General features: G+C 47.6%; 53 protein-coding genes and 3 pseudogenes (1 of these 56 running past the window's edge). 40 read left to right on the top strand and 16 right to left on the bottom strand.

Translation table 11 applies throughout. The features are described 5' to 3' along the window. From J1781_RS09050 to J1781_RS08985, 14 genes are all read left to right on the top strand, one after another. Positions 1–1,153: the 3' portion of an NAD(P)/FAD-dependent oxidoreductase gene (locus tag J1781_RS09050; RefSeq protein ID WP_217138376.1), read on the top strand. Its footprint begins 176 nt before the window's first position; 1,153 of the gene's 1,329 nt are visible here — the last part of the coding sequence; its start codon lies beyond the left edge, outside the window; the stop codon is at positions 1,151–1,153. Between the two features lie 73 nt (positions 1,154–1,226). Next, positions 1,227–2,327 (top strand): mandelate racemase/muconate lactonizing enzyme family protein, encoded by a 1,101-nt coding sequence (locus J1781_RS09045; RefSeq protein ID WP_049132097.1) that lies wholly within the window; start codon positions 1,227–1,229, stop codon positions 2,325–2,327. A 557-nt stretch (positions 2,328–2,884) separates the two neighbouring features. Then, positions 2,885–4,525, top strand: coding sequence for an FAD-dependent oxidoreductase (locus tag J1781_RS09040; RefSeq protein ID WP_217138375.1), 1,641 nt, complete (start codon positions 2,885–2,887; stop codon positions 4,523–4,525). Positions 4,526–4,527: 2 nt separating this feature from the next. Beyond that, positions 4,528–5,505 (top strand): D-cysteine desulfhydrase family protein, encoded by a 978-nt coding sequence (locus J1781_RS09035; RefSeq protein WP_217138374.1) that lies wholly within the window; start codon positions 4,528–4,530, stop codon positions 5,503–5,505. A gap of 32 nt (positions 5,506–5,537) precedes the next feature. Further along, positions 5,538–7,850, top strand: coding sequence for a molybdopterin-dependent oxidoreductase (locus J1781_RS09030; protein ID WP_217138373.1), 2,313 nt, complete (start codon positions 5,538–5,540; stop codon positions 7,848–7,850). An 80-nt stretch (positions 7,851–7,930) separates the two neighbouring features. Continuing rightward, positions 7,931–8,767 (top strand): transporter substrate-binding domain-containing protein, encoded by an 837-nt coding sequence (locus J1781_RS09025; RefSeq protein WP_217138372.1) that lies wholly within the window; start codon positions 7,931–7,933, stop codon positions 8,765–8,767. An 83-nt stretch (positions 8,768–8,850) separates the two neighbouring features. Then, positions 8,851–9,627, top strand: a complete 777-nt coding sequence (locus J1781_RS09020) for an amino acid ABC transporter ATP-binding protein (protein WP_049132101.1) — start codon at positions 8,851–8,853, stop codon at positions 9,625–9,627. A gap of 9 nt (positions 9,628–9,636) precedes the next feature. After that, positions 9,637–10,317, top strand: coding sequence for an amino acid ABC transporter permease (locus J1781_RS09015; protein WP_049132102.1), 681 nt, complete (start codon positions 9,637–9,639; stop codon positions 10,315–10,317). Then, on the top strand, positions 10,317–10,982 hold the full coding sequence (locus J1781_RS09010; RefSeq protein ID WP_217138371.1) for an amino acid ABC transporter permease: 666 nt from the start codon (positions 10,317–10,319) through the stop codon (positions 10,980–10,982). The genes J1781_RS09015 and J1781_RS09010 overlap by 1 nt, the downstream gene beginning before the upstream one ends. Before the next feature lie 186 nt (positions 10,983–11,168). Further along, positions 11,169–12,146 carry a LysR family transcriptional regulator gene (locus J1781_RS09005; protein ID WP_158414308.1) on the top strand — a complete coding sequence of 326 codons (978 nt, stop codon included), beginning with the start codon at positions 11,169–11,171 and terminating at the stop codon, positions 12,144–12,146. Between the two features lie 302 nt (positions 12,147–12,448). After that, positions 12,449–14,272: a molybdopterin-dependent oxidoreductase gene (locus J1781_RS09000; protein WP_217138370.1), complete on the top strand. Its 1,824-nt coding sequence runs from the start codon at positions 12,449–12,451 to the stop codon at positions 14,270–14,272. Positions 14,273–14,752: 480 nt separating this feature from the next. Further along, the gene (locus J1781_RS08995; protein ID WP_015697011.1) at positions 14,753–15,310 is read left to right on the top strand and encodes an OsmC family protein; all 558 of its coding nucleotides are present in this window, start codon (positions 14,753–14,755) and stop codon (positions 15,308–15,310) included. Positions 15,311–15,493: 183 nt separating this feature from the next. Beyond that, entirely contained in the window at positions 15,494–16,063 is a 570-nt protein-coding gene (locus J1781_RS08990) for a TetR/AcrR family transcriptional regulator (RefSeq protein ID WP_024359925.1), read from the top strand. Between the two features lie 16 nt (positions 16,064–16,079). Beyond that, on the top strand, positions 16,080–16,421 hold the full coding sequence (locus J1781_RS08985; protein WP_032693558.1) for a carboxymuconolactone decarboxylase family protein: 342 nt from the start codon (positions 16,080–16,082) through the stop codon (positions 16,419–16,421). 127 nt (positions 16,422–16,548) lie between these two features. Here the strand turns inward: J1781_RS08985 and J1781_RS08980 are convergent, their stop codons facing one another. Then, positions 16,549–17,451 carry a LysR substrate-binding domain-containing protein gene (locus tag J1781_RS08980; RefSeq protein WP_032693559.1) on the bottom strand — a complete coding sequence of 301 codons (903 nt, stop codon included), beginning with the start codon at positions 17,449–17,451 and terminating at the stop codon, positions 16,549–16,551. 142 nt (positions 17,452–17,593) lie between these two features. Here J1781_RS08980 and J1781_RS08975 point away from each other — a divergent pair, with 142 nt between their 5' ends. Continuing rightward, positions 17,594–18,907 carry a 6-phospho-beta-glucosidase gene (locus J1781_RS08975; RefSeq protein ID WP_049132104.1) on the top strand — a complete coding sequence of 438 codons (1,314 nt, stop codon included), beginning with the start codon at positions 17,594–17,596 and terminating at the stop codon, positions 18,905–18,907. Positions 18,908–19,022: 115 nt separating this feature from the next. Here the strand turns inward: J1781_RS08975 and J1781_RS08970 are convergent, their stop codons facing one another. Beyond that, positions 19,023–19,352, bottom strand: a complete 330-nt coding sequence (locus tag J1781_RS08970) for a thioredoxin family protein (protein WP_094898028.1) — start codon at positions 19,350–19,352, stop codon at positions 19,023–19,025. Between the two features lie 288 nt (positions 19,353–19,640). Between J1781_RS08970 and J1781_RS08965 the strand changes: the two genes are divergently transcribed. Next, positions 19,641–20,486 (top strand): helix-turn-helix transcriptional regulator, encoded by an 846-nt coding sequence (locus J1781_RS08965; protein ID WP_049089937.1) that lies wholly within the window; start codon positions 19,641–19,643, stop codon positions 20,484–20,486. On the opposite strand, the gene J1781_RS08960 is transcribed toward J1781_RS08965, so the two are convergent. Continuing rightward, positions 20,470–21,033 (bottom strand): YbhB/YbcL family Raf kinase inhibitor-like protein, encoded by a 564-nt coding sequence (locus J1781_RS08960; protein ID WP_032693561.1) that lies wholly within the window; start codon positions 21,031–21,033, stop codon positions 20,470–20,472. The genes J1781_RS08965 and J1781_RS08960 overlap by 17 nt on opposite strands. 368 nt (positions 21,034–21,401) lie before the next feature. On the opposite strand from J1781_RS08960, the gene J1781_RS08955 reads away from it, so the two are divergent. The 4 genes from J1781_RS08955 to J1781_RS08940 all read left to right on the top strand — a co-directional run bounded on the left by J1781_RS08955 (position 21,402) and on the right by J1781_RS08940 (position 24,967). Then, a complete protein-coding gene (locus J1781_RS08955; protein ID WP_029669914.1) occupies positions 21,402–22,508 on the top strand; it encodes an alkene reductase in 1,107 nt (368 codons plus the stop codon). 81 nt (positions 22,509–22,589) lie between these two features. Next, the gene (locus tag J1781_RS08950; protein WP_032693563.1) at positions 22,590–23,291 is read left to right on the top strand and encodes a DsbA family oxidoreductase; all 702 of its coding nucleotides are present in this window, start codon (positions 22,590–22,592) and stop codon (positions 23,289–23,291) included. Between the two features lie 62 nt (positions 23,292–23,353). Beyond that, positions 23,354–24,127: an SDR family NAD(P)-dependent oxidoreductase gene (locus J1781_RS08945; protein ID WP_015697019.1), complete on the top strand. Its 774-nt coding sequence runs from the start codon at positions 23,354–23,356 to the stop codon at positions 24,125–24,127. An 87-nt stretch (positions 24,128–24,214) separates the two neighbouring features. Continuing rightward, entirely contained in the window at positions 24,215–24,967 is a 753-nt protein-coding gene (locus J1781_RS08940; protein WP_007374395.1) for an alpha/beta hydrolase family protein, read from the top strand. A gap of 244 nt (positions 24,968–25,211) precedes the next feature. Here the strand turns inward: J1781_RS08940 and J1781_RS08935 are convergent, their stop codons facing one another. Beyond that, entirely contained in the window at positions 25,212–25,706 is a 495-nt protein-coding gene (locus tag J1781_RS08935) for a thioredoxin family protein (protein ID WP_015697020.1), read from the bottom strand. Positions 25,707–25,893: 187 nt separating this feature from the next. On the opposite strand from J1781_RS08935, the gene J1781_RS08930 reads away from it, so the two are divergent. The 12 genes from J1781_RS08930 (at position 25,894) to hxlB (ending at position 36,603) form a co-directional block, all read left to right on the top strand. After that, the gene (locus J1781_RS08930; protein ID WP_217147221.1) at positions 25,894–26,742 is read left to right on the top strand and encodes a DMT family transporter; all 849 of its coding nucleotides are present in this window, start codon (positions 25,894–25,896) and stop codon (positions 26,740–26,742) included. Between the two features lie 130 nt (positions 26,743–26,872). Continuing rightward, positions 26,873–28,096 (top strand): MalY/PatB family protein, encoded by a 1,224-nt coding sequence (locus J1781_RS08925; RefSeq protein ID WP_217147222.1) that lies wholly within the window; start codon positions 26,873–26,875, stop codon positions 28,094–28,096. Between the two features lie 34 nt (positions 28,097–28,130). After that, positions 28,131–29,483, top strand: a complete 1,353-nt coding sequence (gene gorA / locus J1781_RS08920; protein ID WP_049132110.1) for a glutathione-disulfide reductase — start codon at positions 28,131–28,133, stop codon at positions 29,481–29,483. Positions 29,484–29,573: 90 nt separating this feature from the next. After that, positions 29,574–30,335 (top strand): thiol:disulfide interchange protein DsbG, encoded by a 762-nt coding sequence (gene dsbG, locus J1781_RS08915; RefSeq protein ID WP_217138368.1) that lies wholly within the window; start codon positions 29,574–29,576, stop codon positions 30,333–30,335. A 223-nt stretch (positions 30,336–30,558) separates the two neighbouring features. Beyond that, a complete protein-coding gene (locus J1781_RS08910) occupies positions 30,559–30,870 on the top strand; it encodes a hypothetical protein (protein ID WP_015697024.1) in 312 nt (103 codons plus the stop codon). Between the two features lie 198 nt (positions 30,871–31,068). Beyond that, positions 31,069–32,037 carry a sugar-binding transcriptional regulator gene (locus J1781_RS08905; RefSeq protein WP_015697025.1) on the top strand — a complete coding sequence of 323 codons (969 nt, stop codon included), beginning with the start codon at positions 31,069–31,071 and terminating at the stop codon, positions 32,035–32,037. A 419-nt stretch (positions 32,038–32,456) separates the two neighbouring features. Next, positions 32,457–32,906, top strand: coding sequence for a PTS galactitol transporter subunit IIA (gatA, locus tag J1781_RS08900; RefSeq protein ID WP_217138366.1), 450 nt, complete (start codon positions 32,457–32,459; stop codon positions 32,904–32,906). A gap of 18 nt (positions 32,907–32,924) precedes the next feature. Then, on the top strand, positions 32,925–33,218 hold the full coding sequence (locus J1781_RS08895; RefSeq protein ID WP_024359913.1) for a PTS sugar transporter subunit IIB: 294 nt from the start codon (positions 32,925–32,927) through the stop codon (positions 33,216–33,218). 24 nt (positions 33,219–33,242) lie between these two features. Next, positions 33,243–34,496: a PTS transporter subunit IIC gene (locus J1781_RS08890; protein WP_020439340.1), complete on the top strand. Its 1,254-nt coding sequence runs from the start codon at positions 33,243–33,245 to the stop codon at positions 34,494–34,496. A 24-nt stretch (positions 34,497–34,520) separates the two neighbouring features. Beyond that, the gene (rpe, locus tag J1781_RS08885; protein WP_049089944.1) at positions 34,521–35,165 is read left to right on the top strand and encodes a ribulose-phosphate 3-epimerase; all 645 of its coding nucleotides are present in this window, start codon (positions 34,521–34,523) and stop codon (positions 35,163–35,165) included. Between the two features lie 109 nt (positions 35,166–35,274). Beyond that, the gene (locus J1781_RS08880) at positions 35,275–36,027 is read left to right on the top strand and encodes an SDR family NAD(P)-dependent oxidoreductase (protein WP_032693571.1); all 753 of its coding nucleotides are present in this window, start codon (positions 35,275–35,277) and stop codon (positions 36,025–36,027) included. 15 nt (positions 36,028–36,042) lie between these two features. Continuing rightward, positions 36,043–36,603 (top strand): 6-phospho-3-hexuloisomerase, encoded by a 561-nt coding sequence (hxlB, locus tag J1781_RS08875; protein ID WP_049112345.1) that lies wholly within the window; start codon positions 36,043–36,045, stop codon positions 36,601–36,603. 51 nt (positions 36,604–36,654) lie between these two features. Here the strand turns inward: hxlB and J1781_RS08870 are convergent, their stop codons facing one another. The 5 genes from J1781_RS08870 to xylB form a co-directional block, all read right to left on the bottom strand. After that, on the bottom strand, positions 36,655–36,939 hold the full coding sequence (locus J1781_RS08870) for a DUF3892 domain-containing protein (RefSeq protein ID WP_049112343.1): 285 nt from the start codon (positions 36,937–36,939) through the stop codon (positions 36,655–36,657). A gap of 260 nt (positions 36,940–37,199) precedes the next feature. Next, entirely contained in the window at positions 37,200–38,708 is a 1,509-nt protein-coding gene (locus J1781_RS08865; protein WP_020439335.1) for a sugar ABC transporter ATP-binding protein, read from the bottom strand. 22 nt (positions 38,709–38,730) lie between these two features. Beyond that, complete coding sequence (locus J1781_RS08860) at positions 38,731–39,711, bottom strand: substrate-binding domain-containing protein (RefSeq protein WP_024359909.1); 981 nt, start codon at positions 39,709–39,711, stop codon at positions 38,731–38,733. Positions 39,712–39,752: 41 nt separating this feature from the next. Beyond that, positions 39,753–40,778: an ABC transporter permease gene (locus J1781_RS08855; protein WP_134526805.1), complete on the bottom strand. Its 1,026-nt coding sequence runs from the start codon at positions 40,776–40,778 to the stop codon at positions 39,753–39,755. Beyond that, the gene (gene xylB / locus J1781_RS08850) at positions 40,775–42,223 is read right to left on the bottom strand and encodes a xylulokinase (RefSeq protein WP_217233457.1); all 1,449 of its coding nucleotides are present in this window, start codon (positions 42,221–42,223) and stop codon (positions 40,775–40,777) included. The genes J1781_RS08855 and xylB overlap by 4 nt, the downstream gene beginning before the upstream one ends. 273 nt (positions 42,224–42,496) lie before the next feature. Between xylB and J1781_RS08845 the strand changes: the two are divergent. Together J1781_RS08845 and J1781_RS08840 are read left to right on the top strand one after the other, a co-directional pair. Next, positions 42,497–42,840, top strand: a pseudogene (locus J1781_RS08845) (IS3 family transposase); the annotation flags it as partial. 295 nt (positions 42,841–43,135) lie between these two features. Next, positions 43,136–44,338, top strand: coding sequence for an MFS transporter (locus tag J1781_RS08840; protein ID WP_227978105.1), 1,203 nt, complete (start codon positions 43,136–43,138; stop codon positions 44,336–44,338). A 167-nt stretch (positions 44,339–44,505) separates the two neighbouring features. Here the strand turns inward: J1781_RS08840 and J1781_RS26150 are convergent, their stop codons facing one another. The 3 genes from J1781_RS26150 to dapC all read right to left on the bottom strand — a co-directional run bounded on the left by J1781_RS26150 (position 44,506) and on the right by dapC (position 47,772). After that, entirely contained in the window at positions 44,506–44,592 is an 87-nt protein-coding gene (locus tag J1781_RS26150) for a hypothetical protein (RefSeq protein ID WP_240343610.1), read from the bottom strand. 523 nt (positions 44,593–45,115) lie between these two features. Continuing rightward, positions 45,116–46,429 (bottom strand): pectate lyase family protein, encoded by a 1,314-nt coding sequence (locus tag J1781_RS08835; RefSeq protein WP_238483501.1) that lies wholly within the window; start codon positions 46,427–46,429, stop codon positions 45,116–45,118. A gap of 128 nt (positions 46,430–46,557) precedes the next feature. Beyond that, the gene (gene dapC / locus J1781_RS08830; RefSeq protein ID WP_118665742.1) at positions 46,558–47,772 is read right to left on the bottom strand and encodes a succinyldiaminopimelate transaminase; all 1,215 of its coding nucleotides are present in this window, start codon (positions 47,770–47,772) and stop codon (positions 46,558–46,560) included. A 573-nt stretch (positions 47,773–48,345) separates the two neighbouring features. On the opposite strand from dapC, the gene J1781_RS08825 reads away from it, so the two are divergent. The 4 genes from J1781_RS08825 (at position 48,346) to J1781_RS08810 (ending at position 52,757) form a co-directional block, all read left to right on the top strand. Beyond that, the gene (locus J1781_RS08825) at positions 48,346–49,131 is read left to right on the top strand and encodes a transporter substrate-binding domain-containing protein (protein WP_118663960.1); all 786 of its coding nucleotides are present in this window, start codon (positions 48,346–48,348) and stop codon (positions 49,129–49,131) included. A gap of 208 nt (positions 49,132–49,339) precedes the next feature. After that, on the top strand, positions 49,340–50,686 hold the full coding sequence (locus J1781_RS08820; protein WP_217147225.1) for a glycoside hydrolase family 28 protein: 1,347 nt from the start codon (positions 49,340–49,342) through the stop codon (positions 50,684–50,686). Positions 50,687–50,929: 243 nt separating this feature from the next. After that, a complete protein-coding gene (locus J1781_RS08815; protein WP_217138363.1) occupies positions 50,930–51,430 on the top strand; it encodes a GNAT family N-acetyltransferase in 501 nt (166 codons plus the stop codon). Between the two features lie 439 nt (positions 51,431–51,869). Beyond that, entirely contained in the window at positions 51,870–52,757 is an 888-nt protein-coding gene (locus J1781_RS08810) for an ATP-grasp fold amidoligase family protein (RefSeq protein ID WP_217233456.1), read from the top strand. Positions 52,758–52,800: 43 nt separating this feature from the next. Here J1781_RS08810 and J1781_RS08805 read toward each other — a convergent pair. The 3 genes and pseudogenes from J1781_RS08805 to J1781_RS26485 all read right to left on the bottom strand — a co-directional run. Then, positions 52,801–53,151: pseudogene (locus J1781_RS08805) on the bottom strand (IS3 family transposase); the annotation flags it as partial. Positions 53,152–53,280: 129 nt separating this feature from the next. Further along, a complete protein-coding gene (locus J1781_RS08800) occupies positions 53,281–54,147 on the bottom strand; it encodes an NmrA family NAD(P)-binding protein (RefSeq protein ID WP_217138362.1) in 867 nt (288 codons plus the stop codon). Positions 54,148–54,218: 71 nt separating this feature from the next. Beyond that, positions 54,219–54,416: a twin-arginine translocation signal domain-containing protein gene (locus J1781_RS26485; RefSeq protein WP_118663968.1), complete on the bottom strand. Its 198-nt coding sequence runs from the start codon at positions 54,414–54,416 to the stop codon at positions 54,219–54,221. Between the two features lie 122 nt (positions 54,417–54,538). Between J1781_RS26485 and J1781_RS08790 the strand changes: the two genes are divergently transcribed. Further along, entirely contained in the window at positions 54,539–55,453 is a 915-nt protein-coding gene (locus J1781_RS08790) for a LysR family transcriptional regulator (RefSeq protein ID WP_331252974.1), read from the top strand. A gap of 555 nt (positions 55,454–56,008) precedes the next feature. After that, positions 56,009–56,505 (top strand): annotated as a pseudogene (locus J1781_RS08785) (transposase). 683 nt (positions 56,506–57,188) lie between these two features. On the opposite strand, the gene J1781_RS08780 reads toward J1781_RS08785, so the two are convergent. Next, positions 57,189–57,329 (bottom strand): hypothetical protein, encoded by a 141-nt coding sequence (locus J1781_RS08780; RefSeq protein WP_217233455.1) that lies wholly within the window; start codon positions 57,327–57,329, stop codon positions 57,189–57,191. Between the last annotated feature and the right edge of the window lie 342 nt (positions 57,330–57,671).

Here is a 57,671-nt window from a genome sequence, read left to right as displayed (position 1 = left end):
GGCAATGCTACAGCTTACAAAACTCGGCGTTGATGCAATGTTGATCGAGGCCGGTGAGTTTGGGGAAGGCGCATCTGGTCGAAATGCGGGGATGGTGAATCCAGGGCAATTTCTTGGCCCCGATGAGATAAGAGCAATATTAGGCGTCGAGTATGGCGATATCTTTGTTGATGAGCTCAGCAAAGGACCTGATTTGGTCAAAGAAATCCTTATCGAACATGATATTAATTGTTATGCAGATTTTCGTCCGGTCATCCGCGCAGCGCATGATACTAAAACTGCTCAAATGCTTCATCGTCAGGTTAAGCTTTGGTCTGATTTAGGCCAGCCTGTAGAGATTCTTGAAGGGAATAAACTCTTTGAAATTACGGGCTCACAGCGTTGGAAAACAGCCTTAATGGACTATAGGGGGTTTACTATTCAACCGTTGGCTTACGTTCGAGGATTAGCTAATGCTGTACTCAGAAAGGGGGGGCAACTTTACCAAAATGTTCGTGCCACCTCCCTTAGCAGAGAGGGGGCTGATTGGATTGTTTCTACTGTAGAGGGACATCCTATCCGAGCTAAAAAAGTCATTATGGCTACAAACGCTTACACAGGTTCTTTACATCCCGCATTTGCGCAAGCCCTTGTCACCTGTGGTGCATTTGGGGTTGCCACTTGTCCTTTGGACAAAAAGTTGCGAGGCCTCATTTTACCCTCAGGCCACTCTCTCTACGATACTCACAAGATACCGCTTTTTTTGCGTTATGACCCCGAGGGGCGATTGATGATTGGTTCACTGGGCAATCTTTCTGACGACAGTAGACGTTCGATAGAAGCTTGGGGGAAGCGGGTTTTGAAACGCCTGTGGCCTCAACTTCCCGCACCACAATGGAGCCATGTTTGGCAGGGGACAATTGGGTTGACGAATCATCATCTTCCCAGATTGTTATCACCAGAAGACGGATTAATTGGAACGATAGGATGTAATGGTCGCGGTATAGCAGCAAATAGTTACTTTGGCCGAATGGTGGCGGATATAACAATGGGGCGAAAGGTGGCTCGCCCACTTCCTATTGAAAAGCAGGCACCAAGAGCATTCAAAGGCCCTCAGCAGGATGGGTTAGATCTTGCCATGCGCCTTTACCGTAATACTTTCCTTCTTGACTGATTTTTTGGGTATGGGGAAGAAATGTGCATTATTTATTATACCGTTATCAATAAAAGACCCGGAGGTAAATAAAATGAAAATCGTCAGAATTTCAGGCTTTGCGGTTAAGTATACAGTGCGTAATGGTGGATTTCGTCTGTCTGGAGGGCGAAAGTTTACTGAGTTCCCAAGTCTGATACTCCGAATTGATACTGATGAAGGGATCAGCGGGTGGGGGGAACATGCTTCCTCGGCTCAATATATGGTGGCATTGCATTCAGGTGCAATTGGCGCACTTTCCGAAATAGGTCCTGAACTGATCGGAGCCGATCCGCGCCAGCTTAAAGTTATCCATAACATCATGGATAGAGCGGTAAAAGGTCACCAGTATGCGAAAACAGCGGTCGATATAGCTTGCTGGGATATTGCTGGAAAGGCTGCGGGGTTGCCTATTGCTGACCTCCTTGGCGGGATACAGCAGAAAGAATTCCCAATGCTCAAAATGGCAGTAATGGATGAACCTGAAATTATGGCTGCCAGTTGCCTTAAATTAGCCGATGAAGGGTTCCGTACGGTACAAATCAAGATTGGTAATGATTGGCGCGCTGATGTTGAACGTGTAGAAGCCTGTCTGGAAGTTGCTCCAAAACTAGATCGTCTGGTTGTGGATGCAAACGCTAATTATATGCCACATGAAGCACTTTCTCTTTTAAATGCATTAGGGCCTAGGGATTTTATTCTCGAACAACCTTGCCGAACATTAGAGGATAATTTATCAGTGCGCCGCCGCATCACTCAGCCAATGGTGCTGGATGAATCTTTGGACAGCATTGATGCGGTATTCCGCGCACACAAGGAGGATGGATTTGATTTAGCAATGCTTAAACTTAGTCGATTTGGCGGGATACTCCCCTTAAGTCTGGTGCGCGATTGTTGTGTTGCCTGGAATCGACCTGTGACAATCGAAGATATGGCAGGAGGCGGTATTATTGCGGCAGCGTCAGCGCATCTTGCTGCGAGTACACCAGCGAGTCATTTGGCAGCTGGCTCATTCTGTACTGCCTACGTCGAGCAGACCTATACGCTGGGCGACTGGCCACAAGGGGCTATCGGACGACTCCCTTCTGATAATCCTGGGCTTGGTATTGATGTCGACTTAGAGGCGCTGGGAGAGCCAATATTTATTTACGAATAATTAATCCAGGTTCCAAATAGAGAGATGAGTCATCGCGAGATACTCAGCCGCTAATCCTTGGTAAGACAGGCTAATCACCTGATTGTCTTCAGGTGATGGTGCTTATTTCAAAAAGATAACGGTATTGGATGGCGTTTAAAATGCAACGTATCCTATTTTGGTCTTGTGATGAGATTATTTTTTATATAAGTAAATATGATGACAGGCGAGTAAGGGTTGACTATTGAATCTCTACTCACCCACCTTTTCTTATGTTTATGCATAACGTACATAATAATAACTTATGCCATTACGCTTTTTAAAATTAATCTTTAAGGATGCAGTAAGGTTAAAGTGGCCTTTACGCTAATAATACCGTGAGGTTTGTTTTATTAGTGCGCCATACGCATTAGTGCCGTGCTTGTTTTTGAATATCTAACTCAACGTAAAAATGTAATATTTGAGCTCAGGAGTTATTAACTAGGCAGCAATATGTGCTTATTTAAATGCTCATATTACTAATTGAAAGGCACCCCATAATACAAAGTAATTAAAATTCACATTTCGAGGAACAAACGATGAGGCCAGTGAAAACTACCGGTGAGGATTACGATGTCATTGTGGTTGGGTCCGGTGCCGCAGGGATGACCGGGGCACTCGCACTGGCTGTGGCTGGTCTTAAAGTGGTTGTTTTAGAGAAAAGCCATTTTGTCGGTGGCACCAGTGCAATGTCTGGCGCTGATACCTGGGTAGCAGCTAACCATATTGCTAAGGCTGAAGGCGTTCAGGACAGCCCGGAAGAAGCGCTGGCTTATATTGAAAATGCACTGGAGAGTGAAGGTTCATCACGCTTTCGGGATCATTGGAAGGCTCTTTGTGACAATGGGGGGGCTATGCTTCAAATGGTGATGAATAATTCGCCGCTTGATTTCAGATTGACTCCCGCCCCGGACCCTATTGATGTTAAAGGTGCCAAAGCATATGGGCGAAATCTCTCGCCTATGGTTCTCCCGCGTCGTCTTGCCGGGCCTTACGCCAGGAGAATTCGGCCTTCAACTTTACCTCATCTTTTTACCTTTCAGGAGATGTTTACTCCAAATCCATGGTCCAGGCCGTTCTATACAATCTGGAAAATGTGGCCTGAATTAGCTCGCAGATTACTGACTGGCCAAAGAGGGCAAGGCTCAGCGCTTATGACTGGTTTGATAGCAGGGTTTATTGCAAAAGGTGGAGAACTGCGCACCGAACAAAATATAGCCGAACTTTTGACACAAGAGGGGGCGGTGGTCGGTGTGCGGTTGAGTGATGGAAAAGAAATCAATGCCCAACATGGCGTATTAATAGCCAGTGGTGGATTTGAATGGGACCCAAAACGGTATAAGAAGCATTTTGCAGGCAAGACTGATTGGCTATGTACACCTGATTCCAATACCGGCGGCGGACTTACACTTGCAGAAAAGGTGGGCGCTGCATTGGATCAGATGACTGAAGCCAACGTACATCCTGCTTTACCCGTTCGCTATGAAGGGCGAGCGCATGGTATGCCAGTAGCATGGCATGTAGGGCCTAGCGGCATAATCGTCAATGCTTATGCCAAGCGTTTTGTGAGTGAATATGACTACAACTTAGGCGCTGTACTTAATCAGCGAGACCAAAGTGGCAATCCTCTTCATTTACCCGCCTGGGTAATCTGCGATCGGCCCTTTATCTATAGGAATTTGCCATTCGCATGGTATGCATTTCGTGCAAAAGGATGGATTCGAAAAGCGCCAACACTGTCGGCTTTAGCAAAAAAAATTGGTCTCGATCCGAAAGCGCTTGAAGATACTGTTGATACTTTTAACCACTATTGCAAACAAAATTTTGATCCTGATTTTCACCGAGGCGAGGCGCTCTGGGAGCGCATGCGTTCGGGGAACTGGAAAGCTGGCGAAAAAAACTTGTCGCTCGGAGGAATTGGCAAAGGGCCTTATTACGCAATGCCGATTAATCGCTCAATCCTTGGCACAAAAGGTGGCTCATTAACCAACGCAAAAGGACAGGTCCTTTCAACCACCGGTGATGTTATTCAGGGGCTTTATGCGGCAGGTAATGTGATGGCCAATCCAATTGGAAGTCGTGCCATAAGTGCTGGCACGACAATTGGACCGCACATGACGATGGGCTACGTATGTGCACAATCGATTATTTCTAAAACACTTTCTTATATAAAGGAATAAAGATGCATATCTTCGAAAACACAGACGGTTATAGCAGAGTGTCGCTCGCACAGTTCCCGACTCCTTTGCAGCGACTCGACAGACTATCTGAACATCTGCGGCATGAGATTTGGATGAAAAGAGATGACCTGACGGGCTTTGCCGGAGGAGGTAACAAAGTTCGTAAACTCGAATTTCTTATGGCTGAAGCATTGAAGCAAAAAGCTACGGCGGTAATCACTGTTGGCGCATTGCAATCAAATCACGCGCGCCAAACTGCCGCCGCTGCCGCTCGTCTGGGATTGGCATGCACTTTAGTTCTGGCTGAAGCCGTTGCTGGCCGAACAGATGCCTATGCCAATGGGGGGAATCTTACGCTGGACCGCCTGGTGGGTGCTGTCATAAAACGCGTACCTGCGGGGGAAGATGTGAACACTGCGGTTAATCAGGCTATTACAGACTTAGAAGCTCAGGGACATAAGGTTTATGTCGTTCCTCTGGGCGGCTCAAATATTATTGGTGCTCTCGGCTATGCAGTTGCCGGACGGGAGATTGAAGATCAAGCGCGGGCAGTTGGTCTTATAAATCCAACAATCATTACCGGGTCAGGATCTGCAGGTACTCAGGCGGGACTTATTTTAGGAACGGATATGCCGGTTCTGGGAATATCCGTTGCTGCAAACGAATCAGACTTGAAGTTAAAAATTTCCCAGATAGTAAATGAAGGCAGTGAATTAGCACAATTTCCAAATGCTGATAAAAAAGAGATAAATGTTGATGATCGCTTTGTGGGGGCAGGGTATGGGCAGCCCTCTGAAGAGATGAAAGAAGCTGTGGAATTGGTTGCCCGGCTTGAAGGTATATTCCTTGACCCTGTCTACAGCGGAAAAGCAATGGCAGGCCTTATTCATCGAGTTCAATCGGGTGAGTGCTCGGGGCCAATTATATTCTTGCATACCGGGGGAATGCCGGCGCTATTTGCTTACGATGACGTTTTTTGACCCTCCCTTATTATCTGCTTTGGGTAATTTATATGACTGATATTCGTAGAGTTTCACATTGTAGTCATTGGGGAGCTTACACAATCCTTGTTGAAGGAGGGAGGATCATTGGTGTAGAGCCTTCAAAAGACGATCCAAACCCCTCACCGATTATTCATTCTATAAAAGAATGGGCAAAAACGGATCGTCGCGTACTCACCCCTATGGTTCGCAAAGGCTGGCTGGAAAATAAGAACAAAGAGACCCGCGGGCAAGAGGAATTTGTTCCGATTAGCTGGAACGAGGCTATCCGGCTCGTTGCAGGTGAGATCCAACGCGTAAAATCAGAATTTGGTAACGAAGCCATCTTTGCTGGCTCATACGGTTGGGCAAGCAGTGGCCGATTTCACCATTCGTCCACAATGCTCAAGAGAATGTTAAATCTTGTGGGTGGGTATACAGGACATGTTGATACCTATTCTTATGCAGCGGGCCCGGTCATATTACGTCATGTTCTGGGGGATACCGATGCTCTGGTTGGCAAAGGCACAACCTTTGATACAGTAGCCGAGCATAGTCAGACGCTGCTTGCTTTTGGCTCGTTAAGTCCTCGCACTGCTCAGAATGAAGCAGGAGGTTCTGCCAGGCATTCCTTTGAAACAAGTCTTCGAGAAATCACCGCGGCCGGCGTTAAGATCATTCACATTTCTCCTTTACGTGATGATATTCCTGCTTCGGCAGGCGCAGATTGGTGGCCGGTCAGGCCTAATACAGATACTGCATTGTTGCTTGCACTCTCCTGCGAAGTAGTGAAGCTAGGTCGGCATGATGCTGCATTTTTGCGTACTCACTGTAGCGGAAGTGAAGAGTTTTTAGCTTATCTTTCCGGAGATAAGGATGGAGTTGAAAAGAATGCAGCGTGGGCTGCTGAAATCACTGAACTCAATGCGGACTGGATACTAAAGCTCGCGGATCGAATTTCGACAACACGTACCATGATTGCTATGAGCTGGAGCCTTCAGCGCGCTCATCATGGTGAGCAACCTTATTGGGCGGCAATTGCTCTTGCAGCGATTTGTGGTCAGATCGGTTTGCCCGGCGGCGGAGTAGGATTTGGCTATGCATCGCTCGGTGGAGTTGGAGGGCCGGTAACGGTTGGGAAAAACCCGGCAATTTCGGCAGGCAAAAATCCTATAAATACTTTCATTCCCTGCGCGCGAATTACAGACCTTCTGCTCAAACCCGGTGAAACATTCACTTATGAGGGTAATACTCATCGTTATCCAGACACTCGTCTCGTCTATTGGGCTGGTGGTAACCCGTTTCACCATCACCAAGATCTCAATCGGTTAACTGAAGCCTTTCGTCGCCCAGAAACTATCATCGTACAAGACCCCTATTTTACGGCGACTGCACTCCATGCCGATATCATTCTTCCAGCGACCACTTCAATTGAACGCAACGACTTAGCAGCGAACACTCGAAGTGACAAAATAATTGCTATGCAACAGGCAATCCCTCCAGTTGGACTTTCGAGGTCCGATTACGACATTTTTTCAGATATTGCGGAGCATCTTGGCGTACGTGGATCCTTTACTGAAGGACGAACGGAGATGGAGTGGTTGCGATATCTATATGAGGATGCCCGGGCAGTAAACCGTAACGAACACGCCTTCGACATGCCTGAGTTTGAGACATTCTGGCTTGAAGGCTCTACACCTACGCCTGTGAAAACACATGGGGTACACCTGCAGGCGTTTCGAAGTGATCCCAGCGGTAATCCTCTCATGACAGAGTCAAAAAAGATTGTACTGACGAGTCGGCTTCTCAGCTCTTTACAATATGAGGATTGTGCAGCTCATCCTACCTGGATTGAACCTGAAGAATGGCTGGGTTCAGAAGCTGTAGGAGAGAGGCTTCATATGATTTCCAATCAACCAGAGGGGCGTTTACATAGTCAATTAGAAACTGGGGAGGCAAGTTTGTCTCATAAACGTAAGGGGCGTGAAATAGCAAGGATTTCACCTAAAGATGCCCTGCGTTTCAAGCTTTCTCAAGATAGCACTGTGAAGGTTTGGAATAGCCGGGGTGCGTGTTTGGTAACCCTTTGTGTTGATGATGCAGTGCGCCCCGGCGTTTTGGTTCTTCCAACAGGAGCATGGCTGACACAGACCGAACAGGGAAATATTGATATCGCAGGTAATCCTAATGTGCTCACTTTGGATATACCTGCTTCAATGTTTAGTCAAGGATGCGCAGCCCATACCTGTTTAGTATCCGTTGAATTAACAGCTTGTCCAGAAAAAGACGCCATCAGTGAATACAAAGCGAGAATGGATCTACTTGGCATAGGGACTTCTATTTAGGTACGCCACTCGGTGGAAGAGATTAAAAAAATCAAACGCAAAATTCGCCGGAACCTCGGCCAAAATTAAGGGGTAATAACATGAAATTTCTAGAGTTCAAGTCAAAGTTTTTCTCCATGATTGTAGCAGCGTGCGTTTTTCTAAGCACAATGTCATTTGCAACACAGACCCTGGCGAGTGATTACTGGGAAGGTGTAAAGCAACGTGGAGAGCTTCGTTGTGCGGCAGCCATTGCTGCGCCTTATGTTATGAAAAATCCAAAAACAGGTGAGTATGGTGGGGCCTATTTAGACTTGTGTAAGGAGTTTGCAGACGTACTGGGAGTTAAGGTGGTATTCGTTGATACAACGTGGGATAACATCGTAGCGGGTCTTCAGTCCGGCAAATGGGATCTGGCGCCTGCGTTAAACCTTACGCCACAGCGCGCTCTGGCTATCAGTTTCAGTGGACCGGCCGGTTACGATGCAATGACTTTCCTTTACAGAACCGATTCTGAAAAAGTTGGTCATCCTACTCCTGATTTGAAGACCTTAGACGTTCCTGGAATGAGAATAGGCGTGGTGGCAGGGACCGCTCAAGACAAAGCGGTGACTCAACGCTTTAAAAGTGCACAAGTGGTTCGCCTTCCACAACTCGCTTCACTCCAGTTAGCCATTCTTTCAGGTCAGGTTGACGTAGGTGGTTTCCCTTACGATGGTGGAGTTCTCGCCCAGAAAACGCAAGGTGATCACCTGACTTTGCTAAACCCTAAGCCAGCACTCATTAAACAAGCCATTGGTTTTGGGTTGCCGCGGAGTATGGAACCCCGTGATATTGCGGTATTTAATATCTTCCTTGAAGAGAAAGTCGCCTTAGGTGAGGTTGATGATTCGATGATTCATTATGGTCAGATAATGTTGGGTAAGGCTGACTGGTAATAAAATACCTACAAAATCATTGTCGTTTAATCAATTAAGTAAGAAGGCAAGTGTTATTACCTTGCCTTCTTAAGGATAATAAAATGCATACACCTGTATTATCTGTTCGCAATTTACGAAAACAATACTCCCCGACCGTGAAAGTCTTGTCTGGATTATCATTTGATATGAAAGCAGGGGAAAGAATAGTCGTTATCGGTCCCTCTGGTGGTGGGAAAAGCACGCTGCTTCGCTGCGTTATGGGATTGGAAAAAATCGATGCTGGTATTATTGAAATTGAAGGGCAACGTTATATTGAAGTCAACGCTGTGCATGGCAAAGAAAATTATATTGATAAACGTCTGCGTGAAAATGTGGGAATGGTCTTCCAACATTATACATTGTTTCCGCATCTCTCTGTTATTGGTAACCTTATATTATCGCCAGTCAAAGTACGAGGTGAGAGTAGGAGTAAAGCCACTGAACGAGCCATGAAGATGTTGACATTACTTGGATTGTCCGAGAAGGCACATGCATCGCCCGCAATGTTGTCCGGCGGACAGAAGCAACGAGTAGCGATAGCACGCGCTCTGTTGTTAGACCCTAAAATGATGCTCTTTGATGAAGTAACTTCAGCACTTGATCCTGAGCTTGTTGTAGAAGTTGAAAACCTCATGTTGGATTTGGCTTCTCAAAATATGTCTATGATACTCGTAACTCATGATATGTGGTTTGCAAAGCGCATTGCTACACGCGTTATTTTTTGCGCTGATGGCGTTATTGTAGAAGATGGTTCACCTGAGCAGGTTTTTGAAAACCCCAGCAACCAACGAACTCGAGAATTCCTTAAGAAAATAATGCACGTCGAAAAAATTGCATAGGAAAGTAAAATGGGAAGCTATGTTCTTAATTTTGATTTCGTTTTTGACAACCTGGGTATTCTGCTGCAGGGGATAGTGATAACATTGAAGCTAACTGCCATTTCTGGCTTCATTGGGATCGTTGTAGGTTTTTTCGTTTCATTGTTAGCCATGAGCCCATATAAATTTATTCGTTGGCCAACTATTGCCTATATAGAAATTTTTCGATGTACACCAGCTTTAGTACAATTAGTCTGGATATTTTATTGTGTACCCATTTTCTTAGGTATATATATTGATCCCATTCCAATGGCTATCCTGGCATTAAGCCTCAACATTGCCGCTTACAATGCAGAAGCTTACCGTGCAGCAATTCAGGCAATCCCCTCATCACACCATGACGCATCTATTGCTTTGGGGTTAACAAAACGTGTTTACACGCTGTATGTTGTCTTCCCTCAGGCATTTATTACTGCCATACCAGTACTCATGACGAATATGATCGGATTACTGCAACAGTCTGCACTTGTGGCCATTGTAGGTATTGCCGACCTTATGTATCAGGCTAAAAACTTGGCAACGTCAAGCTATCGGCCTATTGAAGTGTTCACGGTCGCTGCTGTAATATATTTTATGTTATCAATCCCGTTTTCACTATTGGTTACACACCTTGAAAAGGTTCTAAACCGCCGAATCAGAGGGCGTTCTTGATGCAATATACTCTTGACTTTAGCTCCTTGTTACAATATTCGGATGCCCTTTGGACGGGTTTACGTATTACACTAATCTATACAGCACTTAGTTTAATAATCGGCATTATTGTCGGCTTTCTGGCGAGTTTAGGTCGCACATCAACGAATCTATTAGTCCGAGGTGTCACCACCATCTATGTGGAGATATTTCGTGATACGCCCGTCTTATTACAATTATTTTGGTTTTTCTTTTGCTTGCCTATCATACTGGGACTGGATATTGGCAACGCAATTTCTGTTGTGATTTCGTTGTCACTCTATATGGGCGCTTTGTGTTGTGAAACATTTAGATCTGCGCAACGATCAATTGGCTCAGAACAGTTTGATGCATGCATAGCGCTTGGCCTTTCTGCCAGAGTCAAAATACTTTATGTCATTTTGCCCCAGACTATCTTGCGCTCAGTACCTAATTTATTATCCAATGCAGTGACAATCTTTAAAGAAAGCTCACTTGTTTCTACTGTAGGCATGACAGATTTGATTTTCCAAAGCCAGTTTATTGCCGACAGTACTTCCAGACCAATCGAGGTTTTAACCGTTGCTGCAGGAATATATTTTGTTATTGCGTTTACAACTACGCGTATTGCGACTTACCTGGAAAAAAGGCTAATCAGTTCACTGTGAGATATTTTTAAATTCTTTACAATGTAGAGAGACGTAGTCTCTCTGAACTCTCTCTCAAAAAAATATGATATGCTACACTTTAGAATCAAAGAGTACCGATTAAGTATAGATGTCTCCCGTTCACCGTTAGCGATTTATCGATAATTGTCGTATCAGTGATTAAAATTATTAATGAATGAGGGATTAGTGAATACTTTCAGAGCTGATAATCTTAAAAATAAGATCTCAAATCGCTTAGATCCTGAACTCTTGGGGTTGATAATGGCCTTTCTTGCTGTCGTTGAGACCGGCAGTTTTGCTGCAGCGGCTAAAATTTTAAGGCAAACCCCCTCGACAATTAGCAGAAAAGTCATACGATTAGAAGAGAGTTTAGGTGTGCGGTTGCTAAACAGAACAACACGTAGTGTTGTAATAACGGAAATTGGTGCAATTTATTTGCGTTACTGTCAGTCGATTAATGAGTTGTTAAATTCTGCCGAAGCTGAAGTAACGTCCATGACCCGATCTCCACAGGGGCTCTTAAGGATATCAATGCCCGTGGCGTTTGGTCAGCGTTATATTACCTCGCTTCTTGCCGATTTTCTGGAGCTTTATCCTAAAGTGGAAATTGAAGCAGCGTATAACGACCGTTATGTGCAAATGGTTGAAGAGAATATAGATCTCTCGATAAGGATTGGGGATTTACCGGATAGCTCGTTGGTCGCACGCAAGATAATGTCCAATCAGCGCTTGTTAGTTGCCTCGCCTCAATATATTAAAAAGTTTGGGGCACCTCAAATTCCGTCAGACCTTTCTCGCTATGATTGTATACGTTATACAAGATATCGTTCCGCTGGCAATATTTGGAAATTTATCCATGAAGGTGATGAAAGAGTTGAGCACTCAGTTACTGTAAATGGTTCGTTTCGTTGTGACGATTCTGCTGCGGTTCTTAACTATGTTTTGTCTGACGCTGGTGTCGGTATTGTCGCCGATTACCTTTGTTATGATGCATTAGTGCAAAATAAATTAGTACATTTGATGCCTGAGTGGCGCGTACTACCAGCATCAGGCATTTATTTATGCTGGCCATCAACACGTTTGTTGATGCCAAAAGTGAGATACCTCATTGATTACCTAGTCGCTCATCTTCAACACTTATCCTTTACGCCCATAAAACATTAGGCACTGCCATTACCTCTCAATTAGTCGGTAGGTAAGGTTGTTCACTAAACAAGACGGTATACCAATGTTAATTATGATAATTACATACTCCTAACGCGTTATTTCCTTGCAGCATGCAAGGTTTTACTAAGGTAATTAGTGCGCTGTGTGCATCACACTCATGTTCAGATTGAACTGTAAATTAACATATTAATTTGTGTACACTATTACTGATCGTAAAGCACTTAAATCGCCTTTTTACCAGCGCTGGTAAATCGTTCGATCCAAAACATCATTATTATTGCCATATCAAAAGAGAGAAAATGGATATTCAACCTGAAAAAATAAAAATTGCAGGACCCGCAATAAGGGAAGGTTGGTTGCGAGGTAATCCTGGCAAAAATAATGGAAGTCGGGGTAGTGATGTTTTTGTTAAGGTCGAATGGAGCATCGTGTTTGATCTCATCGAAAGGGAAATTGAAAGGATCAAATCTTTGGGTAATTCGGTGGAAATTGCTTTTAATGCAAGCTTTACAGGATTACAGTGGCAAAATTTCCCCCATCAAATCCTCAATATCATTAACTCTTCGAAAGTAGGGATATCCCCAAAAAAGTATGCATCTACTCCAAAGGTATTCGGATTATTATCGAATCTAATCGGTTTTGACAATGCCTTGCTTTTATTGATGAAACCTATTGGTGGTAATGCGAATTTTGATTTTATTTTTAATGTGGGTATGCGCAACAACGACTCTATAAAAAACACATCACATCCACACCTGTTACAGTTTTTAAAAGCTATTCCTTTTGTTGATGCTGCACCGGTCAATGTTTTAGAGGGAAGCCAAGTATGGCTACCGCTTCGACCCGCAACTGAGTCATCACTTCTGTTAGCTCTTTGTACAGAGCTTATAAAGATTGCAGCTTCTGAATGGCGCCCCGAAAAGAGTTTGGTTAATTATTTGTGTGAAGGACATGATGGGCAAGCCTTCGATGCCACATGGGCTGAAGGCGTTTGTGGCATTGATGCTTTAATTATCAAGCAACTTGCTCTACGCCTGGCAACATCACGTGTTTTGATTAATATAGGTAATTCAGCGTCAGAGTCATCTTCTGGAGAGCAGACCTGCCGTTCCGCGCTATTATTGGCTTCTCTACTGAATAAATTTTCTCCTTGCTCAGCTTACCTCCGATTCGGAATGTTTGATAAACCAATTCAAACATCGTTGCTCAAAAATGAAGTTAGTTCAAGGTTAGATATTTTTAAGGCTACAAAAGCCGAGACGAGTCTGACACAATCTAGAATGGCGATATACTCGAATATTGATGTTTTGAAAATTCATCCTGATATCAATCATTTTTTACAGCAATGGAAAAGTTTGGATACGATTATCGTGGCGGCTGAAAATTGGTCTGTGACGTCCAGGCATGCTGATATCGTTATACCGCTCATGGTTAATTCTGGGGAAATTAACTCATACATAGGTCTCTCTGATCAAAATTTTCATATTCAAGATTTGTTTGATATATCACAAGAACCTGATTACAGTTTTGGTTTGTTTTACTCACATGAGATAAGCCCTGTTGAAAAAACTCATTCTTATCGTGAAAAATTATTGGGCATTAGAGATATTTCAACGAATAATGCGTTTCCTATGTGGGACCCAGGAATAGAATGGCTGGGTTCTCCACTTTCTCGTCGTTACTCACTACATCTTATAAAAAGTATGCGGGGTAAAACATCATTGACTGGCCGTGCCTTTTTATGGATGCATCCGAATGATGCATTGCAAAGAGGGCTATTTGAAAGTGATATAGTAAGAATATGGAACGATCGTGGTGCATGTTTAGCTGAACTAAAACTATGTTCTCATCGGCGTCCTCAAACCGTGGAGTTTCTGCCTGCCGAAGAGTTTGAACCTATTGCAGCAGGCGTACCTGGTTCTCTCGATATTGCAGGGGTTATTCAAATACTTTTACATGATGATCCGGAAGGCTATATAGGATGGGATTGCCTTGTTGAAATAGAGGCATGGCGAAATGCTGCTCCCCCTCTCCGTAATACATCCGAGCCTCGTTTCGCCATTGAGAAACTGTCTCTGTCCTTAAATAATTCTAATAAAATCATAAAATCCAAAAAATCGTAAGGGTGGGTTATAAACAAGGGGCTCGCGTTGCGGCGCCTCAGTTAAAAATTCGACCTGACCTGATCAAAAATCCGGCCCCATTCAGAAACGAGAATCCGGCGTGATATTAACTTCCCTGAGCGGAGGTTTTGCCGATGAAAAAGTCACGATTTACTGAAGAGCAGATTATCTTTGCACTCAAGCGGGCAGGGATTTTCAGGCCCGCTACGATGCCAGTTAAAACAGGTCAGCTTGTGCGGTCTCAACTCGTTCCTGTACTGTTATGTTGCAGCAGACGACAACGCACTGTGAGATCACTGCATGCCGTCTCCACTATGGTTATCGTAACGTTTACGTCCCTGTTTGTAGCTCTATCTTAAGAAGTTGCCCCGCCATAGTGGTAGACAACACCTCAATCTTAAAGTAATCTACCATCTAGTAGGTTGATTGCGTTTAGCACCAGCCTTATCTTTGAGATCACTCGACACTTCAGGAGTTGTCATGACTAATTCAAAAAAACCTTTTGCTGACGCTAATGTTATTCGCGGTACACGAGAAGCTATTCGCCAGCAGCCAGAGCTGGGCAATCTCACCTTTAACATGAAGAGTAAATCCAACGGTGGGGTATCCGTCCGTGTGGAAACTCATGCGACTATTCAGAACGGCCAGGTTGATACCCGTCGCTCCGGAAAATTTGCTAATGTTGGCGATGAACCTGCTGATTTATCGGGTACTGATAGCGGTATGGGCCCGGCTGAGTACATTTTGCAGGCACTTGCCGGCTGTTATACCGCGACTCTGACTGTGATGGCGGCAGAAAAGGGCATTGAGCTTGATGGTATTGAACTTGACCTGAACTTCGACATTAATCTGAACGGTTTCCTGGGTCTTGACGAAAAAGTTCGCAACGGGGCGAAAGCGATCCGTGTTGGCGTTAAGCTCTCCAGTCCGACCGCCAGCCGTGAACAGCTTGATGAAATGGTTCGTGCACTGCCAGAAAGCTCGCCGATCCACGATACGTTGGCGAACCCGGTCAATATTGATACTCGGTTGGTGTAGGTAAAGCTCAGAGAGGGAAATGCCTGAACACTGTCATTTCCCTACTGCCTGATGGCTATTAACTCCGACCAAAACGCGTTATCAGAGAAGGTTAAATTACTGTTGTGAACTGATGTCCCCTTGCAGGGAACAACAGGCGCAGATAATATCTACCAACTAGTAGATTATAATTGTGAGGATTATATGTCAGTCATGACACGAGAAAGGCTTCTGAATGAAGCGGACCATCTGATGCGCGAACGGGGTTACTCTGCATTCAGCTATGCTGATTTGTCAAAGAGCATTGGTATCACTAAGGCCAGTATTCATCACCACTTCCCAACCAAAGACGTTTTAGGCGAACAAGTGGTGATTCAGGCCCATACCGATACCAAAAACCGATTTGAACAGATTGAAGCGACGGAGAATACGGTTGCGCAGATGCTTACCGCCTACGTAGAGCTTTTCATCGAAAGCTATCGCACGTCGCGTATGCCGCTGTGCTGTGCTTTGTCTTCGGAAATGGCCAATCTGCCACCGAATATCAGAGTACAGGCGACCGAATATTTCGATATGCAGATTGCCTGGTTGACCAAGATTGTCAGCCGTGGTGTTGATGCAGGGGAGCTGACTGCTGACCTGCTGCCATCAAAAATGGCTCTGCTTATTTTGAATTTATGCGAGGGCGCTAGCGTTGTTTCCCGGGCGATTAATAAGCCTGAGCTTTTCAACGATACGCTTGAACAGATCCTAATGATTGTTAAAAGAAAATAATTCTGGAGATGACCCCATGTTAGATTGGAATGAATACCGCTCAGAAGTGATGCAACGTGTTGGTGATCTGGGTAAGTTGACCCCGGAAACACTAAAAGGCGTCATGGCTTTGGGCAACGCCGGCAATAAGACCAACCTCCTGGGCGCGAAAGTGCGTGAACTGATTGCACTGGCTTGTGCGGTGACGACTCGCTGTGATGGTTGCATCGCCGTCCATGCCGAAGCTGCCGTTAAAGCTGGCGCCACAGAAGAAGAAATTGCTGAAGCCCTGGGTGTGGCAATCAACCTGAATGCAGGCGCTGCCGTTGTCTATTCCGCACGTACGCTGGATGCGATTAAGCAACTGAAAGCGCAATAGTTATCGCGTTGAAAATATAAAAGGGCATGACTGCCCTTTTTTCACTTCTGACATACATTTTCATCATGCTCTCTGGCATTAGGTCTGATATGGCTTACATTGCCCTTTATCAGAACGAAAACAGACTTTATTCCTCGTTAAACACATTTCTTACCCATTCGGCCAAAGCCTGAACGCCCGGTCGGTTAAGGTTTTCTCGTGGCATAATGAGGTCATATCCTCGCCCGGCGGGTATTTCTATTTCAAAAGGGGCAATCAGTCGGCCCTCATCGAGGTAATGTCGAATGAGTCGTTTTCTGCCCATGATGATACCGCCGCCATTGAGTGCCGCTTCAATAGACATCTGACAATTGTTGAAGCTCAAAAAATTATCTTCAACAGGCAGGTTTTTGCCAGACTCCCTGCACCATTCTCGCCATTCGGAAAAAACATTCTGGGAGTCAACGGATTCAGACGTATGAATGAATGGGACTTCAGCTAACCAATGGTTTGCTTGCCTGATTTTTTTTGCAAGAGATGGAATACAGACGGGAACCAGCGTCTCTTCAGATAACCGTTCGCAGTAGAGATCGGGGTATTTCAGATTACTGTAGTAGATAGCGACATCTACTCGTTCGAGATTAAAATCTACCAGACCGGCTCTCACTCTGAAATTGATATTCAGCCCCGGCCACCGTTCGGTAAATACCGGTAAGCGCGGCATCAGCCAGAGAAAAGCGAAGGTAGGTGGAAGGCCGACAGACAAGGTTCCTCTCAGCCCCTGCACGCGAATATCTTCTATTTCATCACTGATGCGTTTAAGTGAAAACGCGAGTACGCCAAGTAAACGCTCCCCTTCATCGGTCAACTGAAGCTTTCTGGTCATTCTAATAAACAGTCTGAATCCGAGCATGGATTCAAGAGAACGAATGCGTTGGCTAACGGCCCCTTGCGTCAGATTGAGAGTAGTCGCCGCCTTAGTAAAGCTCATATGCAGTGCTGCCGTTTCAAACGTATGCAATAGTGCCAGTATGTTCTGTTGAGCGAGCATTCATCATTTTCCTTCTTAATTTTCTCTTATGCATTATTTACAGTAATGCATACCCCGGAATTGATCGTTTGTCCACTAAGCCCCTTGTCCTCTTTAATTGGCCCAACAGACGTCCTGACAACAACGATGAGGGGAATATCTAATGAAGGGTCTTAAGTTAGTGGTTATTGGAGCGGGTTCAAGCTACACACCTGAACTGATGGAAGGCATTATCAAGCGTCAAAATGAATTTCCGATCCGCGAGTTATGGCTGGTTGATATTGAGGATGGCCGTGAAAAAATGGCGATTATCGCGGGCCTCACCCGACGGATGCTGGAAAAAAATGGGCTGGATATACCGGTTTATGAAACCCTTGACCGCACAGAAGCACTGCTCGGTGCCGATTTTGTTTGTTCTCAGTTCAGGGCCGGCTGCCTGGACGCACGGATCAGCGACGAAAGGATATCGCTGAAATACGACATGATCGGTCAGGAGACCAATGGTCTGGGTGGATTTGCCAATGCATGCCGCACTATCCCGATTGCATTGGCTATAGCGAAAGAAATGGAACAACTGTGCCCGGATGCCTGGTTGCTGAACTTCACCAACCCGTCGGGAATGGTCACTGAAGCGATACTGAAACACAGCACAGTCAAAACCGTAGGGCTGTGCAACGTGCCTGTTATTATGCAAAAGGGTATTGCCAGTGCTTTAGGTGTCAGCGATATCAATGAATTTATCATGCAGGTCGCGGGACTTAATCACTTCATTTTTGCGCGCCATATTTATCATGAGGGTAAGGATAAGCTTCCTCAGGTCATTGAGCTGATTTCAGAGGGGAATGATCCGTTGGTGCCTAAAAATATTCCTCCTTTCAAATGGCCGGATCGGTTGTTGGCGAATATGGGAATGATACCTTGCCCCTACCTGCGTTATTACTACATGAGCGACGACATGTACCGTCAGGAGCTTGGCGAAGCACAAGGGGAAGGGACTCGTGGTGAGATCGTAAAGGAGCTCGAAAGAGAACTATTCGAAATTTATCGAAACCCGGAACTCGCCGAGAAACCGAAAGCGCTGGAAGGTCGGGGAGGGCAGTACTATTCGGATGCGGCATGTGAATTGATGAGCGCAATATATAACGACAAACGCATCATCATGCATGTCAATACGCGAAACGATGGTGCGATTGCGGGCCTGCCGGATGACTGTGCGGTTGAGGTCAGTTCAATGATCACCCGTTCTGGACCGATACCACTGAATGTCGAACCTTTCCCGGAAGATGTACTTCGTCTGATTCAACTGATGAAAAGCTTTGAGCAATTGACCATTGAGGCAGCCATCAGTGGTAATCGGTATACGGCATGGCGCGCTTTGGTTATTAATCCCTTGGTCAAAAGCGGCCAACTGCTTGAAAATGCATTGGATGAAGTGATCGAATATAACAAAGCGTTGATGCCGGCCTTCCAACGCTAAGCAGACTGGTCGGTTATTTTATAACAAAGCGGTTATCACTCTGAGCGAGGGGTAACCGCTTGCCGATGAGGCATCAGACCGCTAAGAGACTTTTTTAAACATAGATAAAATGGCATTACTGCCCTTTTTTCAGCTCTGACAATGCTTGCTGATAAAACCCTGCCGATTTAACACCCGGTATACGCTGGACCAACTGCCCATCCTTGAACATCAGTACGGACGGCAGTCCCCAAATTTCATATTTGGTGGTCAGTACCGGTGCCAGATCCACATTCACTTTGCCGACTTTGACGTCGCTTTCAATCTGCTCGGCAAAATGGTTAAAAATGTCTTCGCTCATCTGGCAAGGTGGGCACCAGGGGGCAGAGAAGCGCACCACCGCAACCCCTTCATGCCTCTCGATTTCTCTAAAATTATCTTCATTGTAAAGGGGTAATTCACGCATCATTCACTCCTGCAGGATGTAACTTGATAGTAATTCTACCTACTAGTTGGTTTGTTTAATTAACATAAAAAGCTATCATCGATAGAAAGGTGCTTAAGCGAAGATAATGCCATGTTTTATCAATGGATAAGCGTCATCTTATGTGGACGGCGTGCTGAGGATTATGATATTTCACTCCATCTGAATGAGAAAACTGACGTATTGTAAAATCGGGATTACTTTATAAAAAAGCAAGCCCATCCATAAAGTGTCGGCCTACAGGGCAGGCCTATTCCTTTTCGTAAGGCGATGATGGAAAGAACATTATCCAGTCGTATTAATGTGGGGAGTACAGCGCATGTGCTGCATACGCAGCCCCTGATGATGCGCCATATCACTATAGATGAACCCACAATCATCCTGGTCCGCCATGGCAGGAAAATAATCCGCTGGGCGCAAGAGGAGATAACGCTGGAAGCGGGGGACGCGGTGGTCATCGGGGAGGGGCACTCTTTTGATATCATCAATACACCATCACCTTTAACGGGTACGTACGAAGCATCATGGCTGAGTTTTTGTGCTGATTTCGTCCAAAACTACTGCTTCATGCATGCCCCACGTATGAGCATGAACGAAGCAAATAAAATGGCAGAGCCAGGCAACAGTTTTCGCCAGGCCTTTTATCACACTGCGGAGGCCATTACAGATACTGAAAACATCCCTGAAAGTATCGTGGCCAGGCGTATGGAAGAGATGCTGAGTTGGCTGGATGAATACCGAATTTTCTTCGCGCTGAAACAACATACCGGACTGGCGATAAAAATCCGCAAACTCGTTGCAGCAGACATATCACAAGACTGGAATACTGCGCAGGTGGCGGCTGAATTGGGTATGTCGGCCACCACCCTGAGACGCCATCTGCATGCCGAAAATACGTCATTCACCCATCTGGTGACTGACATTCGCATGTGCCGCGCCCTGACACTTTTGCAGGTGACCGATCTTTCAGTCACCCGCATATCCCTGGAAGTCGGCTATGAAAATCCGTCTAAGTTCGCCGCCAGATTTCGAACTCGCTTCGGATTCAGCCCCAGCCTGGTCCGGGTTTCCGGCCAGGCTATCGGCAACCTGGCTGCGGTTAGCGGCCCTGCGTAATCTGAAGATGCGCTTCGCCCAGTGAGTTCGCTTTTGCCATAAAGCCGACCAGGGCGGGCGTCGAGTCCGCCGTTATTCCCGGCAGTTTGTCGACACGAAGTGCCGTCAGCGTGATCTCATAACGGTGCGTTTCGCCCTTCGGCGGGCAAGGGCCGCCATAACCCGGGATACCGAAATCAGTCCGGGTCTGAAGAGCCCCTTGCGGGAGATTTTTGTTATCCGCCGTTATCCCGGCCGGTAACGAGTGAAGAGATGAGGGAATATTCACCACCTGCCAGTGGATCCAACCGAGGCCTGTCGGCGCATCCCTATCATAAATTTTGAGAGCGAAGCTTTGAGTTCCTGCCGGCGCGCCACTCCAGTTAAAAGAGGGGGCAAGGTTTCCACCGCTGCACCCAAATCCATAAGGTGAACTCAGGGTCTGAGCTGCGGGGAAACGGTTTTTTTCAAGCTCATGACTTGTCAGCGTAAAACTGGCTGAAAAAGCGACCTGGCTCGACAACGCCAGGCATAATGTACTGATAACAGTAAGGTGAAGTTTGGACATTTACTCTTCTCCATCGGGGTGATTAATATCCCAATGATAAGGGGAGAGAAAGACTCCTCGCCGCCCTGAACCGGCCAGTCTTAGCTCCATAACGCCCAATAATGATATTTGTAATTCCCTGATTTCACAGGATGACGACCATCTCACCGATGGGAGCTCACCTTACACAGCATTCCCTGTGCCTGTCTCCGGTGACAAAAGGACAGCATGATTTGTTCTTTTACCTATTGACCAATCAACTAGTAGGTAGGTATAGTGCAGCCATACGCTTAACCGGCATCAGGAAGCGATCGTCAGCTCCCCGGCCCGCTAAGTATTAACTCCGGCCCCAGCGGGGCTTTTCTCACTTTCGCCTTGCGAGGTATACGATGAGTAAGTTGTTCACCCCCTACAATCTGTCAGGCATGCAGTTAAAAAACCGCGTGGTCATGGCCCCGATGACCCGCACCCGCACAATGAACGACGTGCCGGATGACGTCGTTGCACTTTACTACGCCCAGCGCGCCTCTGCGGGGCTGCTTATCACCGAAGGCATGCCTGTTTCTGAAGAAGGGCGCGGCTATCTGTATACCCCGGGGATCTACAACGCTGCACACGTTCAGGGCTGGCGCAAAGTGACCGATGCGGTACATGCGAAGGGCGGCCGTATTTTTGCTCAGTTGTGGCATGTGGGCCGGATGTCTCATACCTCAATTCAGCCGGGCAACATCGCGCCAGTTTCCGCCGGTACCGTACAAGCGGTTAACACCACCGTCTTTGCACTGACCGAGTCTGGCGAACCGGGACCTGTCGTTCCAAGCCAGCCGCGTGCACTGGAAACCGCAGAAGTTCGACGCGTTACCGCTGACTTTGTCCATTCAGCGCGTCTGGCAATGGAGGCCGGGTTTGACGGCGTGGAAATCATGGCGGCGAACGGCTTCATTTTCGACCAGTTCCTCAGCAGTGAACTGAACCCTCGCACTGATGAATACGGTGGCTCTGTGGAAAACCGTCAGCGGTTCCTGCTGGAAACGGTTGATGCCATCTCTGCGGCTATTGGTAGCAATAAGGTGGGCTTGCGCATTTCACCGTTCGGGCGGATTTACGACCTGGCGCCTTATGAAGGTGAAGAAGAGATTTGGGCCAGTATCGCTGCGGCCCTCGGCCAACGTGAGCTGGCTTATGTGCACCTCTATTATCAACCTGTTTATACCCAGGCACCGGTACCTGCCGGTTTCAAAGCCGCGTTCCGTAAAACTCTGGGGGGCACCGTTATTGCCGCCGGCGGCTTCACCCGCGAGATTGCCGAAACCGCACTTGAGGCAGACGAACTGGATCTTGTTGCGTTTGGCGTGCCGTACATCGCCAACCCTGATCTGGTCGAAAGAATGCAGAACGGCTGGCCGCTGGCTGAAAGCGATCGCACGACGTATTACGGCGTGACGGGGTCGCCGGAAAAAGGCTACACCGATTATCCCGCCTGGGAAGCCAACTAACGCCACGTAGCTGGTGGTATTTGCGGTGCTCACATAAAGAGGCACCGCCAGACGACATTAATGGGGTATTCAGGAGCCAATATGCAAACCCTTAAGCCGATTATTACGATAGATATCTGGTCAGATCTGGTCTGCCCCTGGTGTTGGATTGCCAAAAAGCGTTTCGAACAGGGCCTTGCCGCCTTTGAACACAAGGAACAGGTCGTGGTCCGCCACCACAGTTTCCGTATTTCCGGCGACCGGCCTGCCGTGCCGTTCCGCAAAGCCCTTTACAAGAAGTTTGGCGGGGAACATGGGGCGGAACTGATGATGAATCAGGTGGGCACGGCCGGGAAGGCAGAAGGGCTCCAGTATAACTTTGACACCATGCTCTTTGGCGATACCGAAGATGCCCATACGCTGCTCGCGGCTGCACGTCACGCCAATATGGGCGACGCCATGGCAGAACGGTTTTATCGGGCCAGTGTGACTGAGGGGCGTTCCATTTTCGATCCGCAGGAGCTCATTGCGTTAGCTACAGAAGTGGGCATGTCCAGAGCCGACGCTGAAAGTGCCCTTGCCAATGAGGCCTTCCGTGCATCGGTGGCTGAAGATGAAGCCCATGCCCGGTCGATCGGGGTCAGCGGTGTCCCGCTGTTCCTGCTCAATGAAAAATATGCCATCAGCGGCGCGCAATCTGCGGACAACTTCCTGAACGCGTTGAAGCAAGTCTGGGAAGAAAAAGCGGCCGAATTGGCAAAAACCGACGGCCAGACCTGCGGCGCTGACGGTTGCAGCATCTGAAACCTGAACGAGCCGGCTGCATGACTGCCGGCAAATCTACCCTGCAAATAACGGAGTTCAAAATGAGCGATGACTTTAAAGGCAAAAAACTGCTTGTCGTGGGTGGCACCAGCGGCATGGGTCTGGAAACGGCGCGTATGGTGCTGAAAGCCGGTGGCAGCGTGGTACTGACGGGCAACAAAAAAGACAAGGCAGAAGCGGTTCAGAAAGAGCTGAGCCCACTGGGTTCCGTGTCCGTGATTGCGGCAAACCTGATGACCGAAGAGGGCATGAACGCCATTCGTCAGGAGATTAATGCTAATCATCGCGATATTAGCCTGATGGTCAATGCGGCCGGGATCTTCATGCCGAAAGGCTTTACCGAGCATTTGGAAGCCGATTACGACATGTACCTGATGTTGAACCGGGCAACCTTCTTCATCACGCAGGACGTGGTGAAGAACATGCTGGCCGACGGCCGTGAAGGGGCGATTGTGAACGTGGGCTCCATTGGCGCGCAAGCCGCACTCGGCGACTCACCGGCTTCCGCGTACTCCATGGCCAAAGCCGGTCTCCACGCCTTGACACGCAACCTGGCCATTGAGCTGGCCAGTGCGGGTATCCGCGTGAACGCGGTCTCGCCAGGGATCGTGCATACCCCGATTTATGAAGGCTTCATGGCGAAAGAAGACATTGCCGGCGCAATGCAATCGCTGAACGCTTTCCATCCGCTGGGGCGTGTCGGCACGCCGGAAGATGTGGCCAATACCATCTTCTTCCTGTTGTCCGACAAAGCCTCTTGGGTGACTGGCGCAATCTGGGATGTCGATGCCGGTATCATGGCCGTTCGCAGATAAGCTCGTCGTAACCTCGCAAAGCCGCCCCATGATGGGGCGGCTGATAGGCATCTTGCTTGTAATTCAACCATTCTTAAAGTTAACATAATGAAAAAATTGAAATTTACCTTCAAAAATGCAGAAGGTGAGGAACTTGCCGGGTTGCTTGAATTGCCAGAAAATCCAAAAGCCTTTGCCCTGTTGGCGCACTGCTTTACCTGCGGGAAGGATCTGAAAGGTGCTGCACGCATTGCCAGGAAACTGACAGAAAATTCAATTGCGGTGCTTCGCTTTGATTTCACCGGGTTAGGCAACAGCGAAGGCGATTTTTCCAATACCAATTTTTCCTCGAATATTTCTGACCTGCTGTGCGCGGTCGATTATCTTCGTCGGGAATACGAGGCTCCTTCGCTGCTGATTGGTCACAGCCTTGGCGGTTCGGCAATCCTCTCTATTGCAGCCAAAGTGCCTGAAGCCAGAGCGGTCGTAACCATAGGTTCGCCAGGCGAATTGACGCATGTACAGCGGTTGTTCAAAGACAATATCGAAGATATCAGGAACCATGGCGCTTTCCCGGTAGAGCTTGCAGGCCGGGTATTCACGCTCAAAAAGCAAATGCTGGATAACATTCAGGAGCATAAAATAGCGGAGAAGGTATTTACCATGAATAAGCCGCTGCTGATTTTTCATGCTCCCAATGATGATACCGTGCTGATTGAACAGGCAGAGAAAATTTTTAAAGCCGCCAGACACCCCAAAAGCTTTATCTCACTGGGTGAAGCAGATCATCTTCTGACGCATCCTCAGGATGCGGAATATGTTGCCGGGATTATCGTTGCCTGGAGTTCTGCTTACATTTAGAGGGCGTGTAAAGCTTCGCGAAGCTGCTGGTGCTGTCGTTGGCCACTGAATAAACGGGTGTAGCATTTTGATTGCACATACAAAACTGCGTAGCATGCTTTCTTTACGCGAAAAAAGCCCTGCTTAGATGCAGGGCTAAGGGCATTGTTGCTATGGTTTATTTTTATTATTTCCCTGGCATTGCTCAACTTCCAGGTTTATTACCTTCAAGTTGAGATTCAATTAATTTAACTTTAACGCTCTCTTATTTTCCTGGAAAAATTGAAGTCACTTCGCGGGCGGTATCGACCAGAAGCTCACCGTTTTTGTACCTCTCGCTCACTTCTCCATTCTTGCCGGTAGCATTTTCAGGTCGTTCAATAAACTGCCCCAGCGGAGTCGCGTTCTCATCCAGTACCACGGCAAACGGAATTTTGACTTTATCGACACCAAAGTGTGCCTTAAAGACGGCTTCAGCCTTGTCGCGGGTGATAATACCCAGACGTATTGCTGGCGCTGACGCGGCAATGGCATGGATTACAGGCAAGTTTTTATGGCAGTCGGGGCACCACATTTCAGCAGCTACCAGAATGCTGTACGAACCCGGAAGTTGCGAGAGCTTACTGATGACATCGTCAGGTAATGCCTCGTTGGCAAGCCCCTCAAAATGCCGCAATGCGTTGCGGTCTTCTTCTGCTCCGCTGCCAACAAATTCGTTATAATCTGATGCTGCTTCGAGCAGTACGTTGAAATCTTGCATATGTTCTCCTTTGTTAGTAGCGGGTCTACGGCTTCACATAAATCTGGCAATGATAAAGGTCAATGCTCCAGGCATGACCTGAAAAGGGGTACCATTTTAGTGTCTGGCTACCATAAGTAGACATTGCCATCCTACCTACTAATTGATAGATTATCACGTAATTTATTAATTTTGAGGCGTCACGCTGATGGGGCGGTCTGTTGGATTCAAGATAGTGATAGCAATGATGGCATTCGCAGCCAATTCTGTGCTCTGTCGGATTGCGTTGAAAGGCGAACATATTGACCCGGTGACGTTCAGTGACCTTCGCCTGATGAGCGGGGCGGTGGTCTTGTTACCACTGTTGTTGAGACGTGAGGGGAAAAAGCAGGGCGTCTGGAGCTTGAAAAGCGGGTTCTTTCTTATGGCCTACGCCCTGTGTTTCTCCCTTGCCTATATCCATTTGGATACAGGAACAGGTGCTTTGCTCTTGTTTGGCGTTGTGCAACTGGCGATGGTGGCTCATGGCCTTTTCCATGGGGAAAGGCTGTCTTTTTCCAGAGCAACGGGGCTTGGGCTGGCTGTAGCCGGCATGGCTGCTCTTCTCTTACCTGGTGCCAAAGCGCCCCCCTTGGGCAGCGCTGTTCTGATGGCGCTTTCAGGCCTTGCCTGGGCGGCTTATACCCTTTGCGGAAAGCGCTCTCCTGATGCTGCGCAGGCCACTGCGGCAAATTTCATCCTTGCTGTACCTTTTGCCCTGGTGTTGTCGCCGTTCATTAGCCAGGGAGCGCACTTCGACGGTATCGGAATTGTCCTGGCAGTGCTCTCTGGTGCGGGTGCTTCTGCCGGAGCCTATGTACTCTGGTATTCACTTTTACCTCGTCTTGAGTCTGTTGCAGCCAGTACGGTTCAGTTGAGTGTGCCCTGTCTGGCGATGCTGGGAGGCGTAACATTTTTGGGCGAGTCACTGAGCCTCAGAATGGCATTTTCAACGCTGGCAGTCCTTGCGGGCATTCTGTTGGTGATCAAGGCACCGGGTCAGAAAATACGACACTGATATCAACGTGCCAGTCATGACTTGATCACTCTGCAAATGGTTTTTTAGGTTTTAAAGCAAAGGAATATCTAATCGTTAGCAAAATCAGTGACGCTGTGACCTCTTTGGATAAACTAATCGGGTAACCTCTATGAAATACGATTTTGATGAAGCAGTGGACAGAGCAGGGACAGACAGCTTAACCGTCGACGGCTGGCGTGAATATATGTTTGGTGTCCATGAAGGCCCCGCGCCGGAAGTACCGGCGAATGGTTTTATAAACCTCTGGGTAGCAGATATGGCTTTTTCCACACCCGAGCCGGTGCTTGAAGCCATACGTTCCCGGTTAGATAAAAAAATTCTTGGCTACACCCGCGTTTATGACAGGGACTACTATGAGATTTTTGGGGCCTGGTGTGAAAGGCATTACGGATACCGGTTTCAGGAAGAAAGCATTGTTTTCTCCCCCGGTATTATCCCTGCGCTTAACCGATTGGTGCCGTTACTCACCCACGAAGAAGATAGCATCCTCATCCTGACCCCTTCTTACGCACCGTTTAAAAAAGCCGGGGACTATAGCGGTCGTCGCGTCGTCGATTGCCCGCTTAGAAATAACGAAGGCCACTGGGCGGTAGATTTTGAGGCAATGGAACAAGCCCTGAGCGATGACCAGCAGCGAATTAAAGCCTTCTTTCTCTGTAACCCGCATAATCCCACCGGGCGAGTTTGGCGACGTGATGAGTTGCAGAAAATGATAGCGTTATGCCTTAAACATGATGTGTGGGTTATTTCTGATGAAATCCACTGTGATTTATCCCGCTCTGGCGTCACGCATATCCCCGCCGCGTCAATTTTTCCTGAAAATCATAAAATTATCACCTGCATGTCGACCAGCAAAACGTTCAACCTGGCGGGTAACCTGCTGGCAAACATCATGATCCCTGATGCCTCAGTGAGAGCCGAATGGCTTCGCCTGCATGATGATTTTATCTCTCCGCTGAGCCTGGTGGCTAACAAGGCCGCCTGGTCCGAGTGCGATGAGTGGTTGACTCAGGTCAGGCACTACATTGACGAGAACTTCCGTTTTCTGCAGGACTACCTGGGGACATATCATCCGCTGGCCCGTTTTATCATTCCGGAAGGGACTTATCTTGCCTGGATTGATATCTCTCGTCTGGTAGATGACAGTAATCAGGAAGAAGTAACCCTCTTTTTTGCCAGACATGCGGGTGTATTGCTTGAAGGGGGGCAAATGTTTGTCAGTAACGGCGACGGGCACATCCGCCTTAATCTGGCTTGTCCACGCGCTATGCTTGCTGAGGGACTCAACCGCATAAGCAAGGCATTGAGCGCCAGTTCTGGCGATGCTACCTGAACGATGACCGCAGCGATGCTGCCTGGAGAACAAAATGACGAAACACTATGACTATATCGCGATTGGTGGTGGTAGCGGTGGTATCGCCTCAATCAACCGTGCGGCGATGTATGGGCAGAAATGCGCTTTGATAGAAGCCCGGGAGTTGGGCGGGACTTGCGTCAATGTGGGGTGTGTACCGAAAAAAATAATGTGGCACGCTGCGCAAATCGCAGAGGCCATTCATCTTTATGGCCCAGACTATGGCTTCGATACCACATTAAACCGCCTCGACTGGGCTACCTTGCTAAAAAACCGCAGTGCCTACATCGATCGTATTCATACTTCATACGAAAATGTGTTGGGTAAAAACAAGGTAGATGTCATCAAAGGTTTTGCCCGGTTTGTGGACGGGCATACGGTGGAGGTCAACGGGGAAACGATTACCGCTGACCATATATTGATAGCCACCGGTGGTCGCCCTAGCCATCCCTCTATTCCGGGAGCGGAATACGGAATTGATTCAGATGGTTTTTTTGCGCTTGAGGCGCTACCGGAGCGCACTGCAGTTGTTGGTGCAGGCTACATTGCTGTTGAACTGGCAGGTGTTCTCAATGCATTGGGGTCAAAAACCCATTTGTTCGTACGTAAGCATGCGCCTTTGCGCAGTTTTGACCCGTTGCTCACAGAAACACTGGTTGAAGTCATGAACGTCGAAGGCCCAACGTTGCACACCCAAGCGATTCCCACTGCAGTGGTCAAAAACCAGGACGGCAGCCTGACACTGAAGCTGGAAGATGGTCGTGAACAAACGGTTGACTGTTTGATCTGGGCGATTGGCCGTGAGCCAGCCAATGACAAGTTGAACGTTGAGATGGCGGGTGTTGAACTCGATGAAAAAGGGTACGTCAAAGTTGATAAATATCAGAATACCAACGTGCCGGGTGTTTACGCGGTGGGTGATAATACCGGTGCGGTTGAGTTAACACCGGCAGCTGTTGCTGCGGGCCGTCGCCTTTCAGAACGCTTGTTTAACAACAAGCCGGATGAGTATCTGGATTACAACAATATCCCCACAGTCGTCTTTAGCCACCCAACAATAGGTACCGTTGGCCTGACTGAACCCCAGGCGCGTGAGGAATATGGTGATGATCAGGTGAAAGTTTATCAGTCATCTTTTACCGCCATGTACACCGGCGTGACGCGTCATCGCCAGCCATCCCGCATGAAGCTGGTATGTGTGGGGTTGGAAGAGAAAATCGTCGGTATCCACGGTATCGGTTTAGGCATGGATGAAATACTGCAAGGCTTTGCTGTTGCGCTGAAAATGGGAGCAACGAAGAGAGACTTCGACAATACCGTGGCAATTCACCCAACTGCGGCAGAAGAATTTGTCACGATGAGATAAGGGTGAGTAGTGCCATTTAGCACGTGACGGGAGGGCCGGAGGTTTGTTAAACAACGGCCCGTAATGAGTACGTATTATATTGAGATAAGAATGAACAAATACATCCTCGCGTTATCTGCTGCACTTATCGGCTCGCAGGTTCAGGCAGCAACGCCCGCAGCGCTTCCCGCACCGATCAAGCAGTTGGAAAAACAAGGTATAGAAATAATCAAACCCTTCACGGCTCCCGGCGGGGTCCAGGGCTGGTTGGGAAAATATCAGGGAACGGGGGTGACAATTTATCTGACCCCCGATAAAAAACATGCCATATCAGGTTATATGTACGATGAGAATGGAAGTAACCTCAGCGAACAGGTCATAAAAGAGGAGATTTACATCCCTGCTGGCCGCGAGATGTGGAAAACACTGTCCAAAGCTGCCGGTATCACGGAAGGCAGTAATAATGCAAATTGTCAGATTGTCGTGTTTGCCGATCCTTTCTGTCCTTACTGTACAAAATTCAGACAGGACGTGCAGCCCTATATTAAGGACAATAAAATCGCTATGAAAACGCAGTTAGTGGGTGTCATGCAGCCCGACAGTGGCCGTTACGCGGCTGCGATATTGTCTTCTGAAAACCCCGCGAAGGTCTGGCAGGATTTCGAGTTGTCGGGTGGCAAAAACAAGCCTGCACTTTTGGAGAAAACGCCGCAGCCGATTTTCTCGCAGATCCAATACAACCAGAAATTGATGGAAGATGTGGGGGCAAGCGGTACGCCAGCAATTTATTATCTTAACCACGCCAACATGCTTCAACAGATCGTCGGTCTGCCGGACCAGGAACAGATGGCCAATCTTATAGCGTGTAAATAGTTTCTGAGTCACTGGCTGCGAAATGGGTAAATTCACACATGGATGTGGGGATTTTATGAGTACACCCCTTAAAATCCTATTTTTATCTTGTGCTTATGTGGCTATCAGATCTTTTCGCTATGTGTTTTGTACTGCTTTAGAATGGCGCAGCGCAAAGTGAACGGATTGAAATGTAAATCAGCTACCCTAACTAACGAAACCCGATGCAACCTGGAGAAAAGACATGAACAGAGCTCAATTGTTTTCTTATCTTTTTTTAACGGGATTTTCCGTTATAGCGTTTGCCTGTCAGGGAGGTGAAGGCGGGAAAGGCGGAACTGGAGGAAAAGGGGGATCCGTGGTAATCGGTAATCAAAACGGTGGGGCTGGTCTTAATGGAAAAAACGGAAAATCTGGCATGAATGGTTGTCCCGGTGGAACTCAGGCCGCACCCGATGGGCATTTTTATCTGCGAGGAACACATGAGCAATGTAACCCGTTTCACGCCAAAAAACAGAAATCACAGGCCTCAGCGTCACTGATTGAGAGCACATAATGTAAAGCCTTGCCACCGTCTAAAAAACTCTGGTCTCTTCACCCATTATCATCAGATGTGTCAGCTATCACACCGCCAAAAGATAAGACTCATTTGCTCATGTCAAAAGAGCAGGTAAAAGTGTACTCTTATGAGTAAATTGCAGGGGTAACAGTTTAACTCAGCTGATATTGTCTTTGGATGAAGATGGAATGCTCTATGCCTAAACGTATAAAAAACAGCCGCTGGTCAGGTTACGATCCCCGCTATATCTACTCTCTCGTCGTCCGACGTTACTTTGTTGAGATGAAGACCAAAACTGAGATTGCTGAAGAACTCGAGATTTCGAGATTTAAAGCGGCGCGTCTTATCGATGAGGCAATAAAGGAAGAGTATGTGAAGTTTCTCTTTCCAAAGCAGCAACTGCTTGACGAAGAGATCGCACTTAATCTCTGCGGAAAGTATGGTCTGCAGAAGGCAATCGTGCTTTCCGTGTCAGAATCCTGGTCCAATCAGGAAGAACTGAATGAGAAGCTGGGGGGTATCACTGCAAGTTATCTCAACAATAATCTCGCTGAGGGAATGAAGGTTGGTATTGCCTGGGGACGCGTTTTATCCAGCACAGTGAGTCAACTCACCAGCTTGCCGGCATTAGATGTTGTGCAGCTATCTGGCGTTCATCCGGGCATTGAATTTAGCCAGGGCCCGATCGACCTTATCCACAGACTGTCGACTATCTCTCAGGGCAAGGCTCATCCTATGTATGTGCCGATGTGGGTGGATGATGAAAGCCTGGCCCAAAAACTGGCCAGTGATCCGGCTGTGGTGGATACCCAACAATATTATTCTCAGCTGGATGTTGTCATCACCGGTATTGGCGCCTGGAAAACGGGCTCATCCAGTTTGTGTGATATTTTTCCCGAGTCGTGGCAAAAAAATCTGTTTGAGAAAGATATCGCTGCGGATGTCTGCATTACTCTCGTTAACAGTAAAGGCGAGATCCTTGATAGCCCGATGAGCCGTCTTGGGTTTGGTATTTCAACCGAACAATTGCGTAACACGAAAACCGTGATTGGTGTGGCGGGGGGAGAACAGAAGTATGAAGGCATCGTCGCTTCCCTGAAGTCAGGCCTTTTAGATGTGTTAATCACTGACTTCGATACTGCGGTGAAGCTTGTCAATTCCTGATTGAAATAGATCCCGGAACATCAGCAACAGGGGCGCAGCCCGCGCCCTTGATCACCTTCCTCTCAGGCATGCATTAGGCACTGCTATCAGTCATTCTGTAAACCCTCATGACTTAGATCAGAGCATTGCCAAATCCTCTGACATAGGTCAGTCCGCATATATAAACCTTCAAAAAATCCATCATCCCTTTGATTTGTAATAAAAATTTTACTTCCCCTCTCCGGTTGACTTGATTGATCTAAACGATGAATTACTCGATATTGCTCATATGAGCAATTATTTGCGTGCACTTATGCATTTATTTTGTGATCAGCTTATAACTTTTGCATGTTTTCTGTTTGCGCGGAAAATTGGCATGCTATAACTGCTCATCTGATCGATTATGTTTGCTCTAATGAGCAAAAAGGCGAGGTGAAAAGGTGAGTACAGTCACTATTAATGTTGCAGATGGTGCAGCATTCAAAAATTACGATGAGGTGCTGCAGCACATCCATGAAAAGCTGTATTCAGAAGGGATAGTGAAAAAGACCTATCTGGCAGCACTGCGCGAACGCGAAGCCATGTATCCAACCGGTATTTTGCTTGATGGTTATTCTGTGGCGATCCCACATTGCGACAGCAACCAGGCCAACAGCCCGTCGATTTATATTATTCGCTTACCTGAACCGGTTCAGGTTGATCAGGCTGATGGCGACGATAAATTGTGGGTCAAACTCATTATCAATTTGGTCGTTACCGATCCGGCTAATCAGCTGCAACTGCTGAAGGCCCTTTTTAGTCATCTTCAAATGGAAGACTTTTATCAAAATTTACTTGAGCTTCCTGCCGGGAAAGCGCAGGCACTTTTTATTTCCACCGTCATGCAATAAGAGTTCAGGAGCATAATGATGATTAATATCCTCGTAGCCTGCGGGAGCGGTGTCGCAACGTCAACTATCGCTGCTGATGAAGTGAAATCCGTGTGTACAGAATATGGCATTACTCAGTTCAAAATAAATAAATGCAGCATGTCAGAACTTCCTTCTGAATTACAGAATGCTGATGTGATTTTAACCACGAATAACTACAAAGGTGATATCGGAAAACCGCATATGAGTGTGGCCGGGTTTATCACCGGGATTAATGAAGCTGTGTTACGAAAAAAACTAGGGGATTTATTAACAGAGCTGGCTAAAAACTAATAAGAAAACACAGGGGATGACAAGATGGACATGTTAAAAAATATAATGCTAACGATAACAAGCATGGGGGCAACGGCAATCCTACCACTTGTCATCTTCATTTTGGGTTTGGTTTTCCGCATGAAAGTCGGTGCTGCCATTAAGTCTGGTATCACCGTGGGTATCGGTTTTATTGGTTTAGGTTTGGTTGTTAATCTGTTGAGTACATCCCTGCAGCCGGCAATTGCCTACTATTCAAAACTGGGAAGCGGATTCACTGTGGCTGATATCGGATGGCCTGCGGTGGGCGCAGCGGCATGGGTGGCACCCTTTGCCGCTTTAGTTGTTCCAGTGGGTATTATTCTTAATTTGCTACTTGTTCGGCTTAAATTAACCAAAACGCTGAACGTTGATATCTGGAATTATATGCACTTCCTGGTTCCCGGCGCGCTGGCCTATTTCGTGTTTGACAGCTTCTTTATCGGTTTTGGCGTGGCAGTCGCACTTAGCGTTATCGCTCTGTTTATTGGCGATTTAATTGCTCCCCGTTGGCAGAAATATTATGGCCTGGAAGGGACGACCTGTACCACCATGATCCATATAGGCTGGACATTACCTTTTGCACTGCTGGTCAATAAAATTATCGACCTGATCCCCGGCCTGAACAAGCTCGACGTTGATTTGGAGAGCGTACAGAAACGTCTGGGTGTGTTTGGTGAACCCGCTATCATCGGTGTCATTGTAGGTTGTCTGCTTGGACTGCTGACTAAACAGCCTGTGACCACTATTGTCCCGATGGCAATGGGGGTGGCTGCGGTAATGGTGCTCCTGCCTAAAGTGGTGGGTGTCCTGATGGAAGGACTGTCTCCCATTGGGAAAAGTGCCAAAGAGATTATGCAAAAGCAGATGGGTAAAGACGCCGAACTGAACATCGGTATGGACTGTGCCCTGGCACTGGGCGACCCAGCGACCATCACCGTCACCGTTATCACCATTCCGTTGACCATGCTTTGCGCACTGATTTTACCGGGGATCATGATTTTCCCCATCGGCGTTCTGATGTCAATCATCTATATGACAACCATGACCGTAATGGCCAGCAACGGAAACGTCATCCGCTCAATTATTTCAACCTTACTGTTCAGTATTGTCGTGATGTATTTAGGCGGGTATGTGGCTCCGGGTGCAACCCAATTCCTGCATGGCGCAGGCGTCGGCTTGCAGGGGCAGGGTACTGACTTTGTACTGACTGGCCCGTGGGAAGTATTGACGTATTGGTTGAGCACTGTATTCCATTGATTTTAAAAATGAGGTTTGCTTACCATGGCACAGATTTTACCATCAATTTTTGGCGCGAATATCTTAAGTCTGCAAGATGAGCTCCGTTTTTTAGAAGAAGAGAATACTGAAATATTGCATGTTGATTTAATGGATGGAACCTTCGTAAATAATATTGCCTTTGGGCCGAATCAAATTTCTGCAATGAAAAAAGCCAGCAAAATGACTTTCGACGTACATATGATGCTGGCTAATCCTGAAAGACATATTGATGATGTTATTAATACCGGCGCAGAAATGATCTCAGTGCATTATGAATCAACGCCGCATGTGCATTTTATTTTACAGAAAATAAAAAAGGCCGGGCGAAAAGCCGGTGTGGTCATCAATCCGGGTACGCCTGAAAGTGTTCTGGAATATTTGTTGGACGATATTGATTACATCCTGATTATGACCATTAACCCGGGGCAACCCGGGCAGACTTTCATCGAGAAAAGCCTCGAGAAAATCAGGAAAACCAGAGAAATGATTGCTGGCCGACACATTCAAATTGAAGTCGACGGTGGTGTTAATCTGGAAATAGCGGAAAAAGTACAGGAGGCGGGTGCTGATTTAATTGTTGTCGGTGGCGCATTATTTAATGACAACCCTAAAGCAAGCTATCAGGCATTAAAGTCTGTCATGCATTAAGTATCCAACATATATTCACGCGCTCTTAATTGAGCGCGTAATCATTATGTAGACCGCAGACGTGGGGGATTTCTCTCACGTTAAGTACAAAGATTCAGGAGAACAACCGATGAGTCATTTTGAAGGTAAAGTTGCGCTAATTACCGGTGGTGCGCATGGGATTGGTAAAGGAATTGCAAAACAATTCGCCGAACGCGGTGCGCATACCGTCATTGTCGATTATAACGAGGCTAATGGCATCAAAACTGCGGAAGAACTGACCTTTGGCAATGTTAAATCGCTCTTTGTCAAAACGGACGTCTCTGATCCGCAGGCACTGGCTGAAGTGCGCAGAAAAGTTATCGAAACTTATGGCCGTATCGACATTCTGGTTTTGAACGCAGGTGTCGCTTTTGCCAATAAAGTCAAAGACATTACTTTCGAAGAGTGGAACAAAACACTCTCAATCAACCTGACGGGTTTATTCAATACGGTCAAAGCATTTTACGATGACTTCTTAACTAACCAGGGTTCAATCGTTTACATCTCCTCCGGTTCTGCGCTGTCAGGTACTGGCGGGGGGGTGAGCTATCCGGCCAGTAAAGCAGGGGGTGAAGGTCTTATTCGTGGTCTGGCGAAGGAGTTGGGTCCAAAAGGTGTTAACGTCAACGCTATTGCGCCGCGTCTTATCGACACCGGCGAAATGATGCGTGTTAATTACCCGACGCAGGCAGATTTAGACGCAGTACTGGAGAAAATTCCGGTCCGTCGTCTGGGCACAATCGATGATGTCGCAAACCTGGCCATCTTCCTTGCTGATAAGTCAAATTCTTACATCCAGGGACAGACGATCCTCATGGATGGTGGCCGTACAATTGCCTGACCGGAGGAAAAGAAAATGGGTGTTCAGGAAAATACTGTCAGTATTCTCAGGGAACTGGAGCAAAACGCGCTCAATATCGACAATGATCAGGCACAGCATTTTATCGGGAAGATCCGCAATGCGAAGCATATTTTCCTGCAAGGTGCAGGGCGCAGCGGTATTGCCATCCGCGCGTTCGCTAACCGTTTATTGCATTTAGGCTTCTCGGTCAGCGTAGTCGGGGAAATTTCATCACCTCATACGAAAGCGGGTGATTTGTTAATTATTGGTTCAGGCAGTGGCGAAACAGGCAGTCTCAAGAGCCTTGCGCAGAAAGCCGTTGAGTGTGGTGTCGACGTGGCGCTGGTCACCATGAAAAAAGACTCTGCGATTGGCCAGTTGGCCAACTGCGTGCTGGTATTACCGGGAACGGTCAAAACTGAAAACGATCGCACTCTGGGCCAGTTTTCGCAGCCAATGGGTTCCTCTTTCGAGCAACTCTGCTTTATCACCTACGATGCCATCGTGCTTGAACTCATGGACCAACTGCGTGAAACCAGTGAAACCATGTTTAAACGACACGCTGATTTTGAGTAATGACACTGAGCGCTTCGCTGGAAGCGCTCATTCGCTTATAACATCGCATAATTAAAAAGTGGGCAAATTACCCAGGTCATCGCATTTGGTATCATTAGGATCAGTCGTGAGATAAATCCCATCAATAACATGAACCATTGCCCCATAAACCCACTTGTCATTCACGTAGTTAATTGTTTGAAAGCTTGTCTTACCGGCATTTATCAACTCAGCGACAAACTGACGCGAGTTAATTGATGCGTCCTTCTCCCCATTACCGGCTTTGATGATTTTAACGTACTGAATGTGTTGCCCTGCATTGTCTCTGCGTACACCCGAGATGTAAAAGTCTGCCATTTCTCTTGCCCCTGCTGCGCTATGCCGTATAGCCACTTTGCACAACTTAATATCTGCCCTGTTGCAAATATGCCAATGACAGATTGCACAATTTTTCCACTCATTTTGCGCCAGCGCTCAGAGCCTGTATGCGGGGTAACTCACTTGATGCAATTTGTTTGGGTCTTCTGCAGGAGGGCAGCTATAACGTTAATCAAATGCTGAAACAAAAACGGCCAGCTTAGCTGGCCGTTGGATGCGTTCTGTTCGGAATGAGTGCCCTAAGCCTGGGCTTCAGCATGCTCCCATGCGGCTTTGCGAAGATCTGCGGGTTTAAGGTCGCGTGCAGGAATGATCACACCATCGCATTTACCCTGTCGGAACACCGTAATGGTATCTGCCACGTCCAGCAATTCCTCTTCCTCACTCGATACCACGATGACGCAGCAGCCTTTATCTGCCAACTGATGGATGATGCGATAAATATCCGCTTTTGCCCCAATGTCGACGCCTTTGGTCGGCTCATCCAGCAATACCAGATTGGCGTTTTGCGCAATGACCCTGGCGAGCAGAACTTTTTGCTGATTGCCGCCGGAAAGCGATTTAATCGGTCCGCTCAGCGTTCCCAGCGTATTCATCTTGCTTAGCAACTCAGCGGCGGCCTGCCGCGCAGCGCTGTGACTGACAAATCCGCCAGAACGGAATTTTTTCAGAACCGGCAGCATGGCGTTGGCATAACTCGACATCTGAGGAATGAAGCCATCTTTTTTACGTTCTTCTGTCAGGTAAGCAATCCCCTTATCAATGGCTTTTGCCGGTGAAGAAGGATGGTATTCTTTGTGACCCAGCCGGATGTCACCACCGGTAACGGTTTCCAACCCAAACAGCGTCTGGCACAAGCGCGTTCGGCCTGCGCCGGCCAGCCCGTATATACCCAAAATTTCCCCGCGATATGCCTCAAGGTTGATGCCTTTCAGGCGATCAGTCTGCAGGTTTGTGACCGAGAGCCAGGGTTTGCCCATCGCGCCGCGGATCAGACTACGGCTGTTAGACGGCGCCTGATAAGCATTTGCATCGCCCACAATAGCGTCAATGATGGCGCTTTTGCTCAGCGTCTTTTTGCCTTCGTTATAAATCACTCGGCCGCCGCACATGACGGTTGCTTCATCACAAACACCCAACACTTCGTCTAATTTATGAGAGACCAGCACTACGCCAATCTGCTTTTCGCGTGCGATACGTTGTACTGCCTGCAGCAGTTCTTCTGCCTGCGCACCTTCCAGCGCGGTCGTCGGTTCATCGAGGAAAAGAAAACGGGCGTCGCGATCAAGGTTAGAAACCACTTCCAGCATCTGCTTTTCAGGATGTGACAGATTTTTGACCAGCGCGGTAGCGCTGAAACTCAGATGGTAATCATTTAGTACTTTCTCGGTATGCGCGATCATACTTGCATCATCTATAAAGCCACTGCCTTTACGACATTCACGTCCGAGAAAAAGGTTTTGCCAGACGCTCATGCCGGGAATGAGACGGAGTTCCTGATACACACAAGCAATACCTTTGTTGAGTGCATCCCGTGGCGAAGCAAGGTGCACCGGCGTTTCGCCGATCATCAGCTCTCCACTATCCTGCGTGTTAACGCCCGCCAGGATTTTCAGTAGCGTTGATTTACCCGCCCCATTATGGCCAAAGAGGCCGTGGATCTCGCCAGGCTTTACGCTGAAATCCACACCGTGGAGAACCTGCACACCCGAAAAACCGATTTTGACCTGCTTCGCCACATAATTCATCATTCTTCGCCTTTCACTTAAGTCAGTATGCTGAACCCATTACCGATGCTGCGTTGTCTTTGGTGACCAGCAGCGGTGGGTTGTTGATCATGGCTGGAACCTGTTCACCGTTCAGACTCTTCCTGGCATTTTCAACCAGCAACTGAGCCAGTTTAACCGGCTCCTGAATCGCACCGGCTTTCAATATGCTGTTGTTCTGAACGGCTTTGACGCCTTCTTTATCCACAAACGCATACAGCTTCACTTTGTCACTGACCCCCAGTTGCTGGATTGCCGCCAGTGACCCGAGCGCGGAAGGTTCGGTGTCTGAGTACACGACGTTAATTTCTGGCCTGCCCTGCAGCATTTCAGTGGTGACTTTCAGGGAGGTTGTTTCTTCTACTTTGCCATTGACCAGCGCGACGAACTTAATGTTTTTGTTGGATGCCACGGCTTCCTTGAAGCCTTCATCACGTGCATTTGCGGCAATGGATGTTGGTTCTCCCACGATACCCACTGTCGCCGTGCCATTTTCACCAATGTCTTTCAACAACTGCTGGCCAATGAGCTTGCCGCCTTCACGCTGATCGGTCTGAACACCTTGAACCAGCGTGACGTTTTGCTGCTTCATCCCCTCGGTATCCGGAAGGATGTTGATGGCAAACGCCGGAATTTTTGCCTGATTAAGCTGGTTTATGATCGACACGCACGGGCCTGAGGAGACGCAGTTCACTGCGACCGCATCCACCTTCTGTTCAATGAAGTTCTGCACCTGCGAAAGTTGCTTGGCATCGTCATTATCAGCAATCGAAATTTTTACGTTCAAGCCCTGTGCCGCTGCATTGTCTTCAAAGCTTTTTTTCATGGCAACGTAATAAGGGTTGGTGAGGTTCGGCAGCGTAACGCCCAATGTTTTTTTGCCGGCACCCACGGTGCTTTCAGTATCCTCACGGTTACAGCCGGCGAGCATGCAGGACAGTGCGACTATCGCTGCACCTGCGGTGATTGTGGTACGGAGTTTCATGTTTATCTCCTGGATATATGTAGGTCAGGGTTTAAGAAGCGTTATTGTTGTGTTTTGCGTGACTTCCTGACTTTGAGCCAGGGGATCACGATTTTTTTCGAGGTACGTAAGGTATCGAAAGTGACGCCGAACAGGATGATCAGGCCGATGACCAGCGGCTGCCAGTAGGCACTGACGTTCAGCACGTTCATCAGATTCGATATTGAGGCAATAAGCATGGCGCCAATCATCGCGCCGATAAGGCTGCCAGTGCCGCCAAACAGACTGACGCCACCTACCACCGCACCCGCTATTGAGAAGAACAGTTCGTCACCACGGCCCGCCGTCGGATAGCCTGTCATCAGACGCGATCCATAAATCAGGCCGCCGCATGCCGCACAAAGCCCGGAAATTGCATACACCAACAGGGTGATGCGTGGAATGCTGATCCCCGATAAGCGTGCAGCATCTGCGTTACCGCCGACCGCATAGATGTGAGTCCCGGTGATGGTGCGGCGCAGGAAGATGACACCAATAACAATGGCCAGCAGCAGCGCTATGACAGGGAACGGAATACCCAGCGGTTTTGACTGACCGATGAGGCTGTAACCAATTTGCGTCACGCGTATCGATTCGGCGCCGGTGATAATTTGTGGTATGGATGCCGCAACCCCCATCATCGCAAAAGTGACAATGAATGGCGGCACGCCGGTGCGTTCGATTATCAGACCATTTACCAGCCCACTCAGCGCACCCACCGCCAAAACGATGGGTACGGCAAGCTGCCACGGAATGCCAAATTTCTCCATCAGCAAAGCTGCAACCACGCAGGTCATCGCCACGATGGAGCCGCAGGAGAGGTCGATACCCCCGGTCAGCAGGACAAAGGATTGTCCCAGGCAAAGGAAGCCGATGACCGCGCCGTTCAGAAGCAACACCATCATGTTCGAAACAGTCAGGAAGTTAGGCGTGGCGATAAACCCGCCCAGCATGACCAGTAAGAAAACAACGGCGATACCCGCTTCTGCAGGGACTTTGAGCGGCTGCTTAGGCGGTTTGGTTTTTGCAGGGGTAGTTATTGAACTCATTGCAGCTCTCCTGATAATGCATTGGCATAGGTAACGTAAGCGTCCAGGACATGGCGCGCATCTTGTTGTGGCTCGGCCACTTTCTCAAGCGGCACACTCCAGCGATCGGCCATTTCAATGTTTGTGCATCCCAGCACGGCAGCGGCAGCCTGAATGGCTGCACCCGCGGCTGCCGTTTCACCCACCGGAGAAATCCAAACGGGCTTGCCCGTCAGGTCAGCCAGAATCTGACGATAGGCTCGTGACTTTGCGCCGCCGCCGGTGACAACAATGCGACCGTCGTCAGTGAAGCCATGTTGTTTCAGTACCAGACCGCCCGCCAGAAGGCCGCACAGTACGCCTTCCACGGTGGCGCGAGCCATATCCTGCATCGTTGAGGTGGTACGTAATCCGCGCATGTGTCCCGTGGCGTCAGGAAGGTTGGGGGTGCGCTCGCCGTCCAGCCACGGAACAAGCTGAAGACCGTTGGCGCCGGGTGGCGAACTCAGCGCGAGCTCGTCGAATTCGTCAGGGGTAACGCGCAGCATTTTGCGAAATGTATCGGTGACTTTGGCGGAGTTCAATGTAGTAATCATGGGGATAAAGCGATCGGCCGCATCGGCATAACCGTTGATGGTGCCGGTGCTGTCGGTAATCCCTTTCCTGGTGATGCCATATAACGTACCGCTGGTCCCGATAGAGATACCGGTATCACCGGTTTTCAGGTTCATACCCAGTGCGGCGGACATGTTATCGCCGGTCCCGACACCCACGATTGCACCCGCCAGTTCCTCCAGCTCAGGCATCAACTTCACCACGCCTGCAGGTTGATGCGACGGGATGATAGTGGGCCAGCGGGAAATCCAGTCAATTTGACTGTTAACCACCGCTGCCAGCTGTGGTTCCCAGCTATTGGTGAAGGGGTTGAAGTAACCCGTACCGGATGCCCCGCCGCGCTCGCACACAAAGCTACCGCTCAGACGGTAAACCAGATAATCAAACGGCAGCATGATGCGGTGGGCTTTTTCCAGCAGCCCCGGATAATTTTGTTCTGTCCAGGCCAGTTTAGAAATGGTCATTGCTGGCCCCGGAACGGAGCCCGTCAGGCGTGCCCATTCTTCCGGAGCAATCTTCTCGCACAATTCACGCGCTTGCGGTGCAGACTCCGTGTCATTCCACAGCTTCGCAGGACGCAGCGGGCGATCGTGATTATCAAGCATGACGAGGCCGTGCCCCTGGCCACCGACAGCCAGACCTGCAATACGTGGCCACCATTGTTTTAATTCAGTGAGCGCGGAGACTAATGCATCCCACCAGGCTTGCGGATCCTGCTCGCTACACGGCGGTGTGGTCGGTGGATGCAACTTACGAGCCTGTGCGATCACCTTGCCATTTTCAAGACTACGCAGCATGACGGTACAAGACTGGGTGGAGGAATCTATACCCGCAACAAGGTCCTGTTTCATTGAACTACCTCTGAACTATCGTTAAGAAATGACAGAGCTGAAAGCGATAACTGAATGACAAGCAAACTGGGTTATGGTTTTAGATACTCAGTTTTTTGCTCATATGATCAGTTTTGTTTGCTCGTTTGTAAGATATAAACAATACCCACCGTAATAAATTCGTCAATTGTCGTGTTAAGGGAACGTTACGTAGCTCTCACTTTTAGTTTCAGAGAACAGCGTCATTAGCCAGCGACGAGCTATAAGATTTGTTAAATTCCTCATAAATCTAACTTCAATGTGGTCGATGACTTTAATTGGGAAATATTGGACATAGAGATCGATCTTAATCTGTCAGCTCAACGCATAGTCAGAGTTTTGGAGAGGGTAGGAATAAGTCGTGGCTACCCAGCCATGATCCGCCTGGATAATGGGCCAGAGCTTATCTCTCAAACCTACCGCAATGAATTGCTGGATTTTTTTCTGTTCAGAACACTGAATGAAGCACGGGAAATAACGGAGTGCGGGCAGAATGAATAGAAGAGTAGCAGTCTCATGAATCCCTGAACAACCTGACGCCAGAAGAGTACCGGCTGATGGCCGAAAACCCGGAAGTCTCAAAAAGTGCGTGGAACTAAAACAGGTGTGCTTACACAACAAGGCAGCAATCCGCTTGTATGAGGAGTTTGGTTTTGAGGTGCGTGCGCTTGAAATGGGCATGCCGATATCTTCTAAGGGGAAGGTCTGAGCGCCTGCCTCGTAACACATGGGAAGGTCAGTAGGGCATCATCAATGGCGATGACTATTCTGAACTTCCGCTTCTCGCTCAGAGCTTTTCAATCAGTGTGTTGCATCCATCAGTTGAACTCACAGCCAGAAGTGGACATTCTAATTTCAGTTGTGCTAATTAATCGGGTTCAGGTCAGATAGTTGATGAATATTAAAAAATCGTATTCTCCTGAAGTTAATCTATCGTCACCGAGGTTCCATGTGGGTAAACCCTGGTCACTATTTAGATGGCTTTTAGCCTCGGCTTCTCTGAGTTTCCCTCAAGCCGCTAGTCCTATCGCTTTTTCATTGCTTGCACTCAGTATCACAGGTAACAGCAAGGGGGGGGCTGCCATGATACTTGCCATGACAATTGCTCAGATACTTGGTGTTATACCTTTCACGCGCATGGGAGTAAGTTTTAACTCGGTCAGTTACCTGCGGATGCTGATTTTGATTCGTTCACTGGCACTACTCTGCATAGCGCTTGCATCATGGTATAAATTAAATTTTTCAATATTGATCATTCTGTCCTGCTTTGCTGGGCTGGTTAATGGTGCAACGCAGGGGTATTTAAGGGTGATACTGAATCACCTAGTCGATGCAAACCGTTTACCGAGGGCACTAGGCTTGGCAGCGACGTTAAATGAGCTAATTTTTGTTCTAGCTCCGGTGACCGCATCCGGACTGGGGAGTCTTTCTCCGGTGTTTTCTTTATTTGTCATTACCGCTCTAGGTATGCTTCCCATTGTTCTCATTCCCAGCCTCAATATTCAGAGCTTACCCGAAGTTGTTAAAACCAGGCAAAGAGCATTCACGAAACCTGTGGCTTTATGGCTTATATGTTCCACTGCGGCAGGGGCCGTTGTTGCATTAATCGAGATAGGTGCTGTGGCGTTAGCCATGAATTTCCGGTATGAACCTGTTTACGCCATTCTATTCACCGTCCCGCTGTGTCTTGCCTCTGTTATGGGAGGGATATGGGTGAGTATCCGAAACCGTATTTCAGCTCCTAGCACAGTGGTTTTACAACTGTGCTTAATGACACTTGGCGCATTGATAGTTACTGTAAACATTTCACTTATAACAGCTGTCATTGGTGTTATGTGTATTGGTTCTGTTATTGCCCCATTGGGTACACATTTCTCTCTTGTACTAGATGAGATGTCCCCTCTACATTTGAAAGCAGAGGTCTTCGCCTTGCTGAGAACCTCTAATGCCCTTGGCGTGATAATTGCGAGCGCCCTTTTGACAGTATCATCACTTTCATTGTCTTTGCTGTTCATTACAGTTTTTATCGGTGTTGTTGCTGCTGGTATGGCTGTTGCAGTGATGAGGAAGAAAAAAGGTAAGACAAGTTTAAAATAACTAAAAGGCAATTGCTCGGAAGGATTGTCAGGACGGGCGCCAGTTCAAGGAAGAAGAAATAGTGAAGGTTAAGTGCAACTGCCTTTTATTGCTCGTTAAATGTTTGATTCTTCATTGTGCTATTTCATACGCAACGAGCTCAACGCTGTCACACACAAATCCGGGGCTTAGAAAACCCTGACCTTTTTGTCCAGAGGTACGTTAATTTCTACGTTGTTGGCTCCCGTATGTAGCACTGAACCTGGAAGAGCGATGTTATAAAGTATGTTCTTGCCACGGTATGTCCCACGCGTAACTCCTCCCGACTATCGGGTTGGCTCGAGGTAGCTTGGACATTAGCATTCCAGTTCTGATTCACGCTGACCTGCGGACGCCCCAAACTGTGCCAGTGTGATAAAAATCCTCAAGGTATAATCGTAAACTTCGTTATTAAGTAGTCTGAAACTGATGCGTGTCGGTGTTTAATATCGCGCCACTGCGCGGCGGGAAAGTCACTTTCGGGGGAGATTCCTGCATTTTAATCAGCCAATTTCCAAGGTGCCATACGAAGATCGGATTGGTGGGCGGACACAAGTAAACGCGCATTCCGAAAACCGGAAGGTGTGCCATCCGGCAGGCCAATCTGACATTTCACCTGACCGGGAAGTCTCCGCGCGAGTAATACAGAATGCGTATTACTTCCGGCACGGATGTCCGCTGAAATAGATGAGCAAGAATGTTCAACAGTAAGCGTGACATTAGAGAAGACCTCTCATTTTAATATCTAAATTAATACCGCTAATCATAAGGGTGAGCCAGGTCAGCGTGCCCCGCACCGGCCTTGCGTGGTACATGTATCCTTGCAACATTGGCAAGCATCGGAGACACGAGGTATTGACGAGAGTATCTGAACGCCTGAAGTACCGAGATATCCTCCGGACGATAGTCGTCTCCGCTACGTGTTTGCAGATTAGTCACGCAATCTCTTCCCAAGTTGCTTAAACAGGCCTTGTCTGAGGAGTGTGATACCGGGTCAAAGAGTGCGAAAGCTACCTCAGGTTGCTGAACATCATTAAATAAGGGGTGAGAGACCTTTTCGAAATAGTTACCTTCAGCCAGCAGGTACGAAGAGGGGGTTCTTGACATGATTGCCCCCTGATAGGTGAGATTCACAAATACGTTGTTAACCAGTTGAGCGACGACGTCCGCATTCCCCATCCCGCCTGCGTGAGGGGCGCGGCCGGACGTATCATGTACATAATTTCGCGCTACAGTTAACGTGTCGTGGTGTCCAAGGAACAACCATACCCAGTAATGATGGCCGTCACAGGTCGATGAATAGGGGGTTCGGCCATCAAATTCATTATCTGATATCGTCACATGGGACGCCGATCCCCAGCCCGTGACGATCATTTGCCGGCCGATGCGGACGAACGTGTTGTGGTCAATCCACACGCCCTTCGCGTTATCAATTGTCAGGGCATCCCCTCCCCAGACGACGTGGGGGTTGATATCAGACAACGTGAGGTTGCGGACAATCACGTTGTGAACCCCGCCGCCAATGTAAAGCCCCATACCCTGGACCCCCGCATGGGAACCCAAACCAATAAGTGTTTTGTTTGAACCCACTTTGAGGCGCTGTAAACCGGCATTGTCGTAAGTCACTGAAAGCGGGGCTTTGGCGTGACAGAATTGGTTTGCGCCGTTGAGTGCCCACTGCCCACCGCCCCTGGGACAGACGTGGGCCATACACCCCAATTCGGTCGTTGTGGCTTTGCCGTGTAGCACGACGGTGCCACGAAAATCGAACGTACGGTCAAGGACGATGACCCGGGGGCTATCATCCGTGCAATTGCCCTGTTTGTCATAGGCAGCGCATAACGCGCTTTTAAGTTCATCCGTGGTGGTGGGCTTAACAGAGGCGGCGCTGCCTCCTCCCGTGACGCCTTTGGCAAAGCCGTCTGGAACATCAGTTGCGTGTGATACGGCCGGTGTCAGCCATGAAAGGGCCTGAAGAAGCAACGCAGCGCAAAAAGCCTGTAAATTCAAGCGATAGCGTCGGCCATATGACGGTCTGGATGAGGGAAAAATGCAAAAAAATGGGTTTTTCATACCGGTTCTTCTCTGACGTTTACGTACTGCGTGCCTGACGAGCCGACAGGCGTGAGGTAGGAGATATCCGGTGTATCGATGTCTTAGATGGATCAATAGCACCGGAGAGTTACCCCTTTACATGAGCGCTATAAAGCCGCTGACTCACGATGGATAGTCAAAAATTCCCTGATGCGTTTTGCCGCCTCCACGCACTCTGCGACAGGGGCAACAAGAGCCATCCGAATCCAGCCTGCGCCTGGATTGATTCCGTCAATGTCCCGAGAGAGATAGGAGCCCGGGATGACCGTAACGTGTGTCTGGCCGAAGAGTTGCCGGCAAAACGCCGCATCATCACCGGGAACCTTTGCCCAAAGATAGAAGCCTCCATCTGGTTTTTTCACTTTAAGAACGGGAGACAGGATTTCCAGCACTGCGTCGAACTTTTCCCGGTAAAGGGAGCGGTTGTCGCGAACATGTGCCTCATCACGCCAGGCGGCAACGCTGGCTAGCTGACTGTGTACCGGCATCGCGCAACCGTGGTATGTGCGATAAAGCAAAAATGCTTTAAGGATATCCGCATCGCCGGCCACAAACCCCGACCGAAGACCCGGCAGGTTCGAGCGCTTCGAAAGGCTATGAAAGACCACGCAGCGCTTGAAATCGCTCCGGCCCAGTTTAGCGCAGGCAGTGAGTAAGCCCGGAGGGGGCGTCAGCTCGTCAAAGTAAAGTTCGCTGTAGCATTCGTCGGCTGCGATAACGAAATCGTATTTATCGGCAAGGGCAATGAGTGATTTCAGCGTGTCGAGGGGGATAAGCGCGCCTGTAGGGTTGCCCGGGGAGCATAGGAAGATAATCTGGCAACGTGCCCAGATATCTGCTGAAACGGACCCAAAGTCAGGAATAAAATCGTTGATCTCAAGGCAGGGCAGATAATGTGGGGTAGCGCCCGCCAGGATCGCAGCGCCTTCGTATATCTGATAGAAAGGATTGGGGCTGACCACCAGCCCGCCGACATCCGGTTCAACAACGGCCTGAGTAAAAGCAAATAATGCTTCGCGCGTTCCATTCACCGGAAGAACGTGACGGGCTGGGTCAAGCCATCCCGCCGGGACGTCAAACCGCTGCTCACACCAGAAGACTATGGCCTCGCGCAATGCAGTAATACCTAAGGTTGCGGGATATACCGACATCTGATCGAGACTGGCCATAAGTACTTGTTTGACCAGCTCTGGTGCCGGATGTTTAGGCTCTCCTATGGAAAGAAATATCGGCGTGAATTTTTTATCGGGCTGAATGCCGGCCAGTAAGGCACGAAGTTTCTCGAACGGGTAAGGATGAAGTTGTTTCAGCGCAGGGTTCATATAGATCCATTCTCCAATGTTTACGAGTTGAAAAAATTCCGTGATGCAAACCACAAATCCTTCTCAAAGACCTCTTTGTATCAAGATCGTTCTTAATATCTGATTCGTCGAAGACTTCACAATGATCACAAAATCACCTCATTTTCCTTCAGAGTGCCAAATGTTCTCCCGTAGCTAAACACAAATGAAGGCCCCTGCTCTGGATAGAGTTAAATAATCCCTTACAGCCAATAATTCTTTTTATGTACATGTGAAATAAAAAAAATATGGCGTAAACCCTTGCTCCATCGGTGAGCGTGCACGTGGACTTTTTGCGAAGAATTGAAGCATGCCGCTATGCGGGATTTCGTAAAGGAGACATTAAAAAAGGACACGGACTGTTTTACATTTTGTAAAGAAATAGTCACTTAAAGTGATAATTGGTTGTGTAGATTATCTTTTGTCTGAGGTGTGAGGATGAAAGAGAAGATAACCGAAAGTCTCAGTAAGTCTTGTCTCAGGTTAAGACTTCAGGCAGGGATGTAAACACGCCTAATCTGGGGTGATTTTGAAATTCAAAGGGGAATTATTACCGTGTTAACTAAAAAAAATTGGTTTCGGGTTTTTGTTCTAGTGACCCTTTCACCTGTGGTTTTTGCAAGTCAGCCCGCACTGCGCTTCGGGGTTGATTTGACTTATCCACCTTTTCAGAGCACTGACAAAACAGGGCACCCTGCAGGATTCGAGATTGACGTGACGGACGCCCTTTGCAAATCAATCGATGCAAAATGCGACTACGTGATCAATACGTTCGATGCCCAGATCCCAGCGCTTCTGGCCAAAAAAATTGATGTTATTTCTCCACTTGGCGTAACGCCAAAAAGGATGAAAGCCATTGATTTTAGCAATTATGTCTTTCATGTTCCCACACAACTGGTAGCCCGAAAGTCCGCAAACCTCCTTCCCCAATCCGACGTTCTGAAGGGGAAGATCATTGCTGTCCAGCAGGGTTCCATCCAAGAGGCGTACGCCAACAAATACTGGCTCCAGGCTGGTGTCAACATTAAAAGTTATCCGGATCAGGATGCCATCTATCAGGATTTATATGCGGGTCGTGTGGATGGTGCACTGAGTCCATCAGTGGGCATTATGTTTGGCTTTTTACAAACGCCGGAGGGGAAGGATTTCGAACTTAAAGGTCCTGAGGTAACCGACGCTGATTTGTTCAGCGCGGGATCAGCGTACGGTATTCGTAAAAATGATGAACAAACTAGAAAGTTAATAAATCAGGGGCTACAAAACATCATAAAAAACGGCATGTATGAAAAGATAAAAAAACGCTACTTTGGTGATCTTGATTTAAGCGTAAAGAATGGTTAAGTATTGATAAGATAATGGTCATAATGTGGCAGGCATCGAATAATCCGTGTCCTCTGTTATCGTTTGCTTTTGTGGGAATTGTATTCCAAAAGAATAAATTCCTTTTTTTCGAAAATTATTCCTTCTAATTTATTTCAAATGGAAGTTATGGTTTTTTTTACCTCTACGCATAATATAACGTAAAGCAACAATTAAACTGGAGTGGTTCATGAAAATAAACTTATTTTCTTTATCTTTGAGTATTTCATTTTATTTGTTCAACTTTCCGCTTCATGCAGCAGCCATACGTTGTCTACCCCAAAATTGGGGAGCTCATCCTAATTCTAATTACACAGCCACGAAAGCTATTCAGCAGGCTATCGACAGTTGCTCTGCTGCCGGGGGCGGCATTGTCATGCTATCAAGTGGGGACTGGATTAGTGGGCCACTATTGCTTAAAAATGGAGTTAATTTACATCTATCTGCAGGCAGCCAATTATTGGCAAACTATGATGGCTCTGCCTTCAGCCCAGCTTTTATTTCGTATCCTGCTCATTTTGGAGAGGCTTTTATTCTTGCCAAAAAAGTCAACCATGTCAGCATCACCGGCCCAGGAATTATCGACGGGCAGGGACAAATTAAATGGTGGCCGTTGGCGACTAAGGCCCGTGAACATTTGAAACAGGGTGATACACGTTGGTTTGAAAAGCGCTACCCAGGGATACCTCCAGCAAACGGTATGCCGCGCCCCTGGCTCATTGAGTTTGATCATGTAAAACACGGTGATGTCAGCAATGTGGCCATAAAAAACTCTCCTATGTGGAATCTTGTGATCCGTAATAGTAAAAATATTCGCGTGAGTGATAGTACAATAAACAACCCTGCAAACTCGCCCAATACCGATGGTGTTGATATTGTTTCATCACAAAATGTCGTCCTGAAAAAGCTGGATATATCAACAGGTGATGATGATATATCCATTAAGTCAGGACTTACAAAACTGAGCGTAAATGGACAAACTAGTGGTGTTAATATTTCTGATATTCATGTTGAACATGGCCACGGTATTTCGATTGGCAGTGAAACGGCAAACCATATAACGCATATAAATATGAATAATTTATTCTTCACTGGCACACAAAATGGTGTTCGCATCAAGTCTGGTCGTGACCGTGGCTCATCAATCACGTTAATTGAGGTCAGTCACGTTGAAATGAAAGATGTTGACACTCCGCTGGTGATAACCGACAGCTACGGGGGGAACGGTGGATACTCTGAAAATAGTCTCGATCAATTAATCAAAGCACCTGTAACTGAAATGACTCCATGGATTAAAAATATTAAGATAGAACATGTTCATGCTATTGGCGCTAAATATGCAGGTATTATCAGCGGCCTTCCTGAGGCACCATTGCTTAATATTTTGTTAAGTTCAGTCGTCATAGAATCAGACCATGGACTCCAAAGTCGCTATGTTTTTGGTACACAGAAGTACGTTAGATTAGAATCAACGAAAGATGCTGCGCAAAGATTTGGGCCTGATTGTCATTGGGAAGGGGCTATACCTAGTGCATAATAAGTTAAATTTTCTAATAATATCCGCGCATGGCTATACTGGATAGTTGGTTATCGATTATGTTTAACTAATTTATTTTGTGAGTATGAAAAAGTATTACATAACATGACAAATTAGTGACGGAAGATGCTATTATCTAAATCCGATTTATAAAAAAGTCTGACATGTGATGAATATATTCACGAGAGACTCGATTTTTTATCGGAACGGGTTAATATTAAACATCAAACAATGGAACCTATCATGAATTCACTTGTTCGCCTGGCTAGATTGGAAGATGCTGAAGCAATCAGTCAGTTAGCAAGCCTTACTTTTCCAATGGCTTGCCCAATCAGCACACCGACTGATGATTTAAAGAGCTACATCGAAAGTCATTTGAACGTTGAGTGTTTTAAAAGTATTCTCAAATTATCCGAAAAAATAGTGCATGCAATTGATTTTAAAGATAAAATAATTGGTTATAGTATGCTCAGTCTTAGGCCTGAACCGCTCGGGATTTCTAAGGCTGATGGGATAGTGGAACTAACGCGTTGCTACGTTCTGGCCGAATTTCACGGTGTAGGTCATGCTAAAAGTCTCGTCAGTACAACACTTCAAAGCGTATCAGGTAGCGTGAGACTGCTGGTGAATGATGAGAACGAACGCGCTATCCATTTTTATAAACGTCTGGGATTTAGCCCAGTGGGAGAAACTTATTTTTATGTGGGGGAAGATAAGCATCGTGACCTTGTTATGGTAAATTAAAATAATTTCTCCCGGTACCTTTGGACAATATTAAGGAATGTGTAATTTAAAAAGCTCGTTAATTAGATTGTCTGGGAAAGCACTTATTTCGTCACTAAATGAGGTGTAGGAATATGCCACCCAGTACCTATGGTTTTATAATCATGAATATCCCAATATGGCACTGAATGGCTTTACGCCAATAAAGTATATTCAGCGCTTAACTAATCCTACTTATCAGACCGGTTAAAAATGGGGGTATGTCACTTAATTTAATGTAAATAAATATCATCCAACTCAGGTTTTATATTATTTTTCAACTGTAATCCTGGCTACCTAATATGTAGCGGGCTTCATTTTTTGTCTTATGTTAACGATACATTGTATTTTCCTTGACGAAATATTGATTCTCTTAGTTAATTATTATATGGAATATTTTGTTTGCCTCAGGGTTAGACTTATGAAATCATATAAATTGGCCTTAAAAAATTTAGAGTACAAACTGAAGTTAGTTCGTGCATTTTTTATCAGTGACTTACGCTACCGGAAGCGAAAGCATCAACAAGAGTTTCGCCGGGTGCCTGACTTTAAAAACCCTCAAAGCCTGAATGAGAAGATAAATAACAGGATGATTTTTGAAAGAGACCCTTTCTTTACGATGCTGGCGGATAAAATTGCAGTCCGGGAGTACGTGAAAAAAAAGATAGGAGACGATTATCTTGCCCCACTTCTGGGGTGCTACGAAAGAGCGGAATTGATTGATTTTAATGAGCTTCCTGAGCAGTTTGTGTTGAAGTGCAGTCATGACAGTGGCAGCGCGATTATCTGCAAAAATAAGCATCAGTTCGATGAGTGCGCCGCAAAGAAAAAGCTTAATGCCCACCTTAATAAGAATATGTATTATGTCACGCGTGAATGGCATTACAAAAACATAAAACCCTACATCATCTGTGAAAAATTTATCGATGTCTTCGTGGGTAACCCCTTACACCTGATTCCTGAAGTCTATCGCGTTCATTGTTTTTCAGGTAAAGCATACATTACCGAGGTTGATTTTACCGATGCGATGAATAATGAGTATGTCAATGTTTATGATCCGTGCTGGAAAATTCTTCCTCTCACCATGGGATATAATAACTCCCCGCATAAAATCGCCGAACCTGATTTTTATCGTCATATGATTGCCCTTGCTGAAAAGCTGTCGGAAGGTATTTCTTACTGTCGGGTGGATTTCATTGCCAATGCAAACCAAGTTTTTTTTAGTGAGATAACCCTCACGCCATGTAACGGAAGAATACAGATATCTCCGGTGTATTGGGACTATTTCTTGGGGGAGTTGTGGGTGTGATGTAAGCACACCTGTTTTAGTTCCACGCACTTTTTGAGACTTCCTCGATCGTCACGCATTCACGAATAAAATTATCGACTACAGTCAGGGCACGGATCCGGCGTCCGTTGAACAGATTATCAGCAACGAAATCCATGCTCCAGCACTGATCCACAGCGGTCACGGCCGGGCGGATACGCCTGTGCCTGGCCGTCACGTGCCGCCGCAGCAGGATATGGATCCGCTGCACGCCATAACGAATGCGGGTTTCTGCAATCTCCCGTATCCGCTGCGTGAGGGCCCGGTCATCGCGGCAGCTACGGTAGTGGTAGACCGTTCGGCTCTGCATCATCAGCCGGCATCCCCTGCGAACCCCGATGCGGTACGCCGCCAGCGGCAGGTATTCGACCGCCTCGCAGAACAAAGAAACGGTGTTAAATCTGGGCAAAATGCCTCAATAACTCGCGCCAAAACCAACATGAGGGATACTTAAACCCTGAGACTTTATGCTCTTCATGGGTACCTGCTTTTAAATGTAGAAATATTAATTTCCAGCTTTCAATAAACTGCGAAGCACCTCTTCCAGTTGCGTATCGCCGATAGCCCGCTCATCTTCACTCCCTTCGAAGCAAATCCAGCCTTCGTTAAAGCCATCGATCATCTGCATACGAGGCGAAGGAAATTGGTGCCCCTGCTCACGAAATAACGTTTCCCAGGCATGACGGGCAACGGCTTCGGCAACAACCGGGCGGCCTAAAATTTGCGAGAAGGCACTGGCAATATCATTTGGCGAGACGCGACATGGTCCCTCCAGCTCAACGACGCGTTTTCCAGTCCAGTTCTGCTGCAATAACGAGGCCGCTAACTTACCAACATCGGCGGTGGCTACCATCGGAACGGCTTTATCCAGAGGTTGTAAAAAACTTTGAATTACGCCTTTCTCGCTGGCAGAGACAACATCCAGGGCACAGTTCTCCATAAACCATCCTGGACGAAGAAACGCGACCGGCAGCTCCAGGCCGTTCAGCGCCTTTTCCATCAACGTGCGCTGAGTTAGCAGGTTAATCTGTAATGCCTGCGCGCCGATGGTAGAAAGGCATACGACTTTCTCTGGTTCAGCGCTACGAATAGCCTGGACAAGAGCATCGATGATACGGCATGCAACCGGAAACCCCGGCGCCGGGTCAAAATCTGAAGGAGGAAGGATGAACACCCCTTTCGCTTCTTTAAAAGCTTCAGCCAGAGCGCCAGCATCGTCCATCTCTGCAATCGCGACTTCACATCCAAGCGCCCGCCATTCCCCAGCTTTGGCGGCGCTACGCATGACGCCGCGAACGGGAAGATTCTTGCTCAGTAATGTGCGGGTAACAACGCCGCCCACTTTGCCGGTAATTCCAGTGATAACAAACATTTATTAATTTCCTTTTTCTGAAAGAACATCGGTCAAACGTTTTTAATGCCCGGTAGAGTTCACGTTCAAACTCACCGTAAAGCTTCACCACTGCATCGTCGTAAAAAGACAGCGTCTGGGTAAAAATCGCGCCGGACATGCGGCGATATTTCGAACCGATGGGAGGTGTTATCTGATGACCCTGGCTTAGTGGCTAAGCCTGTTAGCGCTGAACTTGCAATAATAGATGCGCCTTTGAGCAAATCCCGGCGAGACACGGCATGTGGCATGTGAAGGTTTCCTCAAAGCGGTCAGTCAGTGAGCGCGAGTATAAGGAAGATAATTTGTTGACAGAATGCTCAAGCACTCACCACATTAGTGACATAAAATCATCTATCAACAATCAGGAGAAATGATCATGAGCTTTGACGGGCGGCAATTGTCGAATATCAGCGTGCTGGCGGCGATTGTGCACAGCGGCAGCTTTGCCCGGGCAGCAGAATCTCTCAACATGTCTGCTTCAGGCGTAAGCAGGGCAGTCACCAGACTGGAAACCAGTATTGGTGTAAGGCTTTTTGACAGAACCACTCGTGCAGTTAAGCTGACTGATGAGGGCAGAAGGCTGTATGAAGAGATAAGCCCTCTGCTGGCGGGTATCAGTGATGCTATCAGTCTGACTTCAGGAGCTTCTACCGCCGTTACCGGGCGCCTGCGTGTGAATGTTGATCCTTTTTTTTCACGACACATTCTGGCTCCGGCTATTAATGCGTTTATGAAATCCTATCCGGGTATTTCAGTGGAAATTGTTGCGCGCGATCAGCTCGGGGATCTGGTCTCAGAAGGATTTGATATTGCTGTACGGTTTGGTAACCCGCCTGCGTCTTCTTTGATCGCCCGCAGATTACTTGAAGTGCCCACTAAAACTGTGGCGTCTCCGGAATATATCCAACTGCATGGCGAGCCTGAAACACCGGCGGATTTAATTCACCATTCCTGCATTCAAGTCAGAAGTTCAATGACCGGGCAGCCATTAGCATGGGAATACGCATTAAAGGGAAACGTTATTCCTGCCAAAATATCCAGCCGTCTGATGGTGAATGATTCTGGCACACTGATCGGGGCCTGTGTGGCTGGCGCGGGAATAGCACGAATTAAAGCCAGCGGCATTGAAGATCTCCTGGCCCAGGGGCGTCTGGTCGAGTTGCTTACTGGCTGGGAAAGCGAAAGTTTTCCACTTTATGCGTTATATCCGTCGCGGCGTCTTCCCCCCGCTAAGGTGAGAGCGTTTGTAGATTTTGTAAGTAGAATCTTAGAGCGCGGTATATAAGCTCAGGCGCGGCTGCGCTACTCGCCATTCAGCTTCAGGATGATATGTGGCACCGGCTGGCGCCTCATGCCGCTGCGCGGTATACAAAGGGCTGGCTGCGCACTGCTCGTCGGCCTTTTAAAACCATTCTCAGATGAACGTCAGCGTTGTGCCCAGGTTGTGTGAAAACCCTGACCAAAAACTGAAGTGCGCACGTCTACGCAAAATCTGGAATTGATCGACTGGTTAGTAGAGCCGAATTTTACGTATGAGCGCGGTTTTCAGCTCTGTTTTTGGCAGTTTCAGCGGCCAAAAAAGTTTTCACACAACCTGTGCCAGGAGCGGACGTTGCTAAGTCCGCAACGCATTAATTAGAGGGGGGCAGGTCAGCGGCACCTGCTCCCCATCGATTAATCCCCCACAGTGCTAGTGATGTCTTACAAACTTCCGAACTTCGCTCAAAACTGCCTGTCATGGCAGCTTAAAAAATAGGCTTAACGTAGGATATTTAATGAGATGGACACTCCCTCCTTCCCGGTACTACGCTGAGGATAGGCTTTCATTCGGAGAACTATCATGGAAAACATTGCGCTCATTGGTATCGATCTGGGTAAAAACTCTTTCCATATTCATTGCCAAGACCGTCGCGGGAAGGCTGTTTACCGTAAAAAATTTACCCGGCCAAAGTTGATCGAATTTTTGGCGACATGCCCCGCTACAACCATCGCAATGGAAGCCTGTGGCGGTTCTCACTTTATGGCACGCAAGTTGGAAGAGTTGGGGCATCTTCCTTTGCGGCGGCAACAGGGCTGGTACCTCGACAGTACAGCACGGGAGGTCGGACGACATTGCTGGGAATTAGTAAGCGAGGCAACAAAAAGATCCGAACTTTGTTGGTTCAATATGCCAGGGTATTCATACAAAAACTGGAGCACCAGTCTGGTAAATTGGCCGATTGGGTCAGAGATTTACTGTGCAGGAAAAGCAACTTTGTGGTCACTTGTGCTCTGGCAAACAAGCTGGCCAGAATAGCCTGGGCACTGACGGCACGACACCAAACTTATGAAGCATAACGGCAGAAATACACCGGTTTAACGAATCACTCATCTGGTTTTGCGAATACTGATATTGATGATACTAACGGCCCACCGGCCTGTTGAGGAACCTGTAAAACGGAAAGGCTCATTGAAGCCGTATATTTTCTAGAGGTTCGTCAGGCGCGGAACTCATCGAGGCGCGGGAATTAAATCCCATTCAGACGCCGGATAGATTCAAGGAAGCCAACTTATCGTCAAAATCGGTGTTGCAAAAACGGGAGTGACCATAGATTCCGTTTTCCAAGCGGGCCCCTTAATGGGCGTTTAGAAATAAAGGAAGCAAGTGCACAACTTATATACCCCTGTATTTAAAGATGAAAATGTATGTATTAGCCTTGTTGAGGATGTTAGGACTTTACATTCCTGGTTGGAACAAAATGGATATATTAAAGGCGATGTAGCTACAGAAAAATTCACTCTGATTAAAAATCTTCATTTTTAGATTAAAAAAATGCGTCACGGAACCAGTAGAGACAAAATTGCCGCCAGGATAGGCGGCTTCGCGAATGTCGTTCATCGACTAAGGTTATGGGCAGAATGCACTAATGCAGACGAAAAAGGCTGCTTGCTAACACATTCTTTTTTGTATTATTTATTCGAGGCAGCAGTACCCATACCTGGGCCTCCGTCGTGGCCACCATTTGCCCCGCCTTTTCCTCCTAGTCCACCATCTCCTCCTCCCCAACCGGCATCACCACCACGTCCCCCATTACCCGTGCCATCACCATTACCACCATCACCCCCATTGCCTCCACCGTCAGAACCCTCCCCACCATTACCGCCATTTCCATTAGAACCATCCCCGGCGTTACCTCCATCGCCGCCGCCCCCGCCGTCAGAGCCATTGCCACCATCTCCACCATCCCCATCATCAGCAAGCGCAAGATGCGTAGAGGATATAAATAATAATGGCCCTAGTGAGTATTCAATTATACCAAGAGCTGGGCGAATAAACGCGGAAACGAAAAGTAAAGGTAAAGCCATAATGGTCTTGTTTTTCATAAAGTTATCCTCATAAATATTACATCATTTCTGTTTTATCAAGCTTGGTTGCCGCCATCTCCACCATCCCCGCCGGAAGAATTGTTTCCGCTACCCCCATCCCCGCCATCACCACCGTCTGCGCTGCCATTTTGTCCGGT

The sequence above is a fragment of the Rahnella perminowiae genome (assembly GCF_019049695.1).
GTDB classification, from domain to species: Bacteria; Pseudomonadota; Gammaproteobacteria; order Enterobacterales; family Enterobacteriaceae; genus Rahnella; species Rahnella perminowiae.
Note: the sequence above shows the minus strand (reverse complement) of the source record. Positions and strands in the feature narration are given on the sequence as shown.

Excerpts from the sequence above, each read along its gene's own strand:
- rpe (WP_049089944.1), top strand. The coding sequence starts at position 34,521 with ATGGCACAGATTTTACCATCAATTTTTGGCGCGAATATCTTAAGTCTG.
- J1781_RS08855 (WP_134526805.1), bottom strand. The coding sequence starts at position 40,778 with ATGAGTTCAATAACTACCCCTGCAAAAACCAAACCGCCTAAGCAGCCG.
- J1781_RS08810 (WP_217233456.1), top strand. The coding sequence starts at position 51,870 with ATGAAATCATATAAATTGGCCTTAAAAAATTTAGAGTACAAACTGAAG.
- J1781_RS08895 (WP_024359913.1), top strand. The coding sequence starts at position 32,925 with ATGATTAATATCCTCGTAGCCTGCGGGAGCGGTGTCGCAACGTCAACT.
- J1781_RS08925 (WP_217147222.1), top strand. The coding sequence starts at position 26,873 with ATGAAATACGATTTTGATGAAGCAGTGGACAGAGCAGGGACAGACAGC.
- J1781_RS08790 (WP_331252974.1), top strand. The coding sequence starts at position 54,539 with ATGATCATGAGCTTTGACGGGCGGCAATTGTCGAATATCAGCGTGCTG.
- J1781_RS08815 (WP_217138363.1), top strand. The coding sequence starts at position 50,930 with ATGAATTCACTTGTTCGCCTGGCTAGATTGGAAGATGCTGAAGCAATC.
- J1781_RS08965 (WP_049089937.1), top strand. The coding sequence starts at position 19,641 with ATGATGGAAAGAACATTATCCAGTCGTATTAATGTGGGGAGTACAGCG.
- J1781_RS08905 (WP_015697025.1), top strand. The coding sequence starts at position 31,069 with ATGCCTAAACGTATAAAAAACAGCCGCTGGTCAGGTTACGATCCCCGC.
- J1781_RS08820 (WP_217147225.1), top strand. The coding sequence starts at position 49,340 with ATGAAAATAAACTTATTTTCTTTATCTTTGAGTATTTCATTTTATTTG.
- J1781_RS09010 (WP_217138371.1), top strand. The coding sequence starts at position 10,317 with ATGCAATATACTCTTGACTTTAGCTCCTTGTTACAATATTCGGATGCC.
- J1781_RS08990 (WP_024359925.1), top strand. The coding sequence starts at position 15,494 with ATGTCAGTCATGACACGAGAAAGGCTTCTGAATGAAGCGGACCATCTG.
- J1781_RS09045 (WP_049132097.1), top strand. The coding sequence starts at position 1,227 with ATGAAAATCGTCAGAATTTCAGGCTTTGCGGTTAAGTATACAGTGCGT.
- J1781_RS09025 (WP_217138372.1), top strand. The coding sequence starts at position 7,931 with ATGAAATTTCTAGAGTTCAAGTCAAAGTTTTTCTCCATGATTGTAGCA.
- J1781_RS08870 (WP_049112343.1), bottom strand. The coding sequence starts at position 36,939 with ATGGCAGACTTTTACATCTCGGGTGTACGCAGAGACAATGCAGGGCAA.
- J1781_RS08940 (WP_007374395.1), top strand. The coding sequence starts at position 24,215 with ATGAAAAAATTGAAATTTACCTTCAAAAATGCAGAAGGTGAGGAACTT.
- J1781_RS08860 (WP_024359909.1), bottom strand. The coding sequence starts at position 39,711 with ATGAAACTCCGTACCACAATCACCGCAGGTGCAGCGATAGTCGCACTG.
- J1781_RS08945 (WP_015697019.1), top strand. The coding sequence starts at position 23,354 with ATGAGCGATGACTTTAAAGGCAAAAAACTGCTTGTCGTGGGTGGCACC.
- J1781_RS08890 (WP_020439340.1), top strand. The coding sequence starts at position 33,243 with ATGGACATGTTAAAAAATATAATGCTAACGATAACAAGCATGGGGGCA.
- J1781_RS26485 (WP_118663968.1), bottom strand. The coding sequence starts at position 54,416 with ATGCCACATGCCGTGTCTCGCCGGGATTTGCTCAAAGGCGCATCTATT.
- J1781_RS09030 (WP_217138373.1), top strand. The coding sequence starts at position 5,538 with ATGACTGATATTCGTAGAGTTTCACATTGTAGTCATTGGGGAGCTTAC.
- J1781_RS08955 (WP_029669914.1), top strand. The coding sequence starts at position 21,402 with ATGAGTAAGTTGTTCACCCCCTACAATCTGTCAGGCATGCAGTTAAAA.
- J1781_RS08970 (WP_094898028.1), bottom strand. The coding sequence starts at position 19,352 with ATGCGTGAATTACCCCTTTACAATGAAGATAATTTTAGAGAAATCGAG.
- J1781_RS09020 (WP_049132101.1), top strand. The coding sequence starts at position 8,851 with ATGCATACACCTGTATTATCTGTTCGCAATTTACGAAAACAATACTCC.
- hxlB (WP_049112345.1), top strand. The coding sequence starts at position 36,043 with ATGGGTGTTCAGGAAAATACTGTCAGTATTCTCAGGGAACTGGAGCAA.
- J1781_RS08960 (WP_032693561.1), bottom strand. The coding sequence starts at position 21,033 with ATGTCCAAACTTCACCTTACTGTTATCAGTACATTATGCCTGGCGTTG.
- J1781_RS09000 (WP_217138370.1), top strand. The coding sequence starts at position 12,449 with ATGGATATTCAACCTGAAAAAATAAAAATTGCAGGACCCGCAATAAGG.
- J1781_RS09040 (WP_217138375.1), top strand. The coding sequence starts at position 2,885 with ATGAGGCCAGTGAAAACTACCGGTGAGGATTACGATGTCATTGTGGTT.
- J1781_RS08835 (WP_238483501.1), bottom strand. The coding sequence starts at position 46,429 with ATGAAAAACCCATTTTTTTGCATTTTTCCCTCATCCAGACCGTCATAT.
- J1781_RS08930 (WP_217147221.1), top strand. The coding sequence starts at position 25,894 with ATGGGGCGGTCTGTTGGATTCAAGATAGTGATAGCAATGATGGCATTC.
- gorA (WP_049132110.1), top strand. The coding sequence starts at position 28,131 with ATGACGAAACACTATGACTATATCGCGATTGGTGGTGGTAGCGGTGGT.
- J1781_RS09015 (WP_049132102.1), top strand. The coding sequence starts at position 9,637 with ATGGGAAGCTATGTTCTTAATTTTGATTTCGTTTTTGACAACCTGGGT.
- J1781_RS08780 (WP_217233455.1), bottom strand. The coding sequence starts at position 57,329 with ATGGTTCTAATGGAAATGGCGGTAATGGTGGGGAGGGTTCTGACGGTG.
- J1781_RS08985 (WP_032693558.1), top strand. The coding sequence starts at position 16,080 with ATGTTAGATTGGAATGAATACCGCTCAGAAGTGATGCAACGTGTTGGT.
- J1781_RS08935 (WP_015697020.1), bottom strand. The coding sequence starts at position 25,706 with ATGCAAGATTTCAACGTACTGCTCGAAGCAGCATCAGATTATAACGAA.
- dapC (WP_118665742.1), bottom strand. The coding sequence starts at position 47,772 with ATGAACCCTGCGCTGAAACAACTTCATCCTTACCCGTTCGAGAAACTT.
- J1781_RS08865 (WP_020439335.1), bottom strand. The coding sequence starts at position 38,708 with ATGAATTATGTGGCGAAGCAGGTCAAAATCGGTTTTTCGGGTGTGCAG.
- J1781_RS08880 (WP_032693571.1), top strand. The coding sequence starts at position 35,275 with ATGAGTCATTTTGAAGGTAAAGTTGCGCTAATTACCGGTGGTGCGCAT.
- J1781_RS08975 (WP_049132104.1), top strand. The coding sequence starts at position 17,594 with ATGAAGGGTCTTAAGTTAGTGGTTATTGGAGCGGGTTCAAGCTACACA.
- J1781_RS08910 (WP_015697024.1), top strand. The coding sequence starts at position 30,559 with ATGAACAGAGCTCAATTGTTTTCTTATCTTTTTTTAACGGGATTTTCC.
- xylB (WP_217233457.1), bottom strand. The coding sequence starts at position 42,223 with ATGAAACAGGACCTTGTTGCGGGTATAGATTCCTCCACCCAGTCTTGT.
- J1781_RS09035 (WP_217138374.1), top strand. The coding sequence starts at position 4,528 with ATGCATATCTTCGAAAACACAGACGGTTATAGCAGAGTGTCGCTCGCA.
- J1781_RS08995 (WP_015697011.1), top strand. The coding sequence starts at position 14,753 with ATGACTAATTCAAAAAAACCTTTTGCTGACGCTAATGTTATTCGCGGT.
- dsbG (WP_217138368.1), top strand. The coding sequence starts at position 29,574 with ATGAACAAATACATCCTCGCGTTATCTGCTGCACTTATCGGCTCGCAG.
- J1781_RS08980 (WP_032693559.1), bottom strand. The coding sequence starts at position 17,451 with ATGCTCGCTCAACAGAACATACTGGCACTATTGCATACGTTTGAAACG.
- J1781_RS08950 (WP_032693563.1), top strand. The coding sequence starts at position 22,590 with ATGCAAACCCTTAAGCCGATTATTACGATAGATATCTGGTCAGATCTG.
- J1781_RS08800 (WP_217138362.1), bottom strand. The coding sequence starts at position 54,147 with ATGTTTGTTATCACTGGAATTACCGGCAAAGTGGGCGGCGTTGTTACC.
- J1781_RS08840 (WP_227978105.1), top strand. The coding sequence starts at position 43,136 with ATGAATATTAAAAAATCGTATTCTCCTGAAGTTAATCTATCGTCACCG.